Raw genomic sequence first — 54,172 nt, forward strand, 5'->3', positions numbered from 1 at the left:
CTAGCATTGTATATTGCTTGGCGATAGACGCACCAAAACGGCTGCCGCGACCAGCTGCGACGATCATGGCATGTATATTAGGGGTTTTATTCATAGTGTGATACTCATGGTTGAATCCATGACGATATGTTTAAAGAGAGATAGTGAAGAGGATAAGAATGACGGATGGCTCTATAATCAATGATAATGCTTGATATCACATCATACAGATCGATAGCTATAGTTTAATAGCTACTATGTGTCGTTGGTGCAGTTGATACTTGGACAAAAGTTTCATTTGGTTTGATTAAACCCAAATCTAAGCGAGCGTGCTCTTCCACCGCCTCAAGTCCAGTTTTTAAATCTTGCACATCGGTACGTAATAGATTGTTTGCTGCAACTTGGTTGTCATTTAAGCGTTGTTGCTCTTCAATTTGAGCCGTCAACTTGTTATGTTCAAAATGGCCATTTTCTCCCAGCCAATACTGATATTGCAATCCCAAAAGCACTGCAACGGCTAAAGCAAGTAGTATAAATTGGCTAAAATATTTCATAAGGTGACAACGCCAAACAACATAGAAAGAATGAGATTAAAGTTTTAAGATGATTAGGCGATACACAAATGATTATATATCGCCTAAATTCAATGATAAGTTCGGCTTTTAAGCTTAGACTTTTTGACGCATATTACACGTTAAGCCAAGTCAGTCTGTTAACCACGTAGACCAATAAACTCTTCACGGCCACGATAGCTTGCACGTACTTGCTGCTCGATGCGTAGTAATTGGTTGTACTTGGCAACGCGGTCTGAACGACATAGTGAACCAGTTTTGATCTGACCAGCAGCGGTACCAACTGCTAAATCTGCAATGGTGCTGTCTTCAGTTTCGCCTGAGCGATGCGAGATGATCGTTGCGTAGCCATTTTTCTTCGCCATATAAATCGCATCTAGCGTTTCTGACAAAGTGCCAATTTGGTTAAATTTAATCAAAATGGCATTAGCAATGTGCTTATCAATACCTTCTTGCAAGATTGCAGGATTGGTTACGAATAGATCATCACCAACCAACTGGACTTTATCGCCAATCTGCTCAGTCAGATACTTCCAACCATCCCAATCTGACTCATCAAGACCGTCTTCGATAGAGATAATGGGATACTGACGCGTGAGCCCAACGAGATAGTCTGAGAACCCTTGGCTATCAAAGGCTTTATTGCCTTCGCCTGCCAAGACGTATTGACCGTTCTTGTAAAATTCACTAGCCGCACAGTCTAGCGCAAGATGAATATCTTCACCCGCTTTGTAGCCGACTTGTTCAATCGCTTGCATGATGACGGTGATGGCTTCTTCGTTGCTACGCAAATTCGGTGCAAACCCCCCTTCATCACCCACAGCAGTATTTAGACCTTGTGATTTCAATACAGACTTTAAGCTGTGGAAAATCTCCGTTCCGGCACGCAGCGCTTCTGAAAAGCTGGTAAAACCAACTGGCTCAATCATAAACTCTTGAATATCAACGGTATTATCTGCGTGCTCGCCACCGTTTAAGATGTTCATCATTGGCACAGGCATAGTCAATGACGTCTGATTACGCAAGTTAGCAATATACTGATGCAATGGCAGATTCTGTGACTTGGCAGCCGCTTTGGCCGTAGCAAGTGACACTGCTAGCATAGCATTCGCACCCAAGCTCTCTTTGTTTTCTGTGCCGTCTAGCGCAATCATGGCATCATCAATACCTTGCTGTTCAGTCACATCTTTGTCAATCAAAGCACTACGAATCTGACTATTGACGTTAGAAACAGCTTTTTTGACGCCTTTACCCATATAGCGAGATTTGTCGCCATCACGTAACTCAAGCGCTTCACGTGAACCTGTTGATGCGCCACTTGGCGCCGCAGCACGGCCGACAGTGCCATCAGCTAAGATCACATCAGCTTCGATAGTTGGGTTGCCGCGCGAGTCTAAAATTTCACGAGCGCGAATGTCTTTAATTGCGGTGACGTTGTTGGTTTCTTCAGCGTACATAATGTCTGTTAATTCCTTTGGTCATGCCAAGTTTGTGAGATAAATAACGGCAGCTAGCATACAAAAAAGATAAAGCAAAATATCATATAGCCAATATATCCAGAATCCCTTCAAGCCTTTCTGCCATATGACTATATTTGCATATGAAGGAAGCCTTATTGAACAGATTAACGGTTGGCTATCGTGCTTGGCATCATAGCATATATTTTACCAAACTTCCCTTATCTTACACTGACTTGCGGTCATAAATATCATCATAGATAGGTATATCTCAAATACTTGTTTGGTCTGCGTTGATGAAAAATCAGCGCTAATACAGCAATTATTATTTCACCAAACGCGTTTTATTGGTGTGCGAGGCAGATACCGTATCATCTAGCTCAACCTCTGTTTTAAAGCGTGTCAATCGTAGCGCATTCATCAGAACTGAGATAGAACTAAGCGCCATAGCAGCAGCCGCAATCATCGGATTTAAAAATCCAAACGCAGCAAGTGGAATACCAAGACAGTTATAAATAAAGGCAAAAAACAAATTTTGCTTGATATTGCGTAGGGTTGCTTGAGCGATTTTTTGTGCGGCATCGATATGCATGAGCGACTCCCCCATCAAACGGGCAGAAGCGCTGTGCTGCGCGACGTCAGTCCCTTCAAACATCGCAAAACTGGCATCAGCGGTGGCCATTGCTGGCGCATCATTGACGCCGTCTCCTGCCATTGCGACCTTATGACCAGCCGTTTGCAATAATGCAATTTGGCTTGCTTTGTCACGTGGGCTCATCTTGCCATAAGCCTTATCAATACCCAGCTGCCCTGCCACATGGTCGACAACGGACTGCTTATCACCACTCATCAAGATCACATTGATACCAGCATCTTGTAGCGCAGTGATTGCTTTTGGCGTGTCCGCTTTCAAGTCATCGGCTAGTGCAAACGCGCCTAGTGGCTCATCATTAATACTAATCGCAACGGTACTGGCGATTTGCCATACTTTTGGCATAAATCTTGGCAACGTCAAGTTCGCAAACTCTGCCGTACCAACTTTTATCAGCCCAAGCCCTTCGATATTCGCTTGTATACCAGCACCTTTTATCACACTGACATCAGTCACGTTGAATAGAGACAATTGGCGGTCTTTAGCAGTATTGATCAGAGCTGTTGCTAATGGATGACTGGCGTGCGCTTCGACACTGGCTGCAATTTGCAATACATCGTCAACGGCCAGTGACTTATCCACCATGACCTGATCGACGATAGTCGGCTTACCAATCGTCAGCGTCCCTGTCTTATCGAGCACTACTGTGTCAATATTGCCTGCCGCCTCGAGACTTTGCGCGTCTTTGAACCAAACACCGTGACGCGCAGCAACCCCCATGCCTGCCATGATGGCTGCTGGCGTGGCTAGACCAAGCGCACAAGGACAAGCAATGACCAATACCGATACAGCGTGCATCAAGGCAGTATCGACCATGCCTGTCAGCCACCATGTTAAGCCAAAAGTAACCAAAGCAATGGTCACTACAATTGGCACAAACACTGCGGTCACTCTATCAGCCAGCCTCGCCAAGTTAGCTTTTGAGCCTTGCGCATCGCTCAACGCTTGCACCATATCACCCAGCTTGGTGTCACTACCCTTGGCACTCACACGATAGAGCAAGCTACCATTCTCCACCAAAGCACCTGCCAGCAATCCATCGCCCACTTCTTTTTTGAGCGCTATTGACTCACCTGTTAAGTGACTCTCCACGCACCAGCCGCTACCATCTGTGACGATACCATCGGTCGCGACACGGCTGCCTTGCTTGGCACGCAAGATATCGCCTATTTGCACATCAGACAGCGCAATAGAATGAAAATCGCCATTTGGTTGCTGCTGCTCAACTTCATCAGGCGTTAATGACAATAATAAATCAATGCTGTTGAGGCTATGCTTCTTAGTGCGTTCCTCCAAGTATTTACCAGTCCGCACAAAAGTAATAACCATCACCCCTGCTTCAAAATATACGGCTGGACTATTACTAGCAACGTGTCCGCCCATGTGTCCACTTTGCAAAAGGCTACTTAACGTTCCATCGCCGTGAGTGAGCCACAGATAGGTCGAATATGCCCATATCGTCACGGTACCTATCACTACCAGTACATCCATATTGGCAAGGCCACCTTTTATAGATGCCCATGCGCTCTTATAAAATGGTAACGCAAAGCCAAACTGTACAATCGTCGCTAAAATAAACTGAATCCAAATGGGCGGCATCCACGTCATCCCAGCACCCACCAACATGCCTGTCATGCCCACCAAAAATGGCACCAAACACAACCATAAACCAATCAATCGCCATGGATATTGGGTGGCTGTGTCTTCATCTGTTTTTGCAAATAAACTGTCGATGGCCTGTAGATTGGCAACAAAACCTGTCTTGTTTACCCATTCCGTGACCTGTTCTGGCGTCGTTTGCGTCGGATCATAATCTACATTTGCCGTCTCACCAGCAAAATTCACACTCACTTCATACACCGAAGGCTTTTTATTCAGCACCTTTTCGATTCGTGAAGCACAGGCCTGACACGTCATGCCATCAATCGCCAATTGCAGATGCGCACGTTGCGGCGCAAGTGGCGTATTTGATTGGATGTCAGTCTCGACATCGTAGGATTCATCATTAGTGGTATGGGTAGCATCATTCATAAAAATAACTCTTTATAGCGTCTATATGTCCATAGAAGCCATAATAAAATATCAGTGGATTGACAAAAAAATCAAATGAAACAAGTAAAACACGATAACAATCAGTACGAATACGCTGTTTAGACTATCCAGTGATTATAGACAGACATATTGTAATATCGTCAGGTGGCGGCTATTAGATGGTCACAATCATCATCTATTCAAGTAAGCCTCAATCATTTAGTAAATAGCAGCAAGCTAGGACAGCTAGGGACGTAATCTATACTCAAAATTGTTAACCATTAAAAAAACCAGCTATCATGCTAGTAATAACATGATAGCTGGTTTTTTAATAAATGATGCAATCTATGAGTTAGCGACTGTTGCCTCAAATCCAGCATCATCAATAGCCGTAGCAATGGCCTCTGCACTGGTTTTGCTATCATCAAAAGTGACCGTCGCTAGATTATCAGCTAGATCAACGGTGATCGTATCTAAACCGTCAATGTCGGCAGTAGCAGTATGTACACTTGCCACGCAACCGCCACAAGTCATGCCATCGATTTGAATAATACGTGTTTGGCTTACCATGGTTGGCTCCTTATTTTTATTAGTGAAAAGTAGCCTTGATAGCTGTTCTTCAATATTTACTTCTCAAAACCTATCAAAGCGCCACCAAACAAGCATAAGCCCTATCATCATCGACAGCAAGACACTTTGGTTGTTACTTTATTAACGAGATGCTATTAACAAGACAGCAACTTATTAATAAAAACGTAAGCGCTACTCATTGCTTATGTAGCATCCAGATCGCCCATATATCTTAATCGTTATGATGCGGATTTTGCGGCGCATCGATAGGAAATGGCTGAGTCACATAGTCCACCATACTAATCGCCGCCGTTAAGGCATGGATACTCGTATCCGTATCATCATAACTGACCGTTGCGACATCATGCACGGGATCTAGATCGATAGCCGTCACGCCTGAGATATTTTTAAGAGCGGTCATTACGCTATCTAGACCATCTTCATCGTCGATATTTTCTATACTGACTTTTGCCATCTGAATTGCCATTGCTTAATCCTCTTTTCACTTACCGTATCAATGCGTATCTAACACATCGAAGCCTTTGACCAAATCATCAATTTGCTTGAGCTGACGCAAAAACGGCTCTAGCTGGCTCATGCGCAGCGCACATGGTCCATCACATTTCGCCGTTTCTGGATTTGGGTGCGCCTCTAAAAATAACCCTGCCAATCCTGTTGCCATACCAGCACGTGCCAGTGTCGTAATCTGCTCACGGCGGCCACCTGCACTATCGCTACGCGCGCCTGGCTGCTGCAAGCTATGTGTCACGTCAAAAAATACGGGGATATCCATCTGCTTCATGGTATCAAAACCTAGCATATCGACGACGAGATTGTTGTAACCAAAGGCACTACCACGCTCACAAAGTATCAGCTTATCATTACCACCTTCTAGGCACTTATTGACGATATGACGCATCTCATGAGGGGCTAAAAACTGCGCCTTTTTAATATTAATGATGGCATCTGTTTTTGCCATTGCATGGACTAAATCCGTCTGACGCGACAAAAAAGCTGGCAGCTGAATAATATCGGCAACTTCAGCGACTGGTGCTGCTTGATGCGGCTCATGTACATCAGTGATAATCGGTACTTGGAATTTTTCCTTGATTTGCCCCAGCCAATCGATACCTTGCTCTAGTCCCGGCCCTCGGTATGAATGCAGGCTTGAGCGGTTGGCTTTATCAAAACTCGCTTTAAACACATAGCCGATACCCAAGCGCTCACATATCTCAACGTATTGCTCAGCAATCTCAAACGCCAACTCTTTAGATTCTAAGACGTTCATCCCACCAAATAATACAAAGGGTTGATCATTACCAATGTTGATCGTCTTATTATTAGGCGTGTTAAGTGCAATGTGTGATTGCGCCGTTAATAGATTTTCCATTTAGCCATTACCTCTTATTTTATTATGAATATGTCTGTCCCATATTGTAACGGATAGCTTGATGAAAAAAAGTATGCAAGCGTAATTAGATAGCATCAATATCGATAATCATTAAGTAACTATTCGCATTGCTCAAAATTGAGCCAAAAAAAAGACCGATCTCAAGACCAGTCTTTTTTATAATAAACGCTTTCAATATACTACATTCTGAGAGCTACTTTGCTTCGCTGTGGTTCTTCGCTGCTTTTACAAAGCTATTAAACAATGGATGACCACCACGTGGTGAGCTAGTGAACTCTGGATGGAACTGTACAGCAACAAACCATGGATGTTCAGAAATCTCGACCGACTCTACCAAATGCTGCTTGGCAGAATAACCAGAGATGGTCATACCTGCTTGCTCTAGCGGCTCGATATAACGGTTATTCATCTCATAGCGATGGCGATGACGCTCAGTGATATTGCTGGCACCGTAAATTTGGCTTAGCTTACTGCCAGAAACTAGCTCTGCTTGCTGGGCGCCTAGACGCATCGTGCCACCAAGGTCTGAATCATCGCTACGAATCTGTAGCTCGCCGCGCTCGTCTAACCACTCAGTGATAAGACCAATAATAGGCTCAGCTGTTTTACGATCAAACTCAGAAGAGTTAGCGTTAATATTAAGTACGTTACGTGCGTACTCAATCACAGCCAACTGCATACCAAGGCAAATTCCCAAATATGGGACGTTGTTTTCACGAGCATAAGTGATGGCTTTTATCTTGCCCATCGTACCGCGCTCACCGAAACCGCCTGGTACTAAGATAGCATCGGCATCACTTAACTGAGCAAGTAAAGTATCGTCATCTTCTAGACGTTCAGCATCGATGTAGTCAATCTTCACGTCTACTTTATGCGTGATACCTGCATGTAGCAATGCTTCGTTAATAGACTTATAAGCATCTGGAAGCTCGACATATTTGCCAACCATCGCAACAGTTACTGTTCCTTCTGGATTCAACTGAGCTTCAACCACTTTGTCCCAATCGCTCAAATCAGCTTCAGGCACATCAAGACCGAAACGCTCACAAATTAGATCATCAAGATCCTGCTCGTGCAATGTACGCGGTATCTGATAGATACTCTGTGCATCTTCACACATAATGACTGCACGCTCTTCAACGTTGGTAAATAGCGCAATCTTGCGACGGTTGTCTTGTGAGATATGATGGTCAGAGCGGCAGATTAAGATATCAGGCTGTAGGCCAATAGAGCGCAGCTCTTTTACTGAATGCTGCGTTGGCTTAGTTTTGGTCTCACCCGCACTAGCAATATACGGTACTAAAGTAAGATGCATTAGCATGGCTCTATTACGGCCAAGCTCTACTTGCATCTGACGTACGGCTTCCATAAACGGAAGTGATTCGATATCACCAACCGTACCGCCAATTTCGATAATAGCGATATCATACCCTTCGCCACTGGCAAGGATTTTGTTTTTGATTTCATCAGTAATATGCGGAATAACCTGTACAGTACCGCCTAGATATTCACCACGGCGTTCTTTATTCAACACGTTCTGATAAATACGGCCACTGGTAAAGTTATTACTCTTACTCATTTTTGAGTGACGTAAAAAACGCTCATAATAACCCAAATCCAAATCTGTCTCGGCACCATCTTCGGTGACGAACACCTCACCATGCTGAAACGGACTCATCGTACCTGGATCGACGTTAATATACGGATCCATTTTGGTCATCGTGACAGTCACGCCACGTGCTTCTAAGACCGCTGCAAGAGAGGCTGCGGTGATACCTTTTCCTAGTGAGGACACTACCCCACCGGTCACGAATATAAACTTGGTCATAGTACTCTGTCGGTAATTGGTAAAGAAGGATTTTACTAAAAATACGCCATAAAATATAGGGCAAAAATGCAAACTATCTGAAACTCTTATTTTTCATATTGATGATAAACATTTTTCTGTTATTCATACTCCATACAACAAAAAAACTCACCCCGAAGGATGAGTTTTTTTAACGTCAAATTCTAGTTCATACTAGAATAAGTATTCTAGACCAGTACCAACTACAACTACTTGCGCATCGCCGCTTGTGCGGATGATGTTGTTATCAACATCTAAAGAGCGGAATGAAACATTATCAGCATTGTTTACGCCAGCATAGGCATGAGCAATGATGTTGTCTTTATACATGTATTTACCGCCAACAACGATTTGGTCTGAATCAGCATTATTAAGACCATTTAGGTTGTCAGTTTTGTTGTACTGTGCGTACACAGATGCTGGACGAGCAAAATTATTTAAACCCATTTGAGCACTGATAACTAGACCTTTCTCATCTTTATCGGCACCATCGTAGTCGCCTACTTGGTATAATGCGCCTAAAGTAACAGGAGCTGCCATATATTTGCCTAGATCAACAGTAGCTGTACCACGGATGATTTCACCATTGATGTTCTGATCTTTATCGTATGCAATACCAGCTGTGAAACCAGTACCTTGATCGAATAACATAGCAACGCCAAAGCCAGCATCGTCATTACCATTTTGATCATCAGAGCTATACATAGCAGAAAGCTGTAGTGGTAGGCCGTCGTATTTTGGTGCAGTCCAAATAACTGAACTATTGATACGACCACTATCCGCCATGTTTAATGCATTGACAACTTCACTTTCATTTTCAGTTTGGCCTAGATTATCCCAGTAACCTTGGTTAACAACAACGTTGTCAATTCTAGCTAAGCTTGATTGGTTCTTACCAACGCGGAACTCACCGAACTGCTTGTTTACAACACCAAGATATGTATCACGGTTACTAAAAGTAGCATTATCACCATCAATGCTTGTGCCGTACTCTAAACGATAGATAACATCAGTATTAGCAGTCATGGCTTCAGAGCCTTTAAGACCAATACGTGAAGCATGAGAGTTGATCTGCACTGTATCTTCGTCATACATGCTGCCAGCAGGGCCATCAAATTCAGCATTCTCATAGTCAGCTGCTAAAAAAGCTTTACCGTATAGGGTTGGTGCTGCATTGGCTGCTGATACAGATAGGGCTGCGATTGCTGTAGCTAAAAGTAGTTTTTTCATGGGGTATCTCCACTTTACAATTGTAGTAATGAGCAAGCTATTATTAGCTGGCGCCCATAATGGTATCGTCACAAATCCTCAAAGATATAATGTGTAACTGGCTACCGAGATTAGTCAGAAACAAGTGTGGCGAATCTTTATTACAGCAAGATGAAAAGAACAATAATTTACATGACTGGGATTAAGAGCGTAACTGCCGTGTAACCTGTTGTCTTTATCACTCCATTGCGTAACATCCGTTACCAAACTCATACTTCGAGTACAAGCATAACAACTTTGACATAATTTGCAACATATTTTTTCGCTTTTTCGATACACCCAGTATCAAATGACAAGTCATCCATAAAATTCAGATAGCAATAAGAAAAAGCGCTATCTACTCAAGCAGATAGCGCTTTTATTAATTAATATCATTACTTATAGTATTAAAGTTTTTTAATAAATACAAAACAATTGCCCAAAAATTAGCGCTACCTATTGATAAATAAATAGCACTCATGAACAATCGACCGGCGTATTTATGACATATTTAGCGTCACAAACGAGCAAGATTAGATACTACGCCCTAGGCTTCAGGATACGCTAAAATACCTATTACTAAGCCAGCATCTCTAAGCATTGGCTTTTAGATCAAGGCGTGCTTGATGCAACAATGGTTCAGTATAACCACTAGGCTGCGCGCGTCCCTTAAAGACCAAATCACAAGCTGCTTTAAATGCATAAGAGTTATCAAAGTTATCTGCCATTGGCTGGTAATCACTATCACCTGCATTTTGCTCGTCGACGACTTTCGCCATACGTTTCATTGTGTCCATTACTTGCTGCTCACTCACCACGTCATGATGCAACCAGTTGGCGATATGCTGGCTAGAGATGCGTAAGGTAGCACGATCTTCCATTAAGCCGACATCATTGATATCAGGTACTTTAGAACAGCCAACGCCTTGGTTTACCCAGCGTACCACATACCCTAAGATACCTTGAGCATTGTTTTCAAGCTCTTGTTGCCTCTCTTCCTCTGTCCAGTTGGTATTTTTTGCTAATGGAATGGTTAGAATATCATCTAAGCTGGCACGCTCACGCGACTTTAGGCTATCTTGTACGTCGGCTACGCTAACTTGATGATAGTGTATGCTATGTAAGGTAGCACCCGTTGGTGACGGTACCCAAGCAGTACTAGCACCAGATTTAGGATGAGCCGCCTTAGTATCCATCATCTCCTTCATTTCATCAGGTTTGGCCCACATGCCTTTACCAATTTGAGCATGACCTTGCAAACCAGTCTCTAGACCGATATCGACGTTCCACTGCTCGTAAGCGGGTTGCCATGCTTGCGACTTCATGTCGCCTTTTGGCACAAATGGACCAGCATTCATACTGGTGTGCATCTCATCACCGGTGCGATCTAGGAAACCCGTGTTAATGAAAATAACGCGTTCTTTTGCTTGGCGAATCGCTTCTTTTAGATTGACCGTCATACGGCGCTCTTCATCCATGATACCGATTTTGAGCGTATTGCGTTCTAGACCTAGCAAGTCTTCTGATGCATTGAATAAATCATTGGCCATTTTGACTTCTTCAGGGCCGTGCATTTTTGGCTTAACAATATACATAGAGCCTTGGCGTGAGTTTGATAGCTCGTTTTTGCCTTTGATATCATTGAGTGACAATAGCGGCGTGATTAAACCATCCATCAAGCCTTCAAATATTTGCTCTTGACCATTGCCTAAATCAATTAAAATTGCAGGGTTCTGCATGAGATGACCCACGTTACGAATGAGCAATAGCGAACGACCCGGCAGAATTAGCTTGCCACCATCAGGTGTATTATATTCACGATCTGGATTTTGTTTGCGAGTACGGGTTTTGCCACCTTTTTCAAAAGTCTCTTGTAGATCACTGTTCATCAAGCCAAGCCAATTGCGATAGACTTCCACTTTTTCTTCTGCATCTACAGCAGCGACCGAATCTTCACAATCTTGAATCGCAGTCATGGCTGACTCAAGTAGCACGTCTTTGATATTTGCTGGGTCATCTTTGCCAACTGGATGATTACTATCAATCTGAATCTCAGCATGCAAGCCATTATTTTTGAGCAGTACACCAGTAGGCTGTTCAGCGTCACCGACGAAACCGACAAATTTGCTAGTATCTTTTAACTCTGTGCTGCTATCACCTTGTGCGACTTCAAGCTTGCCATCGACCACTTTAAAACCAGTCACATCATTGTATGAACCGGATGCGAGCGTGAAATGCTCATCTAGGAACGCTTTGGCATAGGCCACAACCGCAGCGCCGCGCTTAGGATTATAACTGCCTGTCGCTTCTTGACCGTTATCATTACTGATTACATCAGTACCATATAAAGCATCATATAGGCTGCCCCAACGTGCATTGGTCGCATTTAATGCATAACGAGCGTTACGTACTGGTACGACCAGCTGTGGCCCTGCGATATGAGCAATTTCGTCATCAACATTTTCTGTACTGACCGTAAAGTCATCACCCTCTGGCAGCAGGTAACCAATATCTTGCAAGAACGCCTTATAGGCTGGATAATCGATTTCGCCATCTTTTGCAGGGTTATCCAAATGCCACTGATCAATCTGTGCTTGAATCTTGTCTCGAGTTTCTAGCAACGCTTTATTACGTGGCGTAAACTCCTTGATAACCTTCTCAAAACCTGACCAATAACTGTCTGAATCAACACCAACTTTTGGTAGCACCTCGTTTTCAATAAAGTCATACAACTGTTGGTCGATGGCAAGAATGCCTTTTTGAATGCGATTGGCGTTAGAAGACTGGCCCATGTTGTTATCCTTATCTATTGGTGAGTATTGGTAATACTAAATTGCTACAGCGACTATTTAAGACTCGTTATTTTTATCAACAATTATTCATAAAATAAAAGATATCATTGCTACATATGGTATTTGATGCTGATAAATAATTATTTATTAAAGAGGTTTTCATCAGTCCTAAAATAGACTGTATAAATCTTCTGTTTTAATATGAGAATTGTCATTGGTATAATGATTGCCATTCTCTACTAAGTGCTATTGATAGCAAGGCACTGTGGCTAAAGAGCAAAATCTCATCCTACTATCAAATAATAAAATAAACAAGCAAACGCCATTTAGAAAATAAATATTGGGATTGTATAATAATGATATCGTATAAGATATAAGCCTTACAGACCATGAATACTATCTAGAAATTAATGAACGCTCAGTTGAGACTAAACTGTAAGTAATCATTACCATCTATAGTTAGATTTAAATACTGTTCATTATTCAGGCAACTTACTTAGCCGTATTAACTGTAATCCATTATTTTGAAAGCAGCTATAAATTAGCTGCTTTAAACTCTCATTTATAAAAAAGCCCTCTTAGATTATGACTATAAACCAGCCCGACCTCTCATCCTTACAATCATCAGCGCATGGTACTGATCACTACGAGATGCATAAAGATAATCTTGAAAAAGAAGCGTCCCTTTCACCAGTAAATGTCGTTAACGAAAGCAGTATGGACGTAGAGGAAGATAGCGTCGATATTACGCATCTACGTACTCCTATAAAGGTAGATCTGTCCCCTGTTTATAATTTTTTGGGTGCGCGCACGACGCAAGCTTGGGTAGATGCCGCTATCGATAACTTACCACTGATCATTCAGGATCATGCCAATTGCGAAAAGAAAGCCGCAGGCACCGCGATGAATTTGATATTTCGGTATGAGTTCTCTTATGATTTACAACGTAAATTGGCACAGCTGATACGAGAAGAGATGCTGCATTACGAGCAAGTACTGGGTATCATGAATGAGCGCGGTCAAGAGTGGAAATATCTAAGTGCAGGTCGCTATGCCAAGGGCATGCTGAAACATAAGCGTACTTATGAGCCAGCAGCGATGGTAGATGTATTGATAATCGGTGCATTTATCGAGGCGCGCTCTTGTGAGCGTTTTGCAGCGTTGGCTGAAGTCATTGATGATGAGCGCTTGGCAAAATACTATCGCTACCTACTAAAGTCAGAGAGCCGTCATTTTGAGGATTACCTTGCGCTTGCCCAGTCATTATCAGATGATAATATCGATGAGCGCGTTGCGTTTTTTAAAGAAGTAGAAGCTGAATTAATCAACAGTCCAGATGTTGAATTGCGTTTTCATAGTGGCACGCCCGCTTAAAACGCACTTATGACAGATGTAACCTTTTAATTTATAGATATAAAAACGATAAAAGGCACTGCAATTGACTAGAATATATAACTCAAACAATTGCAGTGTCTTTACGTTAATACCGGATAGCGCATTTATATCAGCATCTAGATCATATATCAGCCAAAATGGCTATTTTACAATACTATTTATCATCTTCCATAAGCTTACTATCGTACTGTTTATCGCTTTTAGCAACATTGTGTGGATCGTGATCTCCAGCTGCTTTGTCTGCTGCCGCTGGATTTACTTTTTGTAAAGCGTCATCTGGTACGATACCATTATTGTCATCTGCATCTTTTAAACTATACTCATCAGTGACAGGCTTGTCGTTTGGCATATTTGTCTTGCTCCCTATTATTATAACTATCCATCCAATATTATAAGCGCCTTTAACCGTTATCTAAATAATATAGATATCAGTCGATAATTACGCAAATATCATAGGTCTTTGCTCAGCTTTCTATTGTCGGTCTAGTTTTTATCATCAGGATTTAAGGTACGAGTCTGAGCATTATCAACATTAGCATAGCGATTCATGTTGTTAATTTTTTGACTATCAGGCCCTTCGCTTGCAACGGTACTTTCATTGATATTATCATCAAAACCATTACCCGGTTGATCACGGCGATCAGGTTGACGCGCTGGGTTGTCATTTTTATTAACATGCTCAGACGCAACTACCCCTTCTTCAAAGGTATCAGTGCCTTTATTTTCAGTGATGTTTTCTTCTAACTCATCATGGTTGTTGACTGTTTGCGAGTCGTAAGAGGTTTCGCGAGTATCATTTTCTTCTACTTTAGTTTTACTTAAAGCGGGATCTCTGGTTTCCATTATCTTGTCCTTATCGTTGTTATAATTATTACTCATATCATTAAGAAATTAGCATAGCGTGGGTATTAACGATATCAATGGTTAATTGTCTTCTTGACTTAAATCATAAGCATTTAGGTCTGAGACATTTTTACCGCCGGCAGGTAGATTTTCTTCTTTACGTGGATCAGCATATATCTCATCAGTTTCTTGTGAATCTTGTTCAGGGCCATTTATCTGCGGCTCGTGCTTGCGTCCTTCATAGCTACCCTCAGGATTTTCTGGTACAACTGCTGCTGGATCATCCACAATTACTTTTTCTTCAGTGGCTGGCTTTTCTGGAATGGTCATAGTGTCTCCCTTGCATTTTTATTTGTTATTGCTGCCTAACTGGATATTTGAACTTAACTCTCTAAAACTGCTAGGTCAGCTATTACTTGTCTGTGCGTAATTCGTCGTCAATGAAAGGGGTACGCTCTTCTGGATTAAGCGACTCAGGAGCATCGGCTGTCTTTTTGTCTTCTAAATTCTTTTCGATTTCCTGACCATCTGCTTGCTCAGCTGCTTTTTTGATATCTGAAGTGTCATCGGCAGTAGTACTCATAATGCATTCCTTGTTTTTATTGTTTATTTACCTTAAATATTCTGTAGCGCTATATGAATATGTGTTCAAGCGTTTTTAGATAAAGAGTTATCAAGCTTTTGATACAACATATTAAAACGCGCCGGAACTGGTATCAATTATAGGTAAGATATTGTGAGCTGCACCAGTGTGCTGCCGTATCAATATGTGAATAAATGTGAGGTTGCAAGACAGTTTGTAACTTTTACAGCGCGTTAACCAAAAAAAACCAAGCATTGGTACGTACCATTGCTTGGTTAAATAGTGTTTGGCTAAGTAGTGCTTGGTCAAATGATAAGGATAGCTTTCAATCAGTTAGCTGGACTCTTCAACACCATTAATCACTTTTAATAAGTGCTCTTGTGCGACGTGTGGCGTCTCACCTGCTGCTGGCTGAAGCTGCTGCCAAACGCCTGTGCCATCCAGTGTCCACGCTTGAGTGTTGTCTTGTAGATAGTTTAGTAGCCCATCCTGATAAATTTGCTTAAACAGCTTTTTGTTTTCAATCGGAAACGCGACTTCGACCCGATGGAACAAGTTACGATCCATCCAGTCTGCACTGCCACAATACAAACGCTCATCACCGTCATTATAGAAATAATAAATACGGGTATGTTCCAAAAACCGACCAATGAGTGAGCGCACGGTGATGTTTTCAGACAATCCTTTGACTTGCGGACGCAGACAACACATAGAACGCAGGATCAGCTCGATTTTGACGCCTGCCTGCGACGCATCATACAATTTGTCAATCAGGCGACGCTCCGTTAGCGCATTGGCTTTGACGATAATATGAGCACGCTTGCCTGCCTTAGCATGAGCAATCTCATCATCGATAAAGCTCATCAATTTTTCATGCAAAGTAAACGGTGCATGCAGCAGTTTTTTGAGGTTGGCAGGTTTACCCATCCCTGTGAGTTCTTGGAAGATTTTGTGAACATCTTCTGAGATATCAGGATCAGCGCTAAACAAGCCATAATCCGTATACACTTTGGCATTGGCTGCATGATAGTTACCTGTACCTAAATGTATATAACGGCGGATTCGATCGTCCTCACGGCGTACAATGAGCATGAGTTTGGCATGGGTTTTGTAGCCGACAATGCCGTAAACTACGACCGCGCCTGCCTCTTGCAAATAGTTAGCAACGGCAATATTAGAGGCTTCGTCAAAACGCGCACGCAACTCGATGACGGCCGTGACTTCTTTGCCATTACGAGCGGCGGCGGCCAGTGCCTTAACGATCTCTGAGTTGGTACCTGAGCGGTATAGTGTCTGCTTGATTGCCAATACTTTGGGGTCGCTAGCTGCCTGCCAAAGCAAATTGATAATGGGAGAAAATGCATGAAACGGATGATGCACGAGCACATCGCTTTTGCGCATGGCAGCAAACATACTGGTCGATTTGTCTGACTTGTCCATTTCTCGACGAAATGCTTTAGGTATGGCATGGGTAAACGGCTGATATCGCAGCGCAGGAATGTTAAAATCAAACAGCAAGCGCGTCAGGTTGACAGGGCCATTGACGCGGTATAGCTGATTGTCATGCAGTTCAAACTCATTGAGCAAGTACTCGCTGATATGCGTCGGACAATCAGTTGTCACCTCAAGACGTACTTTGTCACCGAAGCGGCGATTTTCGAGCTCGCCTTCTAGCGCTTTGGCAATATCTTCCACATCATCTGCCAAATCCAGATCCGCATTACGTGTGAGTCTGAATTGATGACAGCCAGTCACACTCATGCCAGGGAACAGCTCACCGATATGCTCATGAATGATGGCTGATAGCATGACATGATGCTCTTTGCCGCCCGTTAGCTCATCTGGTAGACGAATCACCCGCGGCAGACTGCGCGGCGCTGGCACAATCGCTAAATTGATATCGCGGCCAAAAGCATCTTTGCCTTCTAAAGTGGCAATAAAGTTTAAGCTTTTATTCACCAAGCGCGGGAATGGATGCGCGGGATCAATGCTGATCGGGGTCAATACTGGTACGACTTGCTCGGTAAAATAACGCTTCATCCATGCAGACTGCTCAGCATTGAGCTCATCGCGTTTTAGATAGCGAATATCTTCGAGCGCAAGGGCGGGTAAGATATCCTCATTCAGAATGCGATACTGTTCATTGATAGCATCGTGAGTGATAGCAGAGATCTCGTTTAACACCTCGCTTGGACGCATACCGTGAGCACTGGTCGACACATCACCGATATTGAGCTTTTGCATGATACCCGCAACACGAATCTCAAAAAACTCATCCAGGTTGGACGAAAATATAATCAGAAAAAATAAACGCTCAAGCAGTGGATGGCGAGGACTCGCTGCCTGCGCCAATACACGCAGATGGAACTGTAATAAAGACAGATCTCGATTGATGTAGCTGCTGGGTGAATAGCTACCATCTTCTGAGCGTTGCCAGTCGATGTCGGCCAGATCATTATGGCTACTGCTTACGCTAATATCTTTATTAAAGTTTTCGTTGCCATCTTCACTCACACTATTTACGTCGATCATATCGTTAATATCACCACTGTTCTCATTATTATTTATCTCTACCACGTTACTACTCCTTTTACGTTATCGATACGCCGTCGTCTTTATACTATCGTCTTAAAGGTTATTAGCTATTATTCTTTTCCGTTATTCTTATTGTTAAGGCTTCTTTTAAAAGATTAAGACGCTTGCGGTAATACGGCGTTTTTCATACGTTTTTTGATAATGCGTTGTTTGTTACGCAAGCCTCTGTCGCCTTGATTGTCTTCGTAATATTTTGGATTGGTAAGCATCCCAATGAGGAGCGCTGACTCGTCTCGATTCAGATTGGCCGCAGATTTATCAAAATAATGATGCGCCGCGGCATCGATACCATAGATACCGTTACCAAACTCTGCCACATTAAGATAAGCGGTCAAGATACGTTGCTTGTCCCACAGCGTTTCTATCATGACGGTAATGACAGCCTCTTCCGCCTTACGTACATAAGAGCGATGCGAAGTCAAAAATAGATTTTTTGCCAGCTGCTGCGTAATGGTTGAGCCACCAGCGGACATTTTACCCGTTTCTTCATTTTTCTTTTGTGCCGCTTTGATACCTTTAATATCAAAGCCATTGTGCTGACTAAACGTGGAATCTTCACTCACGATTGCTGCTTGCTTGGCAGACTTGGCGATGGCGTCGTACTCAGCCCATGTCTGCGTGACCGTGCCACCCGTTAGGCGATGCGTCAACATAAACATGCTGTTGTTAATTGGCTGCGTTTTCCAGATTAGTAGTAGTCCGGTGACCAAAATATGGAATGCGACAACCAATAACATAATAGCCAATAACAGACGTTTGATGAACTTGCCAAAACTTGTCATGCGCGATATCCGAGTGATTAAAAAAGTAATAAGATAATATAGGTCATCTGCTAATAACTAAAAACAGTAACTATGAACCAATAGTCCTAAAATAGCTGTCATTGCCTTTTATTAACAGGCAGTCATTAGTAATGACCAATAGCAGGTCATCTTACCTAATCTCACAATCGCTGTCATTATTTACACCATTTCTTTATGATGTAATAATAACTCAACTATTTTTTACTTTTTATCAAAACAGCCTAATAATTAGTATTTTTTGGCATACTTTAAGCTCAGAGATCTCACCATGCATAATAATAGTATAGAAATATTACGAGCGCGTGTTATTGCCGCAAGCCCAAACCTCAATATCGATGAAAACAGCAATCAATGGTGGCTGCTTGGTACCTCTGGTTGTCATTTATGTGATATCGCTGAGCAAATACTTGCACAGTTTCAGTCGGTGCAACCAATCACTTATCAAAATGTCGATATTGCAGACTTCGATGAAGCGCTTATGATGGATTTTGCTACGACTATCCCTGTGATTTTGACGCCATCAAAGCGGTTAAACTATCCGTTTTCAGTGATGGATTTACAGCAATTGCTTATGCCATAAGATCCACTCACCTATCTACCATCTGCAGTGAGAATTCTATGATAAATCTAGAAAAAATGACCGATATTGAAGATTTGCGCCGTGTCGCTGAGCGCAAAGTGCCGCGTATGTTCTATGACTATGTGGATTCAGGCTCGTGGACTGAGACCACTTATCGTAATAATGAGACTGACTTTGACCGTATCAAGCTACGACAGCGCGTATTGGTCGATATGGATAACCGCAGTCTAGAAACCCATATGATCGGTGAGCCAGTCAAGATGCCTGTAGCCATCGCTCCAACGGGGTTTACAGGCATGATGTGGGCAGATGGTGAGATGCATGCCGCACGCGCCGCTGAAAAATTTGGCGTGCCCTTTTCACTATCGACCATGAGTATCTGCTCTATCGAAGATGTTGCCACTCATACTAGTAAGCCGTTTTGGTTTCAGCTCTATGTCATGCGTGATCAAGCATTTATGGCCAATCTCATTCGCCGTGCCAAAGAGGCCAACTGCTCAGCGTTGATTCTCACAGCAGATTTGCAAGTGCTTGGTCAACGTCACAAAGACATCAAAAATGGTCTATCAGCGCCGCCCAAGCCCACATTAACCAATATCATGAACCTCATGACCAAGCCGCAATGGTGTATGAATATGCTAGGCACCAAACGCCGCACGTTTGGCAATATCGTCGGTCATGCACAAAATGTAGAGGATTTGTCATCACTCTCTGCTTGGACGGCAGAGCAATTCGATCCGCGTCTGAGCTGGGATGATGTGGCACGTATCAAAGACATGTGGGGCGGTAAGCTCATCATCAAGGGCATTATGGAGCCTGAAGATGCCATTATGGCGGCTCGCAGTGGCGCGGATGCTCTAGTCGTCTCAAACCATGGTGGCCGTCAATTGGATGGTGCGTTGTCTTCCATCTCTGCCCTCGCAGACATCGTACAGGCAGTACAAGCCGAAAACAGCGATATCGAGGTATGGCTAGACAGTGGCGTTCGCTCTGGTCAAGATGTACTAAAGGCCATTGCACTGGGCGCAAAAGGCACGATGATTGGCCGCTCTTTTCTCTACGGATTGGGAGCCTATGGTGAAGATGGGGTGCGCCGCGCGCTTGAAATCATCTATAAAGAGTGTGATATATCCATGGCTTTCTGTGGTCATACCGATATCAATACCGTCACGGATAATATCTTAGTAAAAGGTACATATGAGAACCTCAAAGTTGGTCGTTTTTAGAGCGGCTGATTGTAGAGCAATCGACGTTTAAAACTGGCTATACATAACATAATTTGCTCATACCCTTTATACTGTATCTATAACATTTTGATGACAGTTAGCCTTTATGACCATTCAGCAATTATTAAAAACAGCGCCCGTCACTACCCTGCTATTAGCCTGCTTTATTGGGCTATTTGTCATGCAGCTAGTCACTGGCGTCGATGCCAATAACCCGTCAACTGAAGCGTTAGTTAAATGGGGTGCCAACGCCTTACCCTTAACGATGATGGATGATCCATGGCGCTTGGCCAGTAGTGCGTTTTTGCACATTGGTCTCATGCATCTACTATTTAATGGCTTTGCCATGTATTTCTTTGGGCAGATTGCCGAGCCGATGTTTGGCTCAGCCAAGTTTTTGGCCTTGTTTTTACTAGCAGCCATCGGTGGCAACTTGCTCAACAACTATGTCACATGGCAAGGTATTTTGGATGGAACAGGACAACCCGGCCTTTCAGCGGGTGCTTCTGGTGGTATTATGGGTATCGGTGCGGCGTTACTGATCGCTGCACTGTTTAAAATATCGGTCAATGGCATGATGCTCAATCTCAAGAGCTTGATCATTATCATGGCGATCAACTTGGTTTATGGCTTTGCCGTACCGGGTATCGATAATGCTGGTCATATCGGCGGCGCGATCACAGGGCTCGTTATTGCTTTGGCTTTTGCGATTGGTTACCGTCAGCGTCTCGCGGTCGCTATGCACAATGCCGCTATTCAGCAAGCGCAGCGTCTCCACCCTTATCAAACCACTTATCACTACGGTAACCAAGACAATAATCAATATCATAGCCAGTATAATGAGCCACTCGATAACTCAGACCGTTATGGCAGCAGCCCTATCGATCAATCATTTTCCCTCAATACTGATTCGATCAAGCAAAATGCTGAATTGGATAACAACGACTCTAGACTGAATAACCGCGATATAAATACGCCAGATATGCACGGTAGTGATATGAAAAGAGTTACTGCTGTAAATTCAGCTTTAAATGATAATGCAACTCACAACACAGTCGAGTCTAAAGACCCTATAAAACCCTCTTTTATTTGGCAACTATTGCCATGGCTTGCGATGCTGATTATTAGCGTTGGCTTTGTCTGGTGGTGGCAAGATATTCATCAGCAAATCCTACAAGTGCTAAAAGCCATTGAGTAAATGCGCGTATTTATCTATCATTGCTAAATAACTACCAATAACAGCTTAATCATTTAGATTATTTATTCACTTTTTGCTCGTTTTTTACCTGACCTTACTACCCCGTTATTTCTACTCACCCACGAGACCCAATTATGTTAAAACTTGCAGCGCAACCTCACTTCTCTACGCGAGCCATACTCAGCACATTAACCGCTACGGCATTACTCAGTGTGTCTAGCATGTCTAGCGCCATCCCATTTCTTAATAAAAACCTACCGACTGTTCAAGACGCTGAACTGAGCGTGGGGGTCAATGTCATGGCGGTCAAATCAGCCTACGATCTCGAAGACAGCACTGAAGTGCGTGTGCTACCGAGCATTTTTTATGACAATAATAGGATCTATGCGCGCGGTGCTCAAGCGGGTGCGTACTTGATCAATGATGGTGTCAATCAGCTGTCTGCTTACGCGCAGCTCGCAGGGAATTCGTTTGATCCTGATGATGCTAATGGTGCCCTGCAAGGTCTCGATGAGCGTAAACTATCTGCAGAAGCAGGTATAAGCTACCAGCGTCGCACGCCTATCGGTGCGTTTCGTGGTCAGTTTGCGACCGATGTGTTGGACGAAAGTGGCGGCAATACGGGGCGCTTAACTTACCTTGCCAAGATCACGAGAAACAAGCTGACGGTCTATCCAAGCATTGGCTTTGAGTATCATGATGCGGCCTACAATGAATACTACTATGGCGTCAGTGAAGAAGAGTCAGCGGAGACAGGCGTTGCCGCTTATAAATCTAACTCAAGCTTGAATCCATATGTCAGCGTTAGTGCCAACTACGACTTCAATGATAAATGGGCAGGGTTTGCCAATCAAAGCGTGAGCTATGTACCCAATGAGCAGTATGATAGCCCAATGGTCGACTCACGTACGGAAGCAGCGACAACGCTTGGTTTGCTTTATAAGTTTTAATTAAGATTGAATATTTGATATAAAAAAGACTTTGTCGCGTAATGTGGCAAGGTCTTTTTTATTTAACAATCGTCATAGTATCAGTCCTTGGTAATATTGGAGGGACTGACGGTGTTACCAAAATCACCTAAATAATTATAGATATAAATCTCGCGTCCTATCAGTAAAGGAAATTCTATATATTCTACAGGATGGCAGTCTCGTCGATGTGCTTCTATATAATCAACAAACCCCTTGTATGTCGCACTTTCCCAATTATGATTTCGACGAAAACTTCTCGCAAAGATTGCAATATGTTTATCTTTATAGCCATCTATAGATACAGTCAAAATCTTCATATTTATTTTTTTATCAATAAACGTACTTTCATAATACATACAGCCTTGTTTGAAATTACTTGGATCTTCCGCTAGCTTGTCGGCTATCAAGCGATATCCCCAAATTTTCATAAACAAACCTAGATAAATCAAAGAAAATATTATATAAAATCCAAATTGTTGAGACGTGGTGAATTGCTTTATATAGTCACGTAGATTTACTATCATTTGATATTCGCTTAAAAATAAAGGGGTCTAATATAGCTCTAACTGCTATGGCATCCTACTGGTTTGGATGAATAAAAGAACCTAGCCAAATCAGAAAGCAAAAAAAAGACCTTGCCACATTCTCATAAAGAAGTGACAAGGTCTTTTTATTTCTAAATTCTCAGTGGAGCAAATATGATGCTGCTACCAGAAAGACGAGGGCAAATTGTACTTATCGTACATTAAGCGAATCTGACGCCGTAGCAGGTCATTACTTGGTCTACTGCTTACTTAGGATGTACCATATCAGCAGGAATGACCCACTCATCAAACTGAGCTTCAGTTAATAGCTCTAGCTCAACCGCCACTTGCTTTAATGTTTTGTTTTCTTTGTAAGCCGTCTTAGCGATTTTTGCAGCGTTTTCATAACCGACATGACGGTTCAATGAAGTCACTAGCATCAATGAGTTGTGCAAGAAGTCATCAATTTTGTCTTTTACTGGCTCGATACCAACGGCACAGTTTTCGTTGAAGCTGTTGCAAGCATCGCCAAGCAATTTGATAGACTGCAATAAGTTAAACGCGATCACTGGCTTATACACGTTTAGCTCAAAGTTACCTGATGCGCCAGCCATGCTGATAGTGGTGTCGTTACCCATGACCTGAGCGACAACCATTGTCATTGCTTCTGACTGCGTTGGATTTACTTTACCTGGCATGATAGAAGAGCCTGGCTCATTTTCAGGAATCGTCAACTCACCAAGACCACAACGAGGGCCAGATGCCAACCAACGTACATCGTTAGCGATTTTGTTTAAGCTAGCGGCTAGCGTTTTTAGGGCGCCTGACGCAAATACTTCAGCATCACGAGCAGCGAGTGCTTCGAATTTGTTTGGTGACGTGACGAATGGCAAGCCAGTCAAAGTCGCTAGTTGCTCAGCTGATTTTACTGCATAGTCAGGATGGGCGTTTAGACCAGTACCAACCGCTGTACCGCCTAGTGGCAATTCATATAGACCTTGTAGCGCGTTGTCGATACGAGTCAATGCATGGTCAAGCTGGCTCACATAGCCGCTGAACTCTTGGCCTAAAGTCAAAGGCGTCGCGTCTTGTAAATGCGTACGACCGATTTTTACGATGCTATCGAATTCTTTGGCTTTTGCAGCTAGCGTATCGCGTAGTGCTTTTACCGCTGGAATCAACAAGCTGTTGATTTGACGAGCAGCTGCCACACGAATCGCTGTTGGGAAGCTGTCGTTGGTAGACTGTGCATGGTTTACATGGTCATTTGGGTGAATTGGCGTGTAGCTGCCACGCTCAGAACCAGCGATTTCGTTGGCACGGTTGGCCAATACTTCGTTCATGTTCATGTTTGACTGTGTGCCAGAACCTGTCTGCCATACAACCAATGGGAACTGATCGACCAGACCACCATTGATGATTTCGTCAGCGGCTTGTACGATGAGATCACGTTTGTCGCCTTCGATACGCTCTAGGCTTGCATTAGTAATCGCAGCGGCTTTTTTGACCAGTGCCATCGCTTCAATCATTGGACGCGGCAACGTCTCGCCACCGATTTTAAAGTTTTCGCGGCTACGCTGAGTTTGCGCGCCCCAATAAGCATCAGCTGGGACTTCTACGTTACCCATGGTGTCTTTTTCGGTACGAGTTGCTTGATTCTGTGTCGACATAACTACCCTCTTTAATGGTTTGTTGTTTTATGACTGCTATAAAAAATGCAACATCCGCTGCACATAAAGGAAAATACGATATAAAGTGGCGTTATGATAGCATGACTAGGGCGTGTTGAATATTCACAAATCGCCTTGGTCAATGCCTAAAAACGAATGTCTAAAAGCGGCCCTCATCACTCTGATATCTTATTGGATAGTCTACTTATGCACTCTGAAGCCATGCCCACTGAACCAAAAACACTTAACTCACGAGAACCCACGCTAAGTAATCCACCTAGACGGCACTTTACTCGCCAGCGTCGCCAGTTAAGCGACGGCGCACGTAGACAATTTGCTCAGTCTGCAAGTTTACATCTATCTAAGCTACAACAGCGTTTGCCAGAGCATGCACGTATTGGTTTATATTACGATGGCTTTGGTGAGCTGCCCACTCAGCCACTGCTTGATTGGTGCGGACGCTTAGGCTATTTACCTTATTTACCTGTAGTTGGTTCGCTCGGCAGTAATGATAAACGGTTGCGTTTTGTGCCTATTTACCACTCAAAACTAATCAATGTCCCCACTCGCATTCATCAGCTCGGCATGAAACAAAATCATAGCCGCGCTCTGCTATGGGCCACAGAATTAGATGTGATTATTTGTCCGTTAGTTGCGGTCGATAAACACGGCAACCGCATGGGTATGGGTGGCGGATTTTATGATACGACGCTTGGTAAAAGCTATCGCTCAGGAGCTTCAAAGCCGTTAAAAATTGGCTGGTGTTATGATTTTCAGGTAGTTGAGAAATTAGCACGTCAACCGTGGGATGTGCCGTTAGATGGCCTCATTATACCAAGCGGCATAAGGTGGTTTTGATGAAAGATAACGATAAAAAGTTTGAAAAAAATTCTAGCGCTGCTGATTCCAGTGCAGACAGTGTGGATGAATATTTGCAAATGTTAGGCAACGAGGATGCTAGGGAGCAACGCTACTACAGCCAAGAGCAGCCCTTTAGTGCTGATGAGATGACACGGCTCGTCAATGAAGATCGCTTAAACGAGTTGCTCGCGCAAAGTGATGCGTTTTTGAGTAGTTTGAATAGTGAGATTGGGGATTTTGATGAATAACATATATAACTGATGGAGCACAAGTTGAAGAAACGCGGTTATAGAGTGGTTTGATTTGATCGACGCTTGCTTTTTATTACCAAACTATTGTTTCTATATGGCCTATAAACTATAATTATCGCAAATAATTATCATTACAGTATAGGTCGTTGAACGTGGACAAAGTAAAAAAAGAGTTTATGTCGCCCGCTTCGCTACAAGTTTGTTTTTATCTGTTTGTGCTATTACTACTGGCCACGCCTGCGGCTTATATTTATGATTACAACGGCTTTGATTTTGCTGAACTAAGAACCTTTTTGCTAGCGCTTGCAGCATTTTATACCTTCGCGCTTAGCACCCATATCGAAATACGTCATATAAAGCCCTCTAGCAGCACATCTTTCCTACGTTTTTTGGTTCCTATATCTCAATGCTTTTCTTTTATTCTACTATCTTTGTTTGCCTTCTCTACTATTGAATACATTAACGGTGATTTGAGGCTAGATCGTGTTTATGACCCATTCATTACACTGTTTTTCGTATACCTATTGCGCAAAAATATAGAAAGTATAAAGCAAGATATCGGTACTTAAGATAACCGTCTAATTTAATTATTCTAACAGTCCTATAACTAATGCAAAAAAAAGACGCTTACCGATAAGCGTCTTTTTTGTTGGGTACTTGGATTGAGTTAAAGGGCTGACCAAATCACTTACAACACCATCGCGGCAATCCAACCAAACGCCAGTAGCGGAATGTTGTAATGTAAGAAAGTCGGTACCACACTGTCTTTGATATGGTCATGTTGACCGTCGATATTTAGACCAGAGGTTGGCCCCAATGTCGAATCTGACGCAGGTGAACCCGCATCACCTAACGCGCCAGCTGTACCGATAATCGCCACAGTAGCCAATGGCGAAAACCCTAAAGAGATACATAGCGGCACATAAATCGCCGCCAGAATAGGAATAGTAGAGAATGACGAGCCAATACCCATGGTCACAATCAAACCGATCAATAGCATGATAAATGCCGCCATCGCTTTATTACCACCGAACAGTGACGCCGCCCCATCAACGAGTGGCTGAATCTGCTCAGTGGCTTTCATGACTTCAGCAAAACCCTGCGCCGTAATCATGATAAAGCCAATCATCGCCATGAGCTTGATACCGTCATTGAAGACGCCATCAGCATCACGCCATTTGACCACGCCTGTTGCCATAAATACACCAAAGCCAAACATTGAGCCTAAGAGTAGCGAATCAGTATATAACTGCACGACAAAAGCCGTAACGATAGCAGCCAAGGCGACCAGTGTTTTCAGCTTACTTTGCAACTGCGCACCAGCGGCAGTTTTGCTTAAGACATCCCCTTCGACAGCCGCATCGTGTGCTTGCTGATCTATTGCAATCTGCTGATATGCGCGTGGCCTACGGTAGCTGATAAATACGGCAACCAGCAGACCAATGAGCATGCCGAGCGCAGGGATCGCCATGGCCTTCACCACAGAAATATTGGCGACATCAATGCCCGCTTCACCCACGTTTTTTAGCATAATCTGATTGAGATAAATATCACCAAACCCGTAAGGAATAAACATATAGGTAGTGACCAGTCCAAAAGTAATCAGACAAGCAATCAGACGTCTATCAATCTGCATGCGGTTAAACGCCAATAATAATGGCGGCACAAGCAGCGGAATAAAGGCAATATGAATGGGGATTAAGTTTTGGCTAAAGCAGCTCATGGTGATAAGACCTGCAAACAGCATGTACTTAATCATCCCACTCGTACCAGCGGCGTCAATGCGTCTAATCACTGTTCCTGCCAACGATTGCGGCAAGCCCGAATGCGCAATCGCTACTGCAAAAGCCCCAAGCAAGGCATACGATAGCGCAATTTCCGCCCCATTACGGATGCCTTCTTGGAAGGCATTTAACGTGTCGGTAATACCCAGACCTGCTAACAATCCACCTGCCAGCGCCCCGATTAATAGACTGAGCACCACGTGCACTCGCGAAAGTGACAGTCCTAGCATAATGATAACTGCCAGCAGTACCGCATTGATGGCCATGTGTTGCCCCTTGCTTTTTATAGCTTGGTCTCATTGAGACCGATGAATATTGACACTGATGAATAGCGCTGTGCTGTCTAAAACGTCTCAATATCAGATCGTTTCTCAGACGCGCTTTTAGACGCGCGCCAGTTTACCTTATTTTGGATACAAAGCCTACGTATAGAACCGAGTAGACATCAACAGCATTCAAGTGTCATCCACATTTTTTAAGCCCTCTATACTTGCTGTCTGTATTGTCACTTATAAGCCAATCACATTGTTAATGACTATGTACCCAGACAACTATTTAACAAAGATAAGCACGTGACTTTATCAATGAGCCTTGCAATTTTATCTGTGGACACCATTTATCTAGACATGAACCACGAACTTGACTTTACAAGTCTGGGGAAAGAGGAAAAATATATGAGTGAACATAAAATAACCCAAGACAATATCGACATTGATGTCGACGTTTCAACGCCTACTGCAGAAAATAACGAGGCAGATACCTCGTCTAATGATGCGCTAGAGACAGCGTCAACTGATGTCAAAAACACTGATCTTGATAATACTGATTCTAATAACAAAGACGTAAACGACAACCAAGATGAAAGCTATTTGCCACTCTTGGCATTGCGAGATGTCGTCGTTTATCCACACATGCAGATCGCCTTGTTTGTGGGACGTGCGCCATCGGTGAAAGCCGTTGAGCTGGCACAGGCTGAGTATGGCAACAAAGTACTGGTCGTCGCGCAAAAAGACTCACTGACCGAAGACATTGATCAAGACAACTTGTATCAATACGGTACAGTGTGTCGCATCGTCAGCACCATGCCGCACGATAGCGATGAGAACTGCATCAAAGTATTGATCGAAGGTCAATATCGCGCCCGTGTCGATAACATCGAAAGTCATGATGAATTATTGATGGCGAGATTTGAGCGTGCTGATCTTGATGTCACCATGGATGAGAGCCAACAGAAAAACACTATTCAGGCGTTGACCACCCTATTTGAAGGCTATGCGGATGCGCGTCTGCGTAATGCCCGTGAGCTGACTCGCGTGGCGAAGCGTATCGATGATTTGCTTGAGCTTGTGTACTTTATCTCAACTCGCGTCTCGATGGATCTTGATATCAAGCAGTCGTTCTTAGAAGAAAACGATGTCAAAACGCACATCAACACCTTGACGGAATATCTGGTCAAGCAAAGTGCTGAGCAAAATATCGAACAAGATATCCAAGATGCGGTCCGTCAGCAGATGGAAGACAATCAGCGCGAATACTTCTTGAATGAGAAGATGAAGGCCATCAAAAATGAGCTGTCAGATATGAATGACGGCGCGTTCGATGGTGAAGATGATGTGGCTGAGTTAGAGCAACGTTTAGAAGATGCTGACCTGCCAGACGATGTGCGCAAAAAAGCGGAGCAAGAGTTTAAAAAGCTCAAAATGATGCCGCCTGCATCGAGCGAATCGTCAGTGGTACGCAACTATATTGAATGGATTTTGGACACGCCGTGGAATGCGACGACCAAAGTCTCGATCAATTTAGACAAGGCAAAAACGGTCTTAGATGAAGATCATTATGGCTTGCAAGATGTGAAAGACCGCATATTAGAATATCTCGCCGTACAATCACGCGTGAAAAAACTGCGTGGTCCGATTCTTTGTCTCGTCGGTCCTCCAGGTGTCGGTAAAACCTCATTGGGTGAGTCGATTGCCCGTGCCACTGGTCGTAAGTTTGTGCGTATGGCGCTTGGCGGCGTACGTGATGAAGCTGAGATTCGCGGTCATCGCCGTACCTATATCGGTGCGATGCCGGGTAAAATCGTGCAATCGCTTGCCAAGGTAGAAGTCAAAAACCCGCTGTTCTTATTGGATGAAATCGATAAGATGGCGCAAGACTTCCGCGGTGATCCAGCATCAGCTTTGCTCGAAGTATTGGACCCTTCACAGAACGACACCTTTAACGACCATTATTTAGATATGGACTTAGATCTGTCGCAAGTGATGTTCATCTGTACGGCCAATAGCATGGATATTCCGCCTGCGCTGCTTGACCGTATGGAAGTCATTCGTCTGCCGGGTTATACCGAAGAAGAAAAGGTCAATATCGCGCAGAAGTACCTCGTGCCAAAAGCCATTAAGAATAACGGCCTCAAAGAAGGCGAGATTGAGATCGTTGAAGCGGCATTGCATAGCATCGTTCAGCGCTATACGCGTGAAGCAGGTGTGCGTAACCTTGAGCGTGAAGTGAACAAGATCTGCCGCAAAGTGGTTCGCGGTTCGGTTGAGACTCATGGCGCACGTGCTCCGAAAAAAGCGGAACGTCAGCTAGTGACCGTCGATGACAAGAACATCGATGACTATCTAGGTGTGCACCAGTATGACTACGGTCTGGCTGAAGAAGAGCCTGAGATTGGTCGTATCACTGGTCTTGCGTGGACACAAGTCGGTGGTGAGCTGTTGACCATTGAAGCGGTCGGCATGAAAGGTAAAGGCGAGCTGAGCTTTACTGGTTCACTCGGCGACGTGATGAAAGAGTCGATTCGTGCGGCGATGAGTGTGGTTCGTGCTCGCGGTGATAGCTTAGGTATTGACTACGAGACAATCAAAACCACGGACATCCATGTCCATATGCCAGAAGGCGCGACGCCAAAAGACGGCCCCTCTGCTGGTGGCGCACTGACGACAGCACTTGTCTCTGCCTTGACGGGTATTGCCATTCGTCCAGACATCGCGATGACAGGTGAGATTACTCTGCGTGGTAAAATCCTACGTATTGGCGGTCTCAAAGAAAAACTACTTGCAGCCCATCGCGGCGGTATCAAGCATGTATTGATTCCAGCGACCAATGAGCGTGATTTGGCTGATATCCCTGATAACGTCAAAGAAGGCTTGACCATTCAACCAGTCGCCACGATTGAAGAGATATTAAAAGTCGCTTTGGTCAGTATGCCAAAGCCGCTTAAGCCTGCAAAAGTAACGGTTGATAAAACGTCTCGCAAAGCACTACATAACTAATTGCGTATTCGTTAGTTAAATTCTCAAAACATAAGAGCCGCTCATCACGATGATGGGCGGCTTTTTTTTGGCAATAATAAACAACAATCTCGCTAACATACTATGATATATTTCAAACAAATGTTTATTTATTGGAAAGTTATAATGTCAAATAATTTACGGATGCCTTTAGCAATAATAAGCGCATTACTTCCCCTCGCTTTATTAGGTTGCCAAACCAACAGCCTCAATCATTCAGCGCAAACCAGTTCTGTCATTACAGATAAAAACTGGTCAGCGGCTACCCTCAAACCCAGACTGTTTCAAACCATCACAGGATACGACTGGCAGTTGACGCAGGTCGGTAATGATAAAGGCAATCTCATACGCCTCGACCTTCAGCCACCATTAACTATGGATGTTCGCCCAGACCTATTAACCTTCGATGATGGCTGTTACCGATACCTCGTGTCCTTTAATATGTGGTTGCCCTTACCTTATCCTTATACAGATGCGTCATTACAAGACACAGCTAAATCGCCAATCACGGCTGCTGACTGCACTACAATATATCAAGCAACGACCCAAGACTGGCGCGGTAATACACTCATCCCTAGCGATACAGCACATATATTAAACACGACTTTTGGGCCTTATGCAGGAACGCATTTCACATTTGCCCCCACGCTGCCTCAGTCAGTACGTGCTACCAAAACCTTAGAAAAACAGCTGGCTTTAAAGACGGATAAGGGCAAAACCCTAATCTTTACGGGCACGCCTAAACCTGAACGCCCCGTAGCTGGCATACTACTCACCAATGAATTATTAGAGGGCTATCGTTGGCAACTGTTACAAGTGACGGACCAAACAGGCGCAGTCATGAGCGAATTTACGCAAACAGAAAAGCCCATTACGCTTTCCTATGGTTTGAATAACTATAGTGGCGATGAAAATGACAAACAAAATGGCTTTCAGTCAGGTGTATATGGTCAAAGCTTTGGTATCTCTGTTGGCTGCAATGGTGTTGGTGGACCTTACGCCCTCTCTTTCAATCAAAGTTTACTCACTGGCAGCTTTCCTTCTACTATGATGAGCTGTGGCGATTCTCTTGATGATATTGAATCACGGCTTGGACGTATGATGACCTATAGCACGAGTCGACTGATCTTAACGCACGCGGATAATAAGGCAAAGGCAACTATAGAGCAGTCAGAGCAAAACTACTTACTCACCCAAACGCTAGATTCTGGCGAGACGTTGGTTTGGAAAAATATCAAAAAAAATAAGCCATTCAACACTAAAAAAAGGACACCCTCATGAAAAAACTGATACTCGCCAGCGCGTTATTTTGCAGTACTGTGCTTGCCATATCAGGCTGTCAGTCGATGAGTAAAAATACCGTATCCGTAGCGTACAGAACTACACAAGCCGATACACTCGAGATTCCCAAGAATAAAGTCATGCAATGGAGTAGTGGCTACAACTGGCAACTGTCAGAAGTGACGCGAGATGATGGTCAGCTTATCCCTATCCAAAGTACGAACCCCATACGTTTGGCTATTGATCCAGGTAGACTGCATTTTTATCAGGGCTGTACGCACGATAAAATCGACCTATTCTCTGGTGCACCCCCATTCAGTTATAGCAGCTATATTGTACAGCTACCTGCGACCTGTACGAACAGCAGCACTGATGACTATAATATTCGCACGTTGTTTGAGGACTATGGTACGTATATGTTTGGGATTAAGTTACTACCTACAATATCCCTAACGGCACAGGACGATACCACAGCCTCGCCAAAGCGCCTTGCACTGACTATGGAAAACGGCAACCAACTTATCTTTACAGGGACGGCAAAACCGCTACTTTCACCACCGATAGGGTTACCAATCAGTACTAAACTGCTAGCGAACTATAAGTGGCATTTGGAAAGCGCGGTTGCCAATCATTATGACGAGCAAGGAAAGCTGATGAATAGAGAACCGATTAGTGATTTTTATCATCCTGATTATCCCATTTCATTCGAGATTTTTAGTCAACCTAAAAATTCAATCATCTCTTTTGGTTCGAATTGCAATGGCTCTGGTGCACCTTATTTTCTACTTGACGATAATACGCTAAAGGTTGGCATGATTATCAGCACAATGATGGGCTGCGGCGAAACAGGCAATCGTATTGAAACCACGCTATTTAACTTTATGCAGGAAAGCAGCAGCACCCTGACGTTAAGTATGCAGCCACAATCAGCAACAGGTAATACAGGCGATTATCCACATTATAACCTGCTGCAAACCATGGCAACAGGCGAAACGTTAATTTGGAAAAACGAGCCAAAGAAAATCCCTTAATACATTTTCAAACCCATACGTTACTTACATTTATTAACCGATTGTTGCGCATTTGATGAATAACTATAGGGTTTGCTTGGCTATACTGACGGTGATGTTAACGAATATCGATACGAGCTTTAACAGAACAATAAATACAGATATTTGTGACTTTAATCACGTTCTAAATAACGAATAAAACAACTGGAGATAATAATGAATAAGACAATGCTTGCAAGTGCCCTACTATGTGGTTCAGCGTTAGCGACGACTGGTTGCCAAACGGTAGAAAGCCAAATGCAAACGGGTAACCCTTTGTCTCAGCCCACTTTGAAATCAACCATCAAAGCGGTGAGCGGTGATAAGAACGAAGTCGGACAGATGTTTCTACGTCCTGTTGACGGCGGCGTACAGGTCTATGGTAAGCTGATGAATCTACAGCCGGGCCAGACAGTGGCGCTGCATATTCATGAGACAGGCAGCTGTGCTGACATGGGTAAAGCGGCAGGTGGTCACTTTAACCCTGACAACAAACCACACTCTAATCCAGATGACATGAATGGCCATGCGGGTGACCTGCCTAACCTAACAGCCAATGAAGATGGTGTCGCTACCATCAACTATGTGAACAAAAAAATCACTGCTGATGAAGCTGGTAAATATAGTGTCAATCGCTTAGCCTTTATCGTACATGCAGGCGCAGATGATTACACTAGTCAGCCTTCAGGCGCATCAGGCGATCGCGTTGCTTGTGGTATTATCGAAAAGAATTAATAGCGTCTACACTTAGCTATTATTGATAGCACAAAAAAACCTCTTAACATCTAAGAGGTTTTTTTGTGGTCGATAGAAAAGTTATTACTCTTCTACCCACTCGCCTTTACGCCAGTACACACCCCAACGTGTGGCCTTACCATTCTTTTCAGAGCCGATGTACTGCTCTTTTTTCTTACGCGACCAGCGCAAGATAGTTGGGTTACCCTCAGGATCTTCATCGGGTCCTGCAAACAAGTACTGGAACTTGTCTTCCATCTTGTCTTTGATTTCCCGTAACTCAGCGAGCTTTGGTGGACGCGTTTCTCTAACCTTTGGAAACTTAGACGCCGCGAGGAACATGCCAGCCGCGCCTTCACGCAAAATGAAGTAATCATCATGCTTGGTCGATTTTAGCTCCGGTAGATGGATTGGATCCATACGTGGCGGTGCTGCTTCGCCTGTTTTGAGTACCTTACGAGTATTATCGCAGTTCTGACAAGCAAAGTATGGGCCAAAGCGTCCTGTCTTAAGCTCCATCTGCCCATCGCACTTATTACAGTCGATGGTTGGTGCATCTGAGCCCGGTACTTCGAACTTACCTTCTTCTAGGATATAACCGTCGCAATCAGGGTTGTTACCGCAGATGTGTAGTTTGAGGCCACCATCTACGATGTAACCATTCATCGCCGTGCCACATTTCGGACAGCGTTTTTTCTCCATCAAATCTTTAACTTCTGCCGCTTCATCATCGCCTTCTGCATCATCTAAGTTGGCAAATGCTTCGACTGGCATTAGATTTTTGGTGCCTTTACAGCGTTCTTTTGGTGGCAAGTTGTAGCCAGTACAACCCAAAAATACACCTGTTGAACCAGTACGCAGCTGCATCGGACGATCACAAATATCGCAATGCACATCTGGTACATCAGTCGGATCATTCGGACGCATACCATCTTTGCCTTTGGCATGCTCAAGGGTGGTTTTGAACTCACCATAGAAATTATCGAGCACGTCTTTCCAGTCTTGCTCACCTTCTGCCACATGATCGAGCTTGTCTTCAAGCGCAGCAGTAAAGGTATAATCCATCAAGTCTGGGAAGCTGGCCGTCAATCTATCGGTGACGATATCACCCATTTTTTCGGCAAACAGTCGCTTATTCTCAAGCTTCACATAACCACGATCTTGAATCGTTGAGATAATTGAGGCATAAGTCGATGGACGACCGATACCTTTTTTCTCAAGCTCTTTGACTAGGCTTGCTTCAGTATAGCGAGGCGCAGGCTTAGTAAAGTGCTGACTTGGATCAAGCTTATCTAAGTTTAACTTATCGCCTTTTTTGACATCAGGCAGTAAGGTATCGTCAGTCTTGGCTGGTGGCATCACTTTTGTGTAGCCATCAAACACCATGGTGCGACCACGTGCTTTTAGCTCGATATCGCTTGCACTGACAAACAGGTTCACTGATAGATATTTGGCAGGCAACATCTGACACGCCACAAACTGACGCCAGATCAGCTCATATAGACGTATCGCATCTCGCTCCACACCTTTTAGCTGCGTTGATTTCATATTGACATTAGAAGGACGAATCGCTTCATGCGCCTCTTGTGCGCCTTGTTTGTTGCCATAGAAATTTGGTTTTTCGGGCACGTATTTTGCGCCATAGCTGTCTTCGATATGACCACGGACAGCGGCGAGTGCGTCGCCAGACAAGAACGTCGAGTCGGTACGCATATAAGTAATATGACCCGCTTCGTATAGACGCTGCGCCAAAATCATGGTCTTTTTAACAGAGAACCCTAAGCGCGTACTGGCGGCCTGTTGCAAAGTTGAGGTAATGAAAGGCGCACTTGGGCGTGACTGCGTTGGCTTTTCTTCACGCTCTTTGACGATAAAGTCACTCGCTTTGAGTATCTCTAAGACTTTATCGGTCTGCTCTTTATTGCCAAGCTTTAGCGTTTTGCCGCCTTGCTTGGTCGCCTCTAAACGGATACCGATTTGCTCAGCATCTGAGGTTTTCTTGGCTTTGGCATTAGCAATGTGCGTGTCTGCATGGATTTGCCAGTATTCTTCTGGAATGAACGCGCGAATTTCATGCTCACGCTCAACAACCAAACGCATGGCGACCGACTGTACGCGGCCTGCTGATAGTCCACGAGCAATCTTTTGCCACAATAATGGCGATACCATAAAGCCAACGACACGGTCCAAGAACCTGCGCGCTTGCTGAGCATTGACGCGATCGATATCGAGCTTTGATGGTTGCTTAAAGGCGCTTTGGATGGCTGATTTGGTAATCTCGTTAAAGACCACACGCTGGTATTTGCTATCAGGCCCACCGATGACTTCTTTTAGATGCCAAGCGATCGCTTCCCCTTCTCTATCCATATCCGTTGCCAGATAGATTTTGTCAGCGTCTTTGGCGAGTGCTTTAAGCTCTTTGATGACCTTAGTTTTGTTTGGCAGTACTTCATAGACGGCCGCCCAATCATGCTCTGGATCTACGCCCATACGGCGTACCAGTGCTTGCTGTGCTTTTTCTTCTTTGGTCAGACTGTCATCTTTTTTAGCGGTCGTTGCTTTCTTTGCGCTTTTGCTCGCACTGACCGGCAAATCACGGACGTGACCGATACTTGAGCGTACGATAAAGTCATCGCCAAGATATTTATTAATCGTTTTTGCCTTGGCTGGTGATTCTACAATCACCAAAGACTTGCCCTTTGGGCTGTCAGCAGCTGGTGCTGCGGCTTTTTTGGTTGTGGTTTTTGCCATATTCGACGACACCATAATATAGGTAAATTAAAAAATATAAGTAAACTAAAAGTGAAATTACAGTCAGCAGTAAAGGGATTTATAGTAATAATGGCTGCTGATAAAAAAGGTTATAAAACAAATTATAACCATAAAATAAAGATATAGTTATAAAGACGTTACACTGCTGAGCGTTAAACTGTCAACTTTAAATAAATTGAATATGAAAAACTGCTTGCATATCGCCCTTTAATGGAGACAAAAAAGCGCTTTACTAGCCTTTCACGTCTTTTTGCATTTGTATCGCCCACTTCTCAAGATTGGCTTTGAGCACTAACAGATCTGCCTCAATCCGTTGCTGATGATACGTGGGATTAGAGTTTGGGCGCACGTAAGCAATATCTTCCCAATAGATGATAATGCTATTTGCCTTGGTCATCAGCCCTTTAACAAACGGCTCAATGCTCACTGGTAGCTCTAATGGTGCTTTGTCCAAGCTAAAATCAGTCTTTCTAACCGTTGGATTATTACTAATCTGACTAGAGCGAATAGCACTGGGAATAGTAAGTGTCTTGTCATCGTTACTTGTATCAACAAAACTACTATCTGGTCGCCATTGTCCATCGATCACTTGGTAGCGTGTATGCGGCAGTTTGGTCTCTTCTAATATCAGACAATACTGCCCAAGCATACCGCGACCATATTCATTATCACGACCCTTGATCCAATCAGGGCAAGCAACGAGCTTGGGATTAAGCTGTAAACGGCGCGCGGTCATACGCAGCTTGTCTAAACGCTGATCAATACCATTCGGTTTGAGCGCCATCATACTCCCTAAGACGAATAGTACGATGATAACGCCAATCACTGTTCCCATGATGCTCTGGCCTTTTTACTAAATAAAAATGATGCTAAACAATATCAATATAACTGTCACAGCTGATAACCACTGTCTACGCTAACAGTAAAAATAACGGCTTTATAAATAACTACTGTATAAATAGCTATCCTATAAATAGTTAACGTGAACTGGCGGCTACTCACATGACAGATAACGATATAGCAAGACTTATAATGAGCTCGAACCCGCAAAAATCAAGCACTACCACTCAACTACTACTCAAAAACTGACCGTATGGCTCACTCTTTATTTGTCAGTTATACTGTTAAATCAGACATTTAGCGTGCCTAGTAATAAGTGTCATAGCCACATACAAAAACCAGATACAAAAAGTGGTCGGTGTAAAAAAGTGCTATGATAAACCATAATTTTAAACGCGCGCAGGTTTATTATGAATTATCTTATTAAGTCAAACTCATCAAGCGCTTATCACGTGAGCAAGCTGACAGGTAAAATCCTGAGCAAAACTGGCATAAGCTTATCGCTACTTGGCGCAATCGTGCTGACAGTGTCAGGCTGTGCCACCACCCAAAGCCTGACCCCGCAGCAATGTCAAAGCAGTAACTGGCAAGAAGTCGGTTATGCTGATGGTCTACAAGGTCGTTCAGGGGCTTACTTCGGGCACTATACCAACAGCTGTGCAAGCATAGGCGGCGCTAGTCCTAACCGCATACAGTGGGAGCAAGGACGACAGCAAGGTCTGAAAAACTACTGTACCGAGCTGAATGCTTATAAGCTCGGTCGCGAAGGCTATGACTGGCAACCTGTCTGTCCATTAGAAGGCATTGAGAAATTAGAAGAAGCTTACTCTCAAGGACGCTACTACTATATCCGTCAGCGCGATCTAGACTACTTGCGCTCGCCTTATCCGTTTGGTTACGGACATCTGGGCTTTGGCTACCGTCCATTTGGGTATGGCTGGTAAAAAGAAAACCTCAGTGATGACTTAATTTGAGGTTTAAGTCGTCACTGAGGTCGGAGAAAAGCTTATTATTTTAATCGTTCTTATTATTGTTATAGCTCTCGCTCTATTCATTGGCTTGTTAATTTATATCGCCAATTTTTTACTGTAACGGACGTTGCATTTCGCTACTTATTACTATCGTTTATCGCTGCTATTATTCATTGACAAAGGCAATCTTGGTAAGTCCTGCTTGACTGGCAGCCGCCAAGACCTGAGCAACCGTATCATACTTACCTTCTTTATCGGCGCGCAGTTGCACTGAAGGATCTTTGCCAGTTGCGCCTTGCTCTTGCAGACGCGCCTCTAGCGCTTCCATACTAATGGGATCGCTATCCCAAAATATACCCGCGTCTTTATCAATACTGATTTGAATGGCTTCTGGCGGTGTTTGATTGACCTCAGCACTGGTCTTTGGCAAATCTAAAGGAACCGTCGGATTCAGCACGGTCGCTGTCAATAAAAAGATAATCATCAATACCAGCATGATATCGATAAGCGGAATGAGGTTCATCTCATTCATACCTTGAACGTCATCATCACCCAGTTGAAATGCCATAATTATTCTCAATACTTGTGTTTATTGTCATGCCGCCAAGAGGTGCTTTTTTATTCTGCCATAGAGCTGCTGTAGTGGCGCGCTTGCTGCGTGTCTACTGCTGCATCGATAGCATTTGAGCGATTACCTTTGACCGCCTGCACCGATGTTGCGCCTGCATTCGGGCTGGTAGACGATGGCACAGGCTCAGCAGACCCGGACAACAGATCATGTGCTCTATCATTGGCTTGATACATCACACGGCGATTGATACGTACTGCTAGGTTGTAAAACACGACGGCTGGAATAGCCACGGCGATACCCAGACCCGTCATAATTAGTGCCTCACCAACGGGGCCTGCCACTTGTCCCAATCCTGCCTGTCCACTCATACCAATATTATGCAGCGCGTGGAAAATACCCCACACTGTGCCAAATAAGCCGATAAATGGTGCAATCGCGGCCGTTGTTCCAAGGATAGGTAAGCCGCGCTCGCTCGCAAAACGGTAGCGTCCTATGTGCTTGAGTAATGTCTGTTCAGTGACCAAACGACGAGCAGCGGCATCGGAGCCGACTAAATCGGCCTGCTTTGCTTGTAGTTGTTGGCTCAAGTCATCTGCCACACTGGTCGCCAGTTTGCGACTTTGCAATACGCGGACGATACCTGTCACCCAAGAGAGAATAGATAACGCAAGTAACACAAAGAACAACGTCTTTGTCACCATGTCGCTGATCTGCCAGTATTGCATAAAGTCCATGTCAGACTCCTTAATGTTTTATGCCATTACATGCTACTAAAGTGAGTATCATGCCTTGTCTTATTATGAAAGATTATCAATAAATACGTTGTTATAAAATATAAATGCTTAAGGAACCGCGTAGCTGATCGGCAAGGTCACATTGCCCACCACTGGTGCGCCATTCTTGGTAAAGGGTTTGAACTTGCCAGAGCGTACTTGACGCTGGGCTTCTTTATCCAGCAAAGTATTGCCTGAAGACTGCGCCAATCGCACGCTATCGATACCGCCTTGTTTATTGACGCGCAGTACCAATACCACGTTGAGCGTATCACCTGAGCGCGCTCTACGTGCCGCACGATCAGGAAAGCTAAAGTTTGGCGCAGATGCCCAATTGGCAGCGCTCGCAGTAAAGCTCACAGGCTCATTACTCTGTGCTCGAGCAGCAGCTTCCGCAGCAGCCTCAGCTGCTTCTCTAGCGGCTTGTGCTTGGGCGGCGGCTTCTGCTTCTCTAGCAGCTTTGGCTTGTGCCGCAGCCTTAGCATCCGCGACTCTTTTAGCTTCTTGCGCTGCTCTGTCTTGTGCTTCTTGAGCGGCTTTTTTGACTCGGGCAGCAGCCTCTTTGCGCTGCTCATCAGCAGCCGATGTATCGACTATCGGTTCTGGGCTTATCTTTTTGGGTGCTGCTTCTTTTGGTACAGGCTTTTGACTACTCTCAGTAGATGTTTTTTCGGTTGCGATGATCGGCGGTGTTTCAGATACTTTTTTCACCGCAGGTTTCGCTGGTTCTATAGGTGTCTCGACACGCTTCTTAGGCGGTGGCTCTGCTTTCGGCTTTTTTACAGGCTTAGGTTGCACTTCTTTTTTGACGGTGACCTTTTTGACCTGCTGCACAAGTTCTTTCGTTTCTGCTATAGGCGCTGCGCTTTTAGTAGGTAGCGTAACGAACTCTATTTCAACCGGCGGTATGTCTTGTTTTGGCTCAGGCTGTAGTTTGGGCGCTTTTATGCTCACCAACGCAACTGCTGTTAGCACATGCAGCCCTACTACTACTAAAATAGAGAGTAGTATCGATCTGATTGGTGGGGCCTCTAAATCCGTTGAACTCATAACAGCCTAATATTTATTGTCCGGGATGGAATGGCGTAGATAATAATGCAAACGATAATTATTATCAATAATAATTTACAATATTTCTTTATCTGCCAACTTTTTTAGACTTCTTTTGCTTAGCTTATTTGATTAACCAACACCTCTGTTTCAGTACGTGTGACTCAGCTACTACCTGTCTTTGGAAAGAAAACATCACCTATTAAATAGTACAGCTACTGACTCAATTTGTAGACAATTATTTATAGATAGCCATCCATTGCTAATAAAAACCATTATCATTTGTATTGATAATGAGTCTCAACTACTTTATCATAGCGGCTGTTCTGTCTAGCAGTCCTATTTTAAAAAATGATTTATATAAGAATATTCAAACTATAAAAACGCCTAGCCTATAAGAATAAGGTTAGCAGGCAGAACCGATGAGATTTTTATCAGCCTATCTCGAATTTATTCGAAAGTATGCTTGATAACTCTCGTCATTCTCCTATTTTTTATTGTCCTACATATGCAATTAGATTGTTAAAAGATTGCCTAAATACACGATATACCGAGTCTATTATGTCTACCACTTTATTATCAAATCGCTCTACCAGTCCTTTTTTTAAGCGTCCATTATTGGCTACTATGATGACAGCTTTAATCGCTGCTATCAGTGTGACAGGTTGTAGCTCACCTGAGTCTGACGCCTCTGAATCAGCTGATACTACAGCTACCAATCAAACGGCCAATGAGTCTGCAAACGTTGCCAATAACGATGCCGTATCTGCTGAAAAAATCACGGTAAATACGGTCAAGGGTGATGTTGAGTTGGCAATGAGTCCCTCACCGTTAGTGGTGTATGACATGACCTTGATGCAAGACTTGGCAGCATTAGACGTGGCTGTTGACGGTATGCCAGGCAGTTTACTGTTAGACAATTTACACTCAAAAACGCAGCCTGAACCAAAAGCGGTCGGCACTGTGTTTGAGCCAGATCTCGAAGCATTAAATGCGATGCAACCACAAGCAATCTTGGTGGGCTCACGCATGGCAGAAAAGTATAACGAGCTGTCAAACATCGCGCCGACGTTGGATATGTCTATCGACACGGCTAATATTTATGAGTCGAGTAAGCAGCGTTTGCATGACTTGGGTGCGCTGTTTGGCAAAAGCGATCAGGCTGCTAGATTGCAACAAGATATAGATACGCTTATCGACGAGACAAAGGGTGTCACTAAAGATAAAGGCACTGGTTTGGTCGTTATGGTCAATGGCAATAAAATGTCAGCATATGGCGATAAATCTCGTTACGGGTTTATCCATACGGTGCTAGATGTGCCAATGGCAGATAAGCAGATTGCCGATGCTCCTCATGGACAGCCGGTCTCTTTTGAGTATATCCAAAAAGCCAACCCAGACTGGTTGTTTGTTATCGATCGCAGCGCCGCGATTGGTGAAGATGGTATCGGTGCCAAAGCCGTATTGGACAATCCGCTGGTCGCGCAAACCAATGCTTGGAGCAAGCAGCAAGTGGTTTATCTAAGCCCAGACTCTTACCTAGCGTTTGGTGGCTATTACCAATGGATGCAGGATCTCACAACGATTAAAGATGCCTTTGCTAACGCTAAGTAACTGTGCTTATTGTTGAATAATTGCCCTACTAGGTCGTTGCGCAAGTAATTGCACACAACGTAGGCAATTATTACTACCGTTATCGCTGCTCATTTTTAAGCCAATAGAAATTATGCCGTTATTTTCAAACCGTGCTCGTGCTAGGCTCAAACCTAACGCTTCTTTGCCAGTATCAAATTGGCAAGGAAGCGCTAGCCATACTTTAGGCTCGAAATATCGACGTGCCGCCATACCACCGTGGTTAATCAACACCGCAAGCCTCATTATCATGGGGCTTTTGGTGTTATTGAGCTTATCTATTGGTGTGGCTGACTTTTCGTGGTCGGGTATTTTACAAAGTATCATTAGTCATAGTGCCAATTCCGATAGCTCGCTACTACTGGTCAGCCGTATCCCGCGTACCGTTGCGATTATTCTGACTGGCATTGCGATGGCGGTGGCGGGAATGATCATCCAAGTGGTGCTAAAAAACCGCTTTGTAGAACCATCCATGGTCGGCGCTACCCAAAGCGCCGCGCTCGGCTTGCTAGTGGTCAGTCTGCTATTTCCTGCCAGTGCGCTCATTGTGAAGATGAGCGTAGCGACCATCGCCGCTGTATTCGGCATGATGCTCTTTATGCTGCTCATTCACCGTATTCCGCCGACTGATTTTTTGATGGTTCCACTGATTGGTATTGTTTTTGGTGGCATTATCGAAGCAGTCACTACCTTTATCGCCTATCAAACTGAGTCGCTACAGATGCTCAGCGTCTGGCAGTTTGGGGATTTCTCAGGTGTCTTGGCAGGTCGTTATGAACTGCTGTGGCTCACGGGTGGGCTGTGTGTGCTCGCCTATATCATCGCCGATAAACTAACCATCGTCGGTCTGGGTGACAATATCGCGCTGAACCTAGGCATTAGTAAGCGCCAAGTGACGTGGATCGGTGTCGGTATGGTCGCCATGATGAGTGCCGTCGTGGTCGTGACGGTCGGTATGATTCCTTTTATTGGCCTCGTCGTACCAAACATTGTGAGCCGACTGATGGGAGATAAGTTGCGTCGCAGCTTGCCCGCAGTCGCGCTACTTGGCGCTTCGGCAGTATTGCTGTGCGATATTATCGGTCGCTCGATTCGCTATCCGTTCGAAGTGCCTGTTGCTACTGTCTTTGGCGTGGTCGGCACGGTACTGTTTTTGTGGCTATTATTGCGCGCGCCAGCTGAGCAATAACACTATGTTCACCAGCTATGTGATCACTTTTGGCACTCACTTACCGTCGTTCATTTTTGCCTTATTAGATAAGCTTGGCACCATAGGATTTTTGTATGTTCTCATCAACTAAGCTTACTTCTACCAAGACTAATGCTACCAAAACCAGCACAGCGATAGATAACTCGTCTTCAGCAGACGGTCAGTATTCAGCCGCTGCCCAAAGTCAGTTCGCAAAATTTTGGGCATGGATAGCTGCGCATCCGAAATCCATTGCAGGCGTTATTCTACTGATCTCGATGACCTTGTTTATGACACTCAATGTCAATGGCTATTGGGACTTTGCTCTACCATTACGCGGCAAGAAATTACTGGCTCTGATGGTGGTTGGCTATGCGATTGGCGTGTCGACGTTACTATTTCAGACGTTGACTCATAATCCAATTCTAACGCCCTCCCTACTCGGGTTTGATTCACTCTATGTTCTGTTGCAGAGCTTACTGGTTTTCTTTTTAGGGGCGGTTAGCTTTACCAGTCTCGATCCTATTGCCAAGTTCACGCTAGAGATTGTCCTGATGTTTGGGGCATCTTTATTATTATTTAAGCTATTATTTTCTAAAAGCAGTCAGGATCTGACACGCTTGATATTGGTGGGCGTTATCTTTGGTGTGTTGTTCCGCAGTTTATCAGCACTCATTGCACGGCTAATTAACCCTGATGATTTTGTGGTTGTACAATCTGCTAGCTACGCACAGTTCAATACCGTCAATCCTCAGCTACTAGGCATCAGCTTATTGATCTGTGTCATCACTGCGGTGTTTGTCTGGCGCTGGCGTTATCAGTGTGATGTGCTGATGCTCGGTCAAGCCCAAGCCATCAACCTTGGTATCAACTATCAACGTCTGGCATTTGGCCTATTAACTGTTATCGCAGTGCTAGTCGCCACGGCTACCGCATTGGTCGGTCCAGTGACCTTTTTTGGTCTATTGGTTTGTGCATTGACCAATCGCATGGCACGACATATGTATCATACTGAGCGGCTGATACTGGTCAGTTTGGTTGCCATGATTTGTCTGGTGCTGGGTCAAACACTCTTTGAGCAAGTGCTAGATATGGCAGGCGTATTGTCCGTCGTGATAGAGCTAGCGGGTGGATTGATGTTCTTGGCCTTGATATTTATGTCCCAGCGCCGTTCTGTATGACCACTTAACTGATGCTGTTAATAAAGAAAGCCCTAAGTTTTTTTAAAATAAGACGATTATGATTAAACTGAATAATATCTCTCACTATATTGGCAAACAACAAATCTTGCATGACATTACGTTGTCCCTACCAACGGCGCAGGTGATTGCTTTGATTGGGCCTAACGGCGCTGGGAAGTCTACGTTATTTTCTGTCATGGCTCGCTTGCAACCGCTACAATCTGGGCAAGTGAGCTTCGCTGTAGATAATGAGGAACGTGATATTGTCAGCTGTCAGGCGCGCACACTTGCCAAGACGGTCGCGATGCTCGGACAAGACAACCATGTGCAAGGACGCCTACGCGTACATGAACTGCTGATGTTTGGTCGTTATCCTTATCATCAAGGACAACCAACCGCTGGCGATCAGCAAAAAGTACAAGAAATCCTCGAACGCTTTGAGCTTGAGCCGCTTGCTGAGCGCTTCTTATCGACATTGTCAGGTGGACAGCGTCAGCGCGTGCTGATCGCCATGATTGTCTGCCAAGATACGCCCTATTTATTGCTCGATGAGCCACTAAACAATCTAGATATGTATCATGCTGGTCGGCTCATGCGTGAGCTACGTCAGCTTAGCCACAATCAGCAAAAAACCGTGGTAATTGTCCTGCATGATATCAATCAAGCAGCGCAGTTTGCCGATACGGTCGTTACAATGAAAGCAGGAGAAGTGACGGCGGTTGGTCGCCCTGCTGATGTTATTACTCAAGAAACGATGAAAGATCTGTACAACGTTGATGTCACTGTCCTAAGTCATCAGGGTCGTCCTGTGATTGTGGATACGGTTTAAGTACAGCATTTCGCAAACAACAGAAGAAATTATCGATGCATAAAGCGCTATTAAATAATCGATGGATGAACTACAAAAACCTGTCTCTATTCATTTTAGTGATTAGCTTTTGCCTGTTCATTTATTACGCTTTAAATAAAGAAGTATCAGATACCTTTTTTTGGTTAGGAATGACTTTATATTTTCTAAGATTAGTGGTTATTCCTATGGATTTTACTCAAGATATTGCTTCAGTAAATTACACAAAAAACTATGACGAAAATAATGGTTGGCATAGGTGGGTCATGCTAGGTGAAAATTTTGCTTGCTCTATTTTCACTGTCTGCATAGCATACGACATATTTTTGTTATTAAAGTGATAACTAGGGTATGGTTTTCATTTAGTAAATAATGATCTAAATGAAAACACACCCTAAGAATATAAATATATCATCGGCCCTTTTGCAACGCCTTTAAACGCTGCTGTCGGCCTCTCCACCAGAGATACACACCTGTCCCTGATAGCACCGCAACTACCAGTCCAACCATTGCCAAAAATGCTTGATACAGTCGATGGCTCCAACCTTGACCGATATGTCCCATATGCAGCGTTGACAGCCATTGGTCTACTTTGTTACCAAAACCGCTTTGATAACCAAAATTAACGCGCGCGACCTCTCCTGTGGCAGCATCAACCGTAATAGATGATGCGCCGCCGTGTGTACCAACATCTCTATCGGTCTTAAAGCGCATTTGCCACTGCTTGTCTTCCTCCACCCAGCGGATACCCAATAACTGCTGTACAGCCGTGCCATTCTGCCGCGCCGCTATATTGGCTTGGGCACTTAGGTAGGCAATGCTATTGCTCTTATTGACTGCTTGAGCAGTGGCATCCGCTGTATTACGGCTATCGTTAACAGTCGTATTTGAGTTTATAGACTTATCTGTCCTACCTTGATTTTCCACTGTTTTATTCGGTTCAGGCTTGGTTGGCGGTCGCCCTCTTTCTCTTGGCGTCAGACCGACCACCGCCTGCATCACAGGCTGATATACGGGTTTTAGATTAAACCCAACGCTCGACCAAGCGATGACAAATAGCATAACCCATAGCCACAGACCAAACGCATGGTGCAAATCATAGTTCAGCTTAAAGGTATTGGTTTTGCGGCGAATTTTCCATGCAGGTAGCCAGCGCTTCCAAAAAGACGCGCGTTTTTTCTTAGTTAATAACACCGTAGCGCGTTTTTTGGTAGCACGCGGGAACGTCAGATAGAACCCAATAAAACAATTGAGCGTCCATACCAGCGCGACGATGCCCAATGTCAGCCTACCAATATCACCAAGCAATAAATCACGATGCAGCCAAAATACTTTCCACATAGTATTATGCCATGCCCAAGTATCTTTATTCCGTGTGCCGACGATGTCGCCAGTATGAGGGTCAACATAAACCTCATGAAAGGTTGGCTCAGGCGCGTCTGAACTGGCATTGCCGCGCCATCTGTCTACAGCAAATACAACCGATTTACCGTCATCAATAGCGGTTGGCATACTAGAAAACGTATATTTTGGATATGTCGTTATTACTGTGTCATGTAGCGCTGCGATAGATCGTAGCGATGTGTTTTGCTTCTCGATATAAGCCAGCTTATGATTGAATATATCATCCAACTCATCATGAAACGCGAGCAGCGCACCCGTGAGGCTGGCAAGGATCAAAAAACCCGCCATTGCCAGACCCGTATAACGATGTATCCACAAGCAGGCTTGGCGAGGAGTAAATGGCATAACAAGTCCTATCTTCATAAAAGTATATTTTTCTTATTTGGCAACAATGGATCTCATTTTTAGCGTTGTTTTCAAAATGAGGACACGTCCTAAAAACACCAGCTACCTGTCAACAAGTAGCTGGTGTGATCATCACGATAAGTAGAGTCTAATATTGACGCACTTAAGTATTGGCATACTCATGCACCAAGGGTTATTGTCTAAAACAGATAGCTCAAAGACACTTTGGTTGTGCGTCCTTGCGCATAATCCGTACGGTCAGGACTTGAGGTAATGACACGCGAGGCATGACTGGCGTAGGTTTCATCAAATAAGTTATAAACGCCGATGCTTGCTTTTATGCCATCAATATTAGTTGGCTCATAGCTCATAAAAATATCATGCACATCGTAACCAGGCTTGTACTCATTGCTGTCGCCAACTTGGTTTTTGAGGTCATGGACATACTTACTACGCCAGCCAATATTTACCTCAGATGTTGGTTGATAGCCAATATTGACGGTGATGCTGTCACCCGTATCACGGTATAAGCTATCCCCCGTATCCTCTCCTTCACTGCGCGCCCGCGCATAGCTTAGGCCGACATTGTAACGATCTGCGATATAATCAGCAGCCAGCTCTACCCCCTTAATATCAAAGCTCTCGTCTTTGTTGACTGTACTACGGCATGCACCTGTACCACTACTCTCACCCGTCTGGCAATCCAAACCACTGACACTTTCAATCACATCATCTAACGCGGTGACAAAATATTTGCCTGATAAGCGTAATGAATCATCAGCAGTGGTAATGCCATGAAACAGGGAAACAAAGCCAACCTCTGTATTGTCACCTGTTTCAGGATCTAGATCAGGAGTCAGATAGATATTGCTACCGCCGCGATTGCGAATCACTTCATTAAGATCAGGGCCGTTAAATAGTTGGGTGTAGCTGGCAAAAACACTGGTGCTGGGCAAAATATCATAGCTGGCTGCAAGAGCGCCTACGACATGGTCATAAGTCTCGCCGCCTGCGACATCCTCAGGCGCGACATAGTGATCGTAACGCACCCCTGGAGTCAGTGTCAGCTTATTAAAGCGCCACTGATCTTCCACAAACACCGAGGTGCTCTTGGCGCTATCAGAGCCGCTAACAGACTCATTGCTACCGCGCTCAACGCCTTCATAGTCTGCGTCTTTTTGATAGTGCTCCACGCCTGTGATGAGCTTATGTGTGCTTTCACCGTTTTCAATGCGACTGATGTTTTGGATTTTTCCACCAGTGGTAGTGGCACGGGCATCAAATGAGCCGCCATTACGCAGGATTTGCGTTTCTGTATCATAGGCGCTGATGTCCAAATCGATATAGGGGTTATTAGGTTGGTAGCGGTAGCCGACGGTATAGGTATCGCGGTTCATCTCTTGCGGGATGGCAGGGTTCCAACCATCGGGACCGGTCAGCGGAAAATCTGGACGTATTGGATACTCCCCTGAGTTTTCAGTACGCTGAAAACTGGCACGAATGCGCTGCGTAGGTGTTACGTACGCACCCGCTTTAAGCAAAAGACTTTCAGCATCGCTTTCATTGGTTTGGATAGCGCGACCATCGCCATCTTCACCCGCGTTCGCACTGCGTTTACCATAGTATGCGAGCACGTCAATATTGTCAGTGGGCATAGCAAATACTGTCGCTGATCTTAGCAGCTCATCGTTATTGCTGGCATAGCTGGCATTGATACGCGCGCCCATTTTTTGATTTGGACGTAATAGGTCAACAGCATCTAATGTAGTAAAGGCGACGCCACCACCAATAGCATCATTACCGAGCGTCACTGAGTTGTTACCCACGGCCACTTCTGCAGACTTGAGTAAATCTGGGTCTAATAAAATATCTCCCATATGATGGAACAGGTAGCCTTCTTGACGCGCACCATCGATGGTGACTTTTAGATTGGTATCGTCCAGTCCGCGTATCTGTATGCGCTGACTCACTGCAGATGTACCGCCAACATTCACTCCAGGCACCACTTCCAAAAAGTCACTTAACTGGCTCGCTTGGGTGGCTGGTGTGTCGTCAGCCATATCGACCGCATCATTTTGCACACCATTATTTCCAGCACTATTGGCAGTCACCGTAATGGTCTGCAAGGTGGTATTTGGCACATCATCTGCGATAACTGCATTGGCAGCCTGCGCCCATAATATCGCTGCTACGCCAACAGACAATAGTCTCAATTGATTAGATGATTTTGCTGCACACATCACTCACTCACTTTATTTATTGTTAACATCGTTGTTGTTATTGACCATTATTTATAAGAATGAGATGGTTAATGATAATAATTATCATTTATAAAATAATGAGGTATAATAACGAAGTATTAACAATTTGGCAACAATGAATATAAAAATTTCTTAGTCTCAATTTTTATATTCATTGTTGGGATACTTTTCTTAAAAGTATAATCTTGTTTTAACCACAGCCATAAAGATAAGAATAATGATGTAATTGCAAGGAGCGTCTGATATCAATACCTGCTGATACTTGTTTTTTTTGTACTACTGTACTAGAATGCTGATACAAGCCGAGAGCTTCATGGCTACCCTGACTTTTTTTGATTAAGACGACTGATTATAAGACGATAAATTATGAGTACCGACCCTTATCACAGCTTACTGAGTCATCTGGCAAACTGTACTGATAACGCAGATATCGAAAAGCTACTCAGTGCCCTGCTGACGGATAAAGAGCAGCACGACATTGCTAACCGTATTCGTATCTTTGACTTGCTTGATCGAGGTATCACGCAGCGTGACATCTCTGAGCAACTAGGCGTTGGTATCGCGACGGTCTCTCGCGGCGCTAGAGCCATGCACAGCCACGATGTGAGTGCATTGCTTGCGACCCATAGAGAACGCGCTTAAACCACCGATCCCAATACCGCCTACCCTTTTACTCATTACTTTATTAATTGTTGATTGACACATATTTGAACCACTTTGGACTTTATTATGACTGCTAGTACACCCATACATACCCAACCTGCACCTATCGATATCCCGAGCAAACCACAGCGCATTAAGCTCACGCAAGATATCGATTTTTTTGCGCTATTCAAACGTATCGAGAGCGCTTTCGACACCTGTTATTTACTCGAATCATTAGGCGAAGACAGTCATATCTCACGCCATCATGCCATCGGTTTTGACCCTGTGACCACCATCGCCGCTATTGACCGTAATACGCTCGCTATCACTGACAATAAAACAACTGAAACGACTCGTTATCAAACTGACAATCCTTATCAATTGCTTCGCGCCATCACGCCGCAGCACGTCATTGCCCGTGATCAAAGTGGCGGTCTCGTCGGTTATTTGGGCTATGACTGTGTGAATTTTTTTGAGCCAAGCCTGACAGCCAAAGCCAGTGAAGACTTTGAGCCGTTTAAATTTGGCGTCTATCTAGATGGATTAACGCTAGATAAGATGACCGGCGAGATTTTCTATTTTTATTATCCAACCGCTCAGCAGAATAATCGCATCGAGCAAATCAAAGCCCTACTTGATGAGCCGGTTCCCAGCTATGAAGCGCCCACAGTCGAGTTTTTGGGCGATGGTATGAGTCAAGAGGAGCATGCCAAGGTAGTGATGCAAGTCAAAGAAGACATTATCTCTGGTCGTATTTTCCAATGTGAGGTTGGGTTTAAGTCCAAATATCGTATCGCTGGCGACAAAATGCCCATTTATGAAAAACTACGCGCGGTCAATCCATCACCGCACATGTATTTTATGAAATTTGCTCAGCAGTGCATTATTGGTGCTTCCCCTGAGCTCCTATTCCGCTTGCGTCAGGGAGAGATGGAAACTTACCCACTCGCAGGGACAGCTAAACGCGGCGTCGATGTGGTCGAAGATCGCAAACTTGCTCGCGCCCTACTCAACGATGACAAAGAAATTGCCGAGCACAACATGCTGGTCGACTTGCATCGCAATGATATTGGCCGCGTGGCACGATTTGGCACAGTAAAAGTGCGTAGTTTGATGGACATCAAGCGCTTCTCACATGTGCAGCATATCTCCTCTGAGATCGTTGGTATCTTGCACCCTGACGAAGATATGTTCAGTGCCCTTGCCAGCAACTTTCCCGCAGGTACGTTATCAGGCGCACCCAAGGTAGAGGCTATTAAGGTGATTAATGAGCTCGAGCCAGATGGGCGCGGTGCTTATGGCGGCGCGCTGGGGTCATTTAACTTCAATGGTGACTGTATCTTTGCCATTCCAATTCGCAGCCTGTTTATCAGCGGCGAGTCAGCCTACGCGCAAACGTGCGGCGGCAATGTCTATGACTCAAACCCAGCGGATGAGTATCTAGAGATTCAGCGTAAGCTGTCGGCGATGAAAGTCGTACTAGACAGCTTTATGCAACCATAATCACCCCTATTTTTATCAAAGAGTTTATACCCCATGAATGTTTTAATTATTGATAACTACGATTCGTTTACCTTCAATCTCTACCAATATGTCGGCGAGATTTTGCAAACCTTGAGTGATGATAAAGAAACTAGCGTCATCGTGAAGCGCAATAATGAGATTACCCTCGCAGAGGTAGAAGCAATGAATCTGGATAGAATCATCATCTCACCAGGTCCTGGCTCCCCTGATGATCCTGCGTATTTTGGAATTTGCGCTGATGTCATTGAGACATTGGGCAAAACCATTCCGCTACTGGGCGTCTGCCTCGGTATGCAGGGCATCGCGCATGTGTTCGGCGGTGATGTGATACGCGCCAGTGTGCCAATGCATGGCAAGGTGTCATCGATTCGTCATGATGGTAAGGGTATCTATCAAGGCTTACCGCAAGAGCTTGAGATCATGCGCTATCACTCACTGGTGGTCAAAGCCGATACGATCCCAAGCTGCCTAACGATTACCTCAGTCGTCGCCAATGACGATCGCGCAACGTTAAGCTTTGATGAATCAGCGCTGACAGGTGATGAGATTATGGGACTGGCGCATAAAGACTATCCGATACAAGGCGTGCAATTTCACCCAGAATCCTTTGCTACTGAAGGGGCTAAGCATTTGCTGAGTAATTTTTTATTGCAGGTATAAATGCTACTATCCAGCCACGTCTTCCATTTTAAATAACAGTCGATTAAATTTAGACCACGCCCTAGTAGCAGTTTATAATCTTTTAATGATAGACTGAAAGAACAAACAAAAGACAGCCCTTTAATCGGTTGTCTTTTCTTATTGCAGTATAGCTTGGCGCGCTTACATCACAGGCGCTTTGGCAATAACCCAATGTCATTTAGATCGTAAGAAGAAACCACTATGGCAAATATTGACAGTACAGCGGCGATACACTCGCATCAGTCATGGATAGGCATTGTCCAAATCATTACCGCGGCAACCTGCTGGGGGACGCTTGGGATATTCTCAACCTACCTCAATCAAATGGGCTTTAGTGGTTGGCAAGTCACGATATTACGTATCGTGACGGCAGCAGTGATTATCTTAGCCATGCTACCGACCCTATGGCCACAGCTAATCAAATTACGACCCAAGCAGTGGTTTGGGCTGGCACTTCAGTCCTTGATTGGTGTACTGGGGATGTCCGTCTGCTATTTTTTTGCTGTCAGTTATGTTGGCGCGGGCCCTGCGGTGGCTTTGCTTTATACCGCGCCTGTATTTAGCTTGTTATTCTCAAAGTTTTTGCTCAGCGAGTCCATTACGCGCAAATCTATCGCACTGGCATTCATGGCGGTGTGTGGGGTTGGGTTGACGATGCTGGGTGAGCAAGCAGAGGTTAATTGGGGTGTTTTGCTCGGGTTGGCAGCAGGGATGTGCTACTCACTATACGGTGTGCTCGGTAAGCGTGCGATGCATGACGCGCACCCTGCCCCTTTGGTATTTTTCACTTCCGTGGTGATCAGCGCGTGCGGGCTGCTATTACTGCCCGAAACGTATCATACCTATGAGCAGCTAATGTCCTTACCACTACTGACTTGGGGCTATGTGTTAGGGCTATCACTCTTGGGTACTGTCGTGCCCTTTGGCCTTTATATGAAAGCATTAGAGAAGCTCCCCGCCTCTCGTGCGTCTGTTTTTACGATTTTTGAGCCGTTGACGGCGATTGCGCTGGCAATGATGCTGCTACATCAAACTCTGTCTTGGATTCAATATCTGGGCGTGACGCTGATTTTGCTGGCGGCGTTGTTAAATGCAGTGGTTAATGGCACAACCACGCGCGTCCCTCGCTGGCTTAAAAGACGGCAAACGGTTTAGCTTTACTGTTTGACATTGTACGATGGCCAAACCTGAATAAAAAAAGCCCCAACAATGAACTGCCCCCCAAAACTTGGACGGTTTAGTTTACCCCAAGGACTGAGTTCTGTATTGCACAGGACTCAGTCCTT

General features: G+C 44.4%; 47 protein-coding genes (1 of these 47 running past the window's edge). 21 read left to right on the plus strand and 26 right to left on the minus strand.

What is annotated here, in order from left to right; translation table 11 throughout:
* From ispD to ACHUET_RS10900, 10 genes are all read right to left on the minus strand, one after another.
* Positions 1–94, minus strand: partial view of a 2-C-methyl-D-erythritol 4-phosphate cytidylyltransferase gene (gene ispD / locus ACHUET_RS10855; protein ID WP_394212752.1) — the 5' end (the start) only. Its footprint begins 641 nt before the window's first position; 94 of the gene's 735 nt are visible here — the first part of the coding sequence; the start codon lies at positions 92–94; its stop codon lies off the left edge, out of view.
* Positions 95–224: 130 nt separating this feature from the next.
* Positions 225–533: a septum formation initiator family protein gene (locus ACHUET_RS10860; protein ID WP_058024088.1), complete on the minus strand. Its 309-nt coding sequence runs from the start codon at positions 531–533 to the stop codon at positions 225–227.
* Between the two features lie 158 nt (positions 534–691).
* The gene (eno, locus tag ACHUET_RS10865; protein ID WP_277077771.1) at positions 692–2,008 is read right to left on the minus strand and encodes a phosphopyruvate hydratase; all 1,317 of its coding nucleotides are present in this window, start codon (positions 2,006–2,008) and stop codon (positions 692–694) included.
* A 325-nt stretch (positions 2,009–2,333) separates the two neighbouring features.
* Positions 2,334–4,691: a heavy metal translocating P-type ATPase gene (locus ACHUET_RS10870; RefSeq protein ID WP_394212753.1), complete on the minus strand. Its 2,358-nt coding sequence runs from the start codon at positions 4,689–4,691 to the stop codon at positions 2,334–2,336.
* A 345-nt stretch (positions 4,692–5,036) separates the two neighbouring features.
* On the minus strand, positions 5,037–5,261 hold the full coding sequence (locus ACHUET_RS10875) for a heavy-metal-associated domain-containing protein (protein WP_394212755.1): 225 nt from the start codon (positions 5,259–5,261) through the stop codon (positions 5,037–5,039).
* A gap of 232 nt (positions 5,262–5,493) precedes the next feature.
* The gene (locus ACHUET_RS10880; protein WP_238038162.1) at positions 5,494–5,748 is read right to left on the minus strand and encodes a heavy-metal-associated domain-containing protein; all 255 of its coding nucleotides are present in this window, start codon (positions 5,746–5,748) and stop codon (positions 5,494–5,496) included.
* Between the two features lie 27 nt (positions 5,749–5,775).
* Positions 5,776–6,651 (minus strand): 3-deoxy-8-phosphooctulonate synthase, encoded by an 876-nt coding sequence (gene kdsA, locus ACHUET_RS10885; RefSeq protein ID WP_394212757.1) that lies wholly within the window; start codon positions 6,649–6,651, stop codon positions 5,776–5,778.
* A 214-nt stretch (positions 6,652–6,865) separates the two neighbouring features.
* Positions 6,866–8,500 (minus strand): CTP synthase, encoded by a 1,635-nt coding sequence (locus tag ACHUET_RS10890; protein ID WP_371531960.1) that lies wholly within the window; start codon positions 8,498–8,500, stop codon positions 6,866–6,868.
* A 192-nt stretch (positions 8,501–8,692) separates the two neighbouring features.
* Entirely contained in the window at positions 8,693–9,748 is a 1,056-nt protein-coding gene (locus ACHUET_RS10895) for a porin (RefSeq protein WP_394212759.1), read from the minus strand.
* A 611-nt stretch (positions 9,749–10,359) separates the two neighbouring features.
* Positions 10,360–12,558 carry a malate synthase G gene (locus ACHUET_RS10900; RefSeq protein ID WP_394212761.1) on the minus strand — a complete coding sequence of 733 codons (2,199 nt, stop codon included), beginning with the start codon at positions 12,556–12,558 and terminating at the stop codon, positions 10,360–10,362.
* 717 nt (positions 12,559–13,275) lie between these two features.
* On the opposite strand from ACHUET_RS10900, the gene ACHUET_RS10905 reads away from it, so the two are divergent.
* Positions 13,276–13,932, plus strand: a complete 657-nt coding sequence (locus ACHUET_RS10905; protein ID WP_394212821.1) for a MiaE family protein — start codon at positions 13,276–13,278, stop codon at positions 13,930–13,932.
* Between the two features lie 175 nt (positions 13,933–14,107).
* Here ACHUET_RS10905 and ACHUET_RS10910 read toward each other — a convergent pair whose 3' ends face one another.
* The 6 genes from ACHUET_RS10910 to mtgA form a co-directional block, all read right to left on the minus strand.
* Positions 14,108–14,302: a hypothetical protein gene (locus tag ACHUET_RS10910; RefSeq protein ID WP_394212762.1), complete on the minus strand. Its 195-nt coding sequence runs from the start codon at positions 14,300–14,302 to the stop codon at positions 14,108–14,110.
* Between the two features lie 134 nt (positions 14,303–14,436).
* On the minus strand, positions 14,437–14,796 hold the full coding sequence (locus ACHUET_RS10915; RefSeq protein ID WP_394212764.1) for a hypothetical protein: 360 nt from the start codon (positions 14,794–14,796) through the stop codon (positions 14,437–14,439).
* 81 nt (positions 14,797–14,877) lie between these two features.
* On the minus strand, positions 14,878–15,126 hold the full coding sequence (locus ACHUET_RS10920; RefSeq protein ID WP_394212766.1) for a hypothetical protein: 249 nt from the start codon (positions 15,124–15,126) through the stop codon (positions 14,878–14,880).
* An 82-nt stretch (positions 15,127–15,208) separates the two neighbouring features.
* The gene (locus tag ACHUET_RS10925; protein ID WP_371531954.1) at positions 15,209–15,379 is read right to left on the minus strand and encodes a hypothetical protein; all 171 of its coding nucleotides are present in this window, start codon (positions 15,377–15,379) and stop codon (positions 15,209–15,211) included.
* A 333-nt stretch (positions 15,380–15,712) separates the two neighbouring features.
* Entirely contained in the window at positions 15,713–17,911 is a 2,199-nt protein-coding gene (ppk1, locus tag ACHUET_RS10930; RefSeq protein ID WP_394212823.1) for a polyphosphate kinase 1, read from the minus strand.
* Positions 17,912–18,069: 158 nt separating this feature from the next.
* The gene (gene mtgA, locus ACHUET_RS10935; protein WP_394212768.1) at positions 18,070–18,756 is read right to left on the minus strand and encodes a monofunctional biosynthetic peptidoglycan transglycosylase; all 687 of its coding nucleotides are present in this window, start codon (positions 18,754–18,756) and stop codon (positions 18,070–18,072) included.
* Positions 18,757–19,045: 289 nt separating this feature from the next.
* Between mtgA and ACHUET_RS10940 the strand changes: the two genes are divergently transcribed.
* The 4 genes from ACHUET_RS10940 to ACHUET_RS10955 all read left to right on the plus strand — a co-directional run bounded on the left by ACHUET_RS10940 (position 19,046) and on the right by ACHUET_RS10955 (position 22,731).
* Complete coding sequence (locus ACHUET_RS10940; protein WP_394212769.1) at positions 19,046–19,357, plus strand: glutaredoxin family protein; 312 nt, start codon at positions 19,046–19,048, stop codon at positions 19,355–19,357.
* Between the two features lie 38 nt (positions 19,358–19,395).
* Positions 19,396–20,583: an alpha-hydroxy acid oxidase gene (locus ACHUET_RS10945; protein ID WP_394212771.1), complete on the plus strand. Its 1,188-nt coding sequence runs from the start codon at positions 19,396–19,398 to the stop codon at positions 20,581–20,583.
* Between the two features lie 106 nt (positions 20,584–20,689).
* On the plus strand, positions 20,690–21,781 hold the full coding sequence (locus tag ACHUET_RS10950; RefSeq protein ID WP_394212772.1) for a rhomboid family intramembrane serine protease: 1,092 nt from the start codon (positions 20,690–20,692) through the stop codon (positions 21,779–21,781).
* A 134-nt stretch (positions 21,782–21,915) separates the two neighbouring features.
* Entirely contained in the window at positions 21,916–22,731 is an 816-nt protein-coding gene (locus ACHUET_RS10955; RefSeq protein ID WP_394212774.1) for a MipA/OmpV family protein, read from the plus strand.
* 80 nt (positions 22,732–22,811) lie between these two features.
* On the opposite strand, the gene ACHUET_RS10960 is transcribed toward ACHUET_RS10955, so the two are convergent.
* Both ACHUET_RS10960 and fumC read right to left on the minus strand, forming a co-directional pair.
* Positions 22,812–23,180 (minus strand): hypothetical protein, encoded by a 369-nt coding sequence (locus ACHUET_RS10960; RefSeq protein WP_227675745.1) that lies wholly within the window; start codon positions 23,178–23,180, stop codon positions 22,812–22,814.
* A gap of 362 nt (positions 23,181–23,542) precedes the next feature.
* Positions 23,543–24,946, minus strand: a complete 1,404-nt coding sequence (fumC, locus tag ACHUET_RS10965; RefSeq protein WP_394212776.1) for a class II fumarate hydratase — start codon at positions 24,944–24,946, stop codon at positions 23,543–23,545.
* Between the two features lie 156 nt (positions 24,947–25,102).
* Here fumC and ACHUET_RS10970 point away from each other — a divergent pair, with 156 nt between their 5' ends.
* The 3 genes from ACHUET_RS10970 to ACHUET_RS10980 all read left to right on the plus strand — a co-directional run bounded on the left by ACHUET_RS10970 (position 25,103) and on the right by ACHUET_RS10980 (position 26,627).
* Positions 25,103–25,804 carry a 5-formyltetrahydrofolate cyclo-ligase gene (locus ACHUET_RS10970; RefSeq protein WP_394212777.1) on the plus strand — a complete coding sequence of 234 codons (702 nt, stop codon included), beginning with the start codon at positions 25,103–25,105 and terminating at the stop codon, positions 25,802–25,804.
* Positions 25,804–26,055 (plus strand): hypothetical protein, encoded by a 252-nt coding sequence (locus tag ACHUET_RS10975; RefSeq protein ID WP_394212779.1) that lies wholly within the window; start codon positions 25,804–25,806, stop codon positions 26,053–26,055. Before ACHUET_RS10970 ends, ACHUET_RS10975 begins: the two co-directional genes overlap by 1 nt.
* Positions 26,056–26,210: 155 nt before the next feature.
* On the plus strand, positions 26,211–26,627 hold the full coding sequence (locus tag ACHUET_RS10980) for a hypothetical protein (protein WP_394212781.1): 417 nt from the start codon (positions 26,211–26,213) through the stop codon (positions 26,625–26,627).
* 119 nt (positions 26,628–26,746) lie between these two features.
* Here ACHUET_RS10980 and ACHUET_RS10985 read toward each other — a convergent pair whose 3' ends face one another.
* Positions 26,747–28,108 (minus strand): Na+/H+ antiporter family protein, encoded by a 1,362-nt coding sequence (locus ACHUET_RS10985; protein WP_394212782.1) that lies wholly within the window; start codon positions 28,106–28,108, stop codon positions 26,747–26,749.
* Between the two features lie 408 nt (positions 28,109–28,516).
* On the opposite strand from ACHUET_RS10985, the gene lon reads away from it, so the two are divergent.
* The 4 genes from lon to ACHUET_RS11005 all read left to right on the plus strand — a co-directional run bounded on the left by lon (position 28,517) and on the right by ACHUET_RS11005 (position 34,200).
* Positions 28,517–31,117 (plus strand): endopeptidase La, encoded by a 2,601-nt coding sequence (gene lon / locus ACHUET_RS10990; protein WP_394212784.1) that lies wholly within the window; start codon positions 28,517–28,519, stop codon positions 31,115–31,117.
* A gap of 144 nt (positions 31,118–31,261) precedes the next feature.
* The gene (locus ACHUET_RS10995) at positions 31,262–32,416 is read left to right on the plus strand and encodes an META domain-containing protein (RefSeq protein ID WP_394212786.1); all 1,155 of its coding nucleotides are present in this window, start codon (positions 31,262–31,264) and stop codon (positions 32,414–32,416) included.
* Positions 32,413–33,447, plus strand: a complete 1,035-nt coding sequence (locus tag ACHUET_RS11000; protein WP_394212787.1) for an META domain-containing protein — start codon at positions 32,413–32,415, stop codon at positions 33,445–33,447. The genes ACHUET_RS10995 and ACHUET_RS11000 overlap by 4 nt, the downstream gene beginning before the upstream one ends.
* A gap of 195 nt (positions 33,448–33,642) precedes the next feature.
* On the plus strand, positions 33,643–34,200 hold the full coding sequence (locus tag ACHUET_RS11005; protein WP_394212789.1) for a superoxide dismutase family protein: 558 nt from the start codon (positions 33,643–33,645) through the stop codon (positions 34,198–34,200).
* Positions 34,201–34,284: 84 nt separating this feature from the next.
* Here ACHUET_RS11005 and topA read toward each other — a convergent pair whose 3' ends face one another.
* Positions 34,285–36,951, minus strand: coding sequence for a type I DNA topoisomerase (gene topA / locus ACHUET_RS11010; RefSeq protein ID WP_394212791.1), 2,667 nt, complete (start codon positions 36,949–36,951; stop codon positions 34,285–34,287).
* A 253-nt stretch (positions 36,952–37,204) separates the two neighbouring features.
* The gene (locus ACHUET_RS11015; RefSeq protein WP_394212792.1) at positions 37,205–37,807 is read right to left on the minus strand and encodes a hypothetical protein; all 603 of its coding nucleotides are present in this window, start codon (positions 37,805–37,807) and stop codon (positions 37,205–37,207) included.
* Between the two features lie 415 nt (positions 37,808–38,222).
* Here ACHUET_RS11015 and ACHUET_RS11020 point away from each other — a divergent pair, with 415 nt between their 5' ends.
* Complete coding sequence (locus ACHUET_RS11020) at positions 38,223–38,756, plus strand: DUF2799 domain-containing protein (protein ID WP_394212794.1); 534 nt, start codon at positions 38,223–38,225, stop codon at positions 38,754–38,756.
* A 193-nt stretch (positions 38,757–38,949) separates the two neighbouring features.
* Here ACHUET_RS11020 and ACHUET_RS11025 read toward each other — a convergent pair whose 3' ends face one another.
* From ACHUET_RS11025 to ACHUET_RS11035, 3 genes are all read right to left on the minus strand, one after another.
* The gene (locus tag ACHUET_RS11025) at positions 38,950–39,351 is read right to left on the minus strand and encodes an ExbD/TolR family protein (RefSeq protein WP_071002155.1); all 402 of its coding nucleotides are present in this window, start codon (positions 39,349–39,351) and stop codon (positions 38,950–38,952) included.
* A gap of 50 nt (positions 39,352–39,401) precedes the next feature.
* On the minus strand, positions 39,402–40,088 hold the full coding sequence (locus ACHUET_RS11030) for a MotA/TolQ/ExbB proton channel family protein (RefSeq protein WP_394212796.1): 687 nt from the start codon (positions 40,086–40,088) through the stop codon (positions 39,402–39,404).
* A gap of 108 nt (positions 40,089–40,196) precedes the next feature.
* On the minus strand, positions 40,197–41,177 hold the full coding sequence (locus ACHUET_RS11035; RefSeq protein WP_394212798.1) for an energy transducer TonB: 981 nt from the start codon (positions 41,175–41,177) through the stop codon (positions 40,197–40,199).
* Between the two features lie 561 nt (positions 41,178–41,738).
* On the opposite strand from ACHUET_RS11035, the gene ACHUET_RS11040 reads away from it, so the two are divergent.
* The 4 genes from ACHUET_RS11040 to ACHUET_RS11055 all read left to right on the plus strand — a co-directional run bounded on the left by ACHUET_RS11040 (position 41,739) and on the right by ACHUET_RS11055 (position 46,008).
* The gene (locus tag ACHUET_RS11040; RefSeq protein WP_394212799.1) at positions 41,739–42,791 is read left to right on the plus strand and encodes a siderophore ABC transporter substrate-binding protein; all 1,053 of its coding nucleotides are present in this window, start codon (positions 41,739–41,741) and stop codon (positions 42,789–42,791) included.
* A 112-nt stretch (positions 42,792–42,903) separates the two neighbouring features.
* The gene (locus tag ACHUET_RS11045; protein WP_394212801.1) at positions 42,904–43,998 is read left to right on the plus strand and encodes an ABC transporter permease; all 1,095 of its coding nucleotides are present in this window, start codon (positions 42,904–42,906) and stop codon (positions 43,996–43,998) included.
* Between the two features lie 95 nt (positions 43,999–44,093).
* A complete protein-coding gene (locus tag ACHUET_RS11050) occupies positions 44,094–45,179 on the plus strand; it encodes an iron chelate uptake ABC transporter family permease subunit (RefSeq protein WP_394212803.1) in 1,086 nt (361 codons plus the stop codon).
* Between the two features lie 58 nt (positions 45,180–45,237).
* Positions 45,238–46,008 carry an iron ABC transporter ATP-binding protein gene (locus ACHUET_RS11055; RefSeq protein ID WP_394212805.1) on the plus strand — a complete coding sequence of 257 codons (771 nt, stop codon included), beginning with the start codon at positions 45,238–45,240 and terminating at the stop codon, positions 46,006–46,008.
* Between the two features lie 429 nt (positions 46,009–46,437).
* Here ACHUET_RS11055 and ACHUET_RS11060 read toward each other — a convergent pair whose 3' ends face one another.
* The gene (locus ACHUET_RS11060) at positions 46,438–47,775 is read right to left on the minus strand and encodes a PepSY-associated TM helix domain-containing protein (protein ID WP_394212807.1); all 1,338 of its coding nucleotides are present in this window, start codon (positions 47,773–47,775) and stop codon (positions 46,438–46,440) included.
* A gap of 200 nt (positions 47,776–47,975) precedes the next feature.
* Positions 47,976–50,015: a TonB-dependent receptor domain-containing protein gene (locus ACHUET_RS11065; RefSeq protein WP_394212808.1), complete on the minus strand. Its 2,040-nt coding sequence runs from the start codon at positions 50,013–50,015 to the stop codon at positions 47,976–47,978.
* Positions 50,016–50,402: 387 nt separating this feature from the next.
* Between ACHUET_RS11065 and ACHUET_RS11070 the strand changes: the two genes are divergently transcribed.
* The 4 genes from ACHUET_RS11070 to ACHUET_RS11085 all read left to right on the plus strand — a co-directional run bounded on the left by ACHUET_RS11070 (position 50,403) and on the right by ACHUET_RS11085 (position 54,041).
* On the plus strand, positions 50,403–50,678 hold the full coding sequence (locus ACHUET_RS11070) for a Trp family transcriptional regulator (protein WP_394212810.1): 276 nt from the start codon (positions 50,403–50,405) through the stop codon (positions 50,676–50,678).
* 87 nt (positions 50,679–50,765) lie between these two features.
* Positions 50,766–52,184, plus strand: a complete 1,419-nt coding sequence (locus tag ACHUET_RS11075; RefSeq protein WP_394212811.1) for an anthranilate synthase component I family protein — start codon at positions 50,766–50,768, stop codon at positions 52,182–52,184.
* Between the two features lie 33 nt (positions 52,185–52,217).
* Positions 52,218–52,865: an anthranilate synthase component II gene (locus tag ACHUET_RS11080; RefSeq protein WP_394212813.1), complete on the plus strand. Its 648-nt coding sequence runs from the start codon at positions 52,218–52,220 to the stop codon at positions 52,863–52,865.
* 222 nt (positions 52,866–53,087) lie between these two features.
* Positions 53,088–54,041 carry a DMT family transporter gene (locus tag ACHUET_RS11085; RefSeq protein WP_394212815.1) on the plus strand — a complete coding sequence of 318 codons (954 nt, stop codon included), beginning with the start codon at positions 53,088–53,090 and terminating at the stop codon, positions 54,039–54,041.
* Positions 54,042–54,172 lie beyond the last annotated feature (131 nt).

It is taken from the genome of Psychrobacter piscatorii, from assembly GCF_043641605.1.
Lineage (GTDB): Bacteria > Pseudomonadota > Gammaproteobacteria > Pseudomonadales > Moraxellaceae > Psychrobacter > Psychrobacter piscatorii_C.

Bases quoted from the DNA above. Each gene is read 5' to 3' on its own strand.
- mtgA (WP_394212768.1), bottom strand. From the start codon at position 18,756: ATGACAAGTTTTGGCAAGTTCATCAAACGTCTGTTATTGGCTATTATG.
- ACHUET_RS10955 (WP_394212774.1), top strand. From the start codon at position 21,916: ATGTTAAAACTTGCAGCGCAACCTCACTTCTCTACGCGAGCCATACTC.
- ACHUET_RS11035 (WP_394212798.1), bottom strand. From the start codon at position 41,177: ATGAGTTCAACGGATTTAGAGGCCCCACCAATCAGATCGATACTACTC.
- fumC (WP_394212776.1), bottom strand. From the start codon at position 24,946: ATGTCGACACAGAATCAAGCAACTCGTACCGAAAAAGACACCATGGGT.
- kdsA (WP_394212757.1), bottom strand. From the start codon at position 6,651: ATGGAAAATCTATTAACGGCGCAATCACACATTGCACTTAACACGCCT.
- ACHUET_RS11040 (WP_394212799.1), top strand. From the start codon at position 41,739: ATGTCTACCACTTTATTATCAAATCGCTCTACCAGTCCTTTTTTTAAG.
- ACHUET_RS10875 (WP_394212755.1), bottom strand. From the start codon at position 5,261: ATGGTAAGCCAAACACGTATTATTCAAATCGATGGCATGACTTGTGGC.
- ACHUET_RS10995 (WP_394212786.1), top strand. From the start codon at position 31,262: ATGTCAAATAATTTACGGATGCCTTTAGCAATAATAAGCGCATTACTT.
- ACHUET_RS10940 (WP_394212769.1), top strand. From the start codon at position 19,046: ATGCATAATAATAGTATAGAAATATTACGAGCGCGTGTTATTGCCGCA.
- ACHUET_RS11025 (WP_071002155.1), bottom strand. From the start codon at position 39,351: ATGGCATTTCAACTGGGTGATGATGACGTTCAAGGTATGAATGAGATG.
- ACHUET_RS11005 (WP_394212789.1), top strand. From the start codon at position 33,643: ATGAATAAGACAATGCTTGCAAGTGCCCTACTATGTGGTTCAGCGTTA.
- ACHUET_RS10950 (WP_394212772.1), top strand. From the start codon at position 20,690: ATGACCATTCAGCAATTATTAAAAACAGCGCCCGTCACTACCCTGCTA.
- ACHUET_RS11070 (WP_394212810.1), top strand. From the start codon at position 50,403: ATGAGTACCGACCCTTATCACAGCTTACTGAGTCATCTGGCAAACTGT.
- lon (WP_394212784.1), top strand. From the start codon at position 28,517: ATGAGTGAACATAAAATAACCCAAGACAATATCGACATTGATGTCGAC.
- eno (WP_277077771.1), bottom strand. From the start codon at position 2,008: ATGTACGCTGAAGAAACCAACAACGTCACCGCAATTAAAGACATTCGC.
- ACHUET_RS11030 (WP_394212796.1), bottom strand. From the start codon at position 40,088: ATGGACTTTATGCAATACTGGCAGATCAGCGACATGGTGACAAAGACG.
- ACHUET_RS11050 (WP_394212803.1), top strand. From the start codon at position 44,094: ATGTTCTCATCAACTAAGCTTACTTCTACCAAGACTAATGCTACCAAA.
- ACHUET_RS10985 (WP_394212782.1), bottom strand. From the start codon at position 28,108: ATGGCCATCAATGCGGTACTGCTGGCAGTTATCATTATGCTAGGACTG.
- ACHUET_RS10910 (WP_394212762.1), bottom strand. From the start codon at position 14,302: ATGCCAAACGACAAGCCTGTCACTGATGAGTATAGTTTAAAAGATGCA.
- ACHUET_RS10925 (WP_371531954.1), bottom strand. From the start codon at position 15,379: ATGAGTACTACTGCCGATGACACTTCAGATATCAAAAAAGCAGCTGAG.
- ACHUET_RS10890 (WP_371531960.1), bottom strand. From the start codon at position 8,500: ATGACCAAGTTTATATTCGTGACCGGTGGGGTAGTGTCCTCACTAGGA.
- ACHUET_RS11085 (WP_394212815.1), top strand. From the start codon at position 53,088: ATGGCAAATATTGACAGTACAGCGGCGATACACTCGCATCAGTCATGG.
- ACHUET_RS11020 (WP_394212794.1), top strand. From the start codon at position 38,223: ATGAATTATCTTATTAAGTCAAACTCATCAAGCGCTTATCACGTGAGC.
- ACHUET_RS10915 (WP_394212764.1), bottom strand. From the start codon at position 14,796: ATGGAAACCAGAGATCCCGCTTTAAGTAAAACTAAAGTAGAAGAAAAT.
- ACHUET_RS10960 (WP_227675745.1), bottom strand. From the start codon at position 23,180: ATGAAAATTTGGGGATATCGCTTGATAGCCGACAAGCTAGCGGAAGAT.
- ACHUET_RS11065 (WP_394212808.1), bottom strand. From the start codon at position 50,015: ATGTGTGCAGCAAAATCATCTAATCAATTGAGACTATTGTCTGTTGGC.
- ACHUET_RS10900 (WP_394212761.1), bottom strand. From the start codon at position 12,558: ATGGGCCAGTCTTCTAACGCCAATCGCATTCAAAAAGGCATTCTTGCC.
- ACHUET_RS10870 (WP_394212753.1), bottom strand. From the start codon at position 4,691: ATGAATGATGCTACCCATACCACTAATGATGAATCCTACGATGTCGAG.
- ACHUET_RS11000 (WP_394212787.1), top strand. From the start codon at position 32,413: ATGAAAAAACTGATACTCGCCAGCGCGTTATTTTGCAGTACTGTGCTT.
- ACHUET_RS11080 (WP_394212813.1), top strand. From the start codon at position 52,218: ATGAATGTTTTAATTATTGATAACTACGATTCGTTTACCTTCAATCTC.
- ACHUET_RS10945 (WP_394212771.1), top strand. From the start codon at position 19,396: ATGATAAATCTAGAAAAAATGACCGATATTGAAGATTTGCGCCGTGTC.
- ACHUET_RS10860 (WP_058024088.1), bottom strand. From the start codon at position 533: ATGAAATATTTTAGCCAATTTATACTACTTGCTTTAGCCGTTGCAGTG.
- topA (WP_394212791.1), bottom strand. From the start codon at position 36,951: ATGGCAAAAACCACAACCAAAAAAGCCGCAGCACCAGCTGCTGACAGC.
- ACHUET_RS10970 (WP_394212777.1), top strand. From the start codon at position 25,103: ATGTCTAAAAGCGGCCCTCATCACTCTGATATCTTATTGGATAGTCTA.
- ACHUET_RS10975 (WP_394212779.1), top strand. From the start codon at position 25,804: ATGAAAGATAACGATAAAAAGTTTGAAAAAAATTCTAGCGCTGCTGAT.
- ACHUET_RS11055 (WP_394212805.1), top strand. From the start codon at position 45,238: ATGATTAAACTGAATAATATCTCTCACTATATTGGCAAACAACAAATC.
- ACHUET_RS11045 (WP_394212801.1), top strand. From the start codon at position 42,904: ATGCCGTTATTTTCAAACCGTGCTCGTGCTAGGCTCAAACCTAACGCT.
- ppk1 (WP_394212823.1), bottom strand. From the start codon at position 17,911: ATGATCGACGTAAATAGTGTGAGTGAAGATGGCAACGAAAACTTTAAT.
- ACHUET_RS11060 (WP_394212807.1), bottom strand. From the start codon at position 47,775: ATGCCATTTACTCCTCGCCAAGCCTGCTTGTGGATACATCGTTATACG.
- ACHUET_RS10895 (WP_394212759.1), bottom strand. From the start codon at position 9,748: ATGAAAAAACTACTTTTAGCTACAGCAATCGCAGCCCTATCTGTATCA.
- ACHUET_RS10905 (WP_394212821.1), top strand. From the start codon at position 13,276: ATGGACGTAGAGGAAGATAGCGTCGATATTACGCATCTACGTACTCCT.
- ACHUET_RS10880 (WP_238038162.1), bottom strand. From the start codon at position 5,748: ATGGCAATTCAGATGGCAAAAGTCAGTATAGAAAATATCGACGATGAA.
- ACHUET_RS11075 (WP_394212811.1), top strand. From the start codon at position 50,766: ATGACTGCTAGTACACCCATACATACCCAACCTGCACCTATCGATATC.
- ACHUET_RS10920 (WP_394212766.1), bottom strand. From the start codon at position 15,126: ATGACCATTCCAGAAAAGCCAGCCACTGAAGAAAAAGTAATTGTGGAT.
- ACHUET_RS11015 (WP_394212792.1), bottom strand. From the start codon at position 37,807: ATGGGAACAGTGATTGGCGTTATCATCGTACTATTCGTCTTAGGGAGT.